This is a genomic window from Paenibacillus sp. RUD330, from assembly GCF_002243345.2.
Classification (GTDB): domain Bacteria; phylum Bacillota; class Bacilli; order Paenibacillales; family Paenibacillaceae; genus Paenibacillus_O.
The window spans coordinates 5,212,059-5,269,729 of sequence record NZ_CP022655.2 but is presented as its reverse complement, the minus strand read 5'-3'; the positions used below and the strand labels follow the sequence as shown (position 1 = coordinate 5,269,729).

Here is a 57,671-nt window from a genome sequence, read left to right as displayed (position 1 = left end):
GAACGATCGTGGACGTCACTGGCGACATCGGACACATGGAGGAGCAGATCTCCCGCTACAGTCCGGAGGACGCGCTGAAATACCGGCCGTTCATGAAGGAGAGCGCCCGCTTGTACGAGCTGGCTTCCAGAGAATTTCTCAGCCGCCTCGTGGTGGATTGGCGGGACAAGCTGCAGCCTTCGCTGCTCGCCGGCTTTGGACGGATTCGTCCGTTCACCCCGATGAGCCGGACGATCCGGCATTATTTCCGCCACCCTCATACACTGGCGATGTTCGGGCGTTATGCGACCTATGTCGGCGCATCCCCGCAGCGCGCACCTTCCATCTTCAATATGATGGCCCATGTCGAAGCCGGCCAAGGGGTGTTCGGAGTCAAGGGAGGCACCTATTCCATTGTGGAGGCTTTCGCGAAGCTGGCCGGAGAGCTGGGAGTCGTCATCGCGGCCGGCGATGCGGCCAAGCGGATTCTTATTGCCGGCGGGAAGGCGGCGGGCGTAGAAACCGAAGGCGGCAGCCGGTGGGAGGCCGACGCCGTCGTGGTCAACGCCGATCCGCTGGCGGCCGTGCCCCGCCTGATTCCGGACCATCCGGGGGCTTCCCGGATGAGCAGCCGTCTGCACAGGCTGGAGCCCTCCGTCAGCGGCTTCGTCCTGCTGGCCGGAGTCGAGAGGGACTACCCTCAGCTTCTGCATCACAATGTCTTTTTCCCCGAGCGGTACCATCTCGAATTCGACGACCTGTTCCGCAAAGGAATGCTGCCGGAGAAGCCGGCCGTCTACGTCTGCCGCTCCGGCGGAGGAGCGGGTGCGGAGAGCGCGGGCGAAGGCCCGAGGTCGAGCCTGTTCGTGCTGGTCAACGCTCCCGCGCAGCGCGACGGTTATTCCGTGGAGAACAGGAAGGAAGAATATGCCGCGCGCATTCTGGACTTGCTGGAAGACCGGGGCCTGCAAGGCATCGGCGCGGCTGTCCGGCGGGAAGGAGGCCTGCTTCGGATCCAGACGCCGGATGACCTGCAGCGCCGGACCGGAGCCTGGAGGGGGAGCATCTACGGCATGTCGTCCAACGGCTTCCGCCAGTCCTTCTTCCGCTGTCCGAGCAAGGATTCCCGCCTTGGGAGATTGTGGTATGTCGGAGGCTCGACCCATCCGGGCGGAGGCACTCCGATCGTGACGATCGGCGGGCGGCTGGTGGCGGAGCGCATCGCGGAAGAGGGAGCAAGATCGGGACGGGCATGATGCGGGTCTCGTGACAGACACATTCGGAATGGGCATGAACATGATGCTGATTTCAGCACCGCAGCAAGCGGCGGCAGGACCCGGGGAAGCACCTTCCGCCGGGTCCCTTGCATGCATGCGGACACCCCGCGGCAAGCCGGCCGCCGATCTGAAACCTGGAGCGGCATGGGCCGTACTAACTGTCAATCCATGATCTGACGGCCGCCATACCGCCAGCTGTTCCCGGTGCAGCCGAGAGGATCCTGGGAATACAGACGCAGGAGCGTGGCAGGGATGTCTTTTTTCAAGAATATGATGGCTTCAATCGGAATCGGGTCCGCCCAGGTCGATACGGTTCTGGAAGTATCCTACAGCGGCATTCGTCCAGGGGATGAGATCAACGGACGGGTCATCGTGACGGGAGGGGCGGTACCCCAGCAGATCAACGGCATCGAGCTGCTGCTCATGACCTCCTTCATCAAGGAAGTGAACGACCAGAAGGTCCGGGAAAATGCGGCCATCGCCAGGCTGCCCCTGCGCGCGGCGTTCGAGGTCAAAGCCGGAGGCAAGGAAGAGATCCCGTTCCGCTGGCAGCTGCCGGTGACGTCGCCGGTCACCGCCGGCGGCACGCAGATCTGGGTGAAGACCGCGCTGGATATCGCGAGCTCGCTCGACGCATCGGATGAGGATTACATCAAGGTGCTCCCCCACCCGTTGGTGGGCGAGGTGCTGGAAGCGTTGTCCTCGCTCGGATTCCACACCCGCGAGGTCGAATGCAAATATGCCCCCCACAGCCGGTACGGGACATCTCTCCTGCAGGAATTCGAGCTGGTTCCGGGCAGGGCGTCCGGCTTCGGCAAGCTCGACGAGCTTGAGATCGTCTTCATTCCTTCGGCTGCGTACGTGGATGTGCTGATGGAGGTCGACCGCCGTTCGGGCGGCTTCGCGGAATGGCTGGGTACGGACGAATCCCGCATTTCCTTCCGTCTATACGAGGCGGATATCCAGCGCGGCAGAGCTGCCCTGGCCGAGAACCTGTCCTCCCGCATCCGCAGCTGCATGTAAGAGCTGTCCGGGCGGCATCCGCAGCCTCCAAAGGCTCTTTCCTTGTTTGCTCCTCCGAATTTCCTCTGGCAAGAAATAATACAGTCGAGGGAGAGCGGCAGAGCGATAAATATAGGATCGAAATAAGCAAAGAAGGCCGTCCTCTGCATGTGCAGGGACGGCCTTCTTTGCTGTGGACGATAGGATCAGACCGAAGCCGGCAGCGAGGTCTTCTCCAGGAACAGGCGATGCAGCCCGCGGACCGTCTCGCCCGGCTCGCCGGAGCCGATCGGCCCCTGGCCGTGGATCCGCACGACCGGAATGATCTCGATGCCGGTGCTGGTCAGGAACGCTTCATCCGCAGCCAGCAGCTCGGCCGGCATGAACGGCTCCTCGATGAACGGGATGCCGGCTTCCAGCGCGATGCGGCGGACCGCTTCGCGCCTGATGCCGGGCAGGATCCGATTGGACAGAGGAGCGGTGCGGATGGCGCCGTCCTTGACGAGGTACATGTTGGAGCTGGAGCCCTCGGTGATGAATCCGTCCTCCCGTACGAGCACGGCCTCGAAGCAGCCCGCATCGACGGCAGCCTGCTTGGCCAGCACGTTGGGGAGCAGATTGAGCGACTTGATATGGCAGTTCATCCAGCGCTCGTCGGGATGCAGCAGGACGGACGCCCCTTGCTTGCGCAGCTCGGGATTCACTTCCCTGGAAGGCTTCACCGTCATGGACAGGGAGGCAGGCGCATCCGGGAACGGATGATTGCGGGGAGCGATGCCCCTCGTCAGCTGCATGTAGATATCGACATGGCTCAGCCCGCTCCGTTCCAGCAGCTGGGCCATGACAGCGAGAAGCTCGGCGCGGGAGATGCCGGGATCCAATCGGATCAGCTCCGCGCTGCGGTAGAAGCGGTCGAGATGCTCCTCCAGCATGAAGCCTTTTCCATCGTAGAACCGCATGTACTCGTAGACGCCGTCGCCGAATTGATGGCCGCGCTCCTCTACCGGAACGACCGCCTCGTCCAGCGGGACGAACCGGCCGTTGAAATAAGCCAGACTCATGTTAGCTCCTCCTTCTAGTCCTCTTCCGAAATCAGCTGCAGCCGGGGCCATTTGGCCAGCCACTGCTTGGACGCCGTCCTGCGCAGGAAAAGCCCGGCATCGGAGAGCCGGGGACTTGGCCGCAGCCGGAGGCCGAACAAGTCCTCCAGGCCATGCGGAGCGAGCACGGCGATCGTCCCGTCCTCCCTCATGGCGGCGGCGACGGCCGTCGCCGTCTCCGGCCAGCAGCCCATCGCATCCGCCGCGTCTTCATAAGGCGGAAGGCCGCTGACGGCATGCATGCGCGCCTGGTTTTTGCAGGACCAGCGCAGCTCCGGCATGCCCAAGCTCAGCCGCCGCTCCCAGACCTTCTCCTCCGCTTCGTCCGGATGCTCCTGATCATAATAGATGACGTCCGCATCATCAAGCGGCGTGCGCTCCCGGTAGCCATGCAGGCGGTCCCAGACCAGATTGCGGATATAGCCGGCGGCCAGCCAAGCTTCTTGCGGGCCATGATCTCTCAAATGCCTGAGATGATCGGGAGCTTGCGGATCGGACAGGAGCAGCGCTGCGAGCTGTTGTTCAAGCAGCGGCTTGCGATCGGCTCCATCTGTCGGCAAGAAGCTCCCTTGGATGCTGTTCATCCCCGTACCTCCCTTTTTCAGATGCTGTAAACGGCCGCGCCCCGGACCCGTTGCCGCAGAAATAGCGGGAGCTTGCCGGCTCGGCCGCATGGAGCCGGCTTTCCGAGCGGGCAGCCTTCAGCTCCCCGAAGGGAGAATACGCTGAGCGACGGATGAGAATGAGGAGCGGCATGGCGGCGGAGACGGTCAGGACCGTCCACTCGGATGGTCTTCATCGCTTTGTGAGCGAGCAACTTAAAGGAAGCCTTCTGCGTCTTTGCTTCAAGACTACCACAAACGGAGAATAAAGGAAGGGTTGAAGGATGGAGAACAAGCCGGAAAAAATGGGGGTTGTCCCCAGCGGGTTCCGCGGCTGCCGGATCATCTGGATCAACGGGGCTTTCGGGTCCGGCAAGACGCAGACTGCCTGGGAGCTGCATCGCAGAATTCCGGGTTCCTACGTCTTCGATCCGGAAAATGCCGGCTACTATATCAGGGCCAACCTGCCCGATTCCCTGCAAATGGGGGACTTCCAGGAGTTCGCGTTATGGAGAAGCTTCAATTACGATATGCTGTCCTATCTAGCCGATCGCCACGACGGCGTGCTGCTCGTGCCGATGACGGTGACGGATCCGCACAAATTCGCGGAGATCGCGGGCAGGCTGCGAAGCGACGGAAGGGATCTGCGGCACTATGCGCTGCTCGCTTCCGAAGGAGAGCTGCTTCGGCGGCTGCGCTCCCGGGGCGAAGGCCGCCGTTCCTGGGCTGCGGCGCAGATCGGACGCTGCGTGCGCGATCTGAAGCAGGATGCTTTTGCCGAGCAGCTGGATACCGAGCAATGGAGCGTAGCCGAGACAGCGGAGAGAATCGCGGCGCTCGCCGGCCTTGAGCTGCTTCCTCGCAGCGGCAGGGCGTCCGGGGCTTGGAGCCGGCTGCAGACGAAGCTGCTCCATGTCCGTTGGCAGAAGGGGCTGGGCAGGAAATAACCGCTGGCCATGACCCGAGCTGAGAGGAGAGCCAGCGCCGAGCGGCAAAAAAAAGGACTGCAGCCCCGACGGGGCCGCAGTCCTTGGCTTCCATCAGGCGAGCAGCGAGCGTCCGCGCTTGCCGCTGTCATCGCCCCGGAGGATCAGGCGGCGGGGATTCAGCATCTCCGCCAGCGGATGCTTCTCCCCGGACAGGGCGGCCAGCAGCATCGAGGCCGCCAGCGAGCTGTAGACGGTGCCGTTGCCGCCGCAGCCCATCGAGTGGAAGATGCCAGGCTGCTCCTTGTCTTCCCCGATGAAAGGAAGATCGTCCGCCGACTCGCCGAATGTGCCGCACCAGGCGTACTCCGCTTCGAATTCGGCATCCGGGAAGTAGCGCTTCAGGTCGGCGATCAGCTTATTGGAGCGGTCGCGCAGGAACGTCTCGTCCCCGGCGGGATCCGGACGGTCCTCGTCCAGGCCGCCGGCCACGATTCTTCCGTCGGGCGTCGTCCGGAAGTAGAAGTAAGGCCGAGCCGTTTCCCACACCATGCTGTCCTCCGGCCAGTCCGGCGCGATGCTGCCCGGCCGGGTAGCCAAGGCATAGGTCCGGCGCAGAATCGGCTTCAGCTCCGAGGCGGCGCTGATCCCCGGGATATACCCGGTCGCCACGACAATATGGCTGGCGGCGACCTCGCCGTCCCCCGCGCTGATGACCCAGCTGCCGCCGCGCCGGCGCACCTCGCGGACTGGAGACTGCTCGAAGATGGAGACGCCTTTGTCCGACGCCATCCTCAGCAGCGCCCTCGCGAGCCGGGGCGGATTGGCGAGAGCGTCGCCGTAAGTCGTCATGCTGGCCGGGAAAGCCTCCGCAACGCTGGAGGGCATTGCCGCGGGAGCGCCCCAGGCGACGGGGAAGCCGTTTTTCTCCAGCATCCGGAACTCCCGCATCAGCTTGGCTTCATCTGCTTCCGAGGATGCGGCGTAGAGGCTCGAAGCCGGCCGGAATCCGTCGTTCCATTGGCCTGCTGCGGCGGCCAGGCGGCCGAGCGAGCCGACCGCGCCCCGGCACTGCTCATAGAACCGGACCGCCGCCTGGTCGCCATGCCGGTCCGCCAGCTCGCTCATCATGATATCGTTGGAAAACTGAAGCAGTCCGGTGCTCGCGGCGGTGCTCGCCGCGGCGGCGCGCCTGCCCTCCAGGATGACGGCCGGGATGCCGGCCTCCGCAAGGGAAGCCCCGATGATCGCCCCGGTCATTCCGCCGCCGATGACGGCGACCCGGGTAACGAGCTTTTCCGACAAAGAAGGGTGCCGCCCCAGCTCATCCCGCCGATCCAGCGTCGAAGGCCAGTAAAGAGTACCGTCATGTAGCTTGCGCGCAGGCTGCTTGTTCATCTGCATTTCCTCCCGTGAGGCTTAGTTAGTATTGGCTTAACCTGCCCCGCGAGGAGTTGAACCAGGAACGCTGCGGCGCCGTCAGCTCTTCGCTTAGGGCGAAGCCAGGATATTCCCGTCCTACGGCCATCGTTCCCCTTACTTCGACACAGCAGGTAGGTTATACTTGGTAAGCCTGGGATAAGGACGGGCTTCAAGAGGGCGGGCGCCTTATATGGGGGAGCCTCCGGGAGCCTGGAAGGCGGGAAAACGGTAATTATTGGACGACGGAAGGAAATGCTTCAGGACGCGTCGAACTATATTACTGGGTATCACCATCACCAGCCGCATTTGTTTTTGGCAATTCTTCGTAATTTTGATTTGGAGCATCAGCGTCAATCAGCCTCGGAGTGGCGGGAATCCTGCGTTTTTGGTGAAGGAATCATTCCATGCTAGCACAGCCTCCGCGGCATTGCGGAGAGCGAAGGAGGAGACAAGATGAAGGTACATTTTCAAGTAGGCAACGACAACGGCAACAGCGAGCATGACCTGTTCGTCGACGGCAAAATGATCCGCCAGCCGAACGTGTGCTGCCGGGTGGACAAGCTTCCATGGAGCGACGAGCTTCCGCCGGAAAGCTTCATCCGCAACCTGCAGGACCAGCTGATCGTCACGATCGATTCGCCCGCGGCGCGCCCCGGGATGTACTATATCGGCAAGTTCGCCCTGATGAGCGGCGAGCTGCTGGAGAACCTGCAGATCGGCATCGACAACAAGAGCGACATGGATCTGCCGATCATCAACACGTTGGCGCAGGTGGCGGCCGTAGCGGTTCAGCGTGCCTATGACGAAGCGAAGGGCGTTCCGACGGAGCCTGTAGAGGCGACGGTCGACATGGCTACCGCTCTGCCGGTCACGCAGCATACCGACGAGACGGCGGCCAAGTTCGAAGCGAAGTTCATGGAAGGAACCCATCGCGTTACCGTTCACCTGAACAAGGTCCGCGTTCCGGTATCCATCGACTTCGAATACGTCAAGGCGATTCCGGAGGCGACGCCGGTCGTGTTCGCCCTGCAGAAGGACCGCGAGGGCAACTGGCGCTCCGGCGATATCTTCCAGGAGTTCGTGGACCGGTACGAGCTCGGAGCGAAGTTCACGGGGGCTTACTTCAAGGACAAGCGTGTCCTGCACACGGATATCGGCGACGGATCGACGGAATATCCGATTACCGAGGGCAACAAGTTCCTGCGCCAATTCGTGCACGGCAGCCATCACGGCGCCGGCTATGCGATCGAGGAAGCGCTGGATGACTTCAACCGCCTCGTGCATCTGCCGGACAGCCCGCGCCAGTTCTTCAGCGACGTCATCAAAAACCCGGCGCACAAGTACCACAGCCGGGCCATCCAGACGCTGCGCCGTCCTCTCGAAGGACAAGCCCGCCACATCGTGCAGAACATCCGCAAGCAGCTGACCAAGGCGCGCAACGAGATCGACGTCATCTGCGTGTATGGCGGCGGCAGCGTCCTGATGAAGCCGATTCTGCAGCCGATGCTCGAGGAGCTGTGCGAGGAGCGCGAGATCAAGCTTCTGTACATACCGGCCGAGCATGCCGTAACGATGAATGCCGAGGGATTGGACGCCTTCGTGCGCGGCAAGATCTTCGAAGCGCTGAAGTCGAAAGGTCCTAAGCAGCCGGCATAGGCGAGAAGGGTACAGGGGGTGAAGCCGGGTGAAGAAGATCAAGCAGCCCGGAGAGAATATCAGCCTGAAAACGAAAAAGAACGAATCTCCGGATGTGATGGACTGGATCAACGGCCAGTCCAATCTGATGGATTCGATCCGTTATCTGGTTGAAAACGAGATCCGCCAGCATGGCGTGCGGAATCTGCAGCTGCTCATTCCGTCCGAGAGGGGAACCTTGGTGGCCGGAAGCGGAGCGGGCATCGGCACGGCAGCCGCCCTGGCGGCCGCGCCGGCGGCAGCCGAGGAAGCCGCCGCCGGTCGGCGCGAGAGCGCGGCGGCGATCGAAGCCGAAGCGCCTGCTGCCGATGAGCTGCCGGCAACGGAGGCGGAGGAGCCGGCAGCCGTCGGCGAAGCTCCGCAGCCGGAGCCGAGCCCGGCCGCGGAGGAGCCCGTCGCCGGGCAAGCCGCGGCGGCGGAAGACGATATCGACGACGACGATATCGACAGCTGGATGTAAGCAGAGCCCCGGGAGCTCCGTAAGCGGAGCGGTCCCGGGGATTTTTTTGCCCATGGGGATGATTGCCGCTCCTTAGGGCCCGGATTCCCAGTTTCCATCCGATCCGGCCCATGCTCCGCGGAATGAGAAGGCGCAACGGCCGGCCCTTGTTGGTAATTCAGACATGTATAGGCAATATTGCGCCATAATATTAGCGTACCCGTAATTTTCTTTTGCAGTTGCAGCCGTTAAGTTGTAAACTATCGGTAGAAGTTCCGTGCCGACCGCCTGGCCGACAACGATAAGGTAGTCTTTGACTCACTCGACGTTTTCTCGGTGCCCAGGCTGGAAGCGGCCGTTTTTTTGCGCAATGACCTTTTTCATGGCTTGGACTGATATGTGAATTTTGGTACAAACTCAGACTTGCCGGAGATCGTATTATTCCGCAACGAGGCTGCTCCCATTCGCTGTGCGCATGATGACAACGTCCCCGCCCTCGGCCGCGACCCTGCGGAAGTTGACAGCAGCGGACGCAAGAAATCGCGGACAACCGAGGGACGGAACCGCATTTCCAGAGCAAAGGAGGAAGTAATTCCATGTCCGAAAACCAACCAACTCAAGCGGTGGCGACTCAAGAGCCATCCGCGGCGGTACAGCAGCGCGATATCCTCGACCAGCTCATGAAGCCGGAAGTTCAGGAGTCCCTTACGGTACTTGTGGATAATCTTCCGAAGCTGGCCGAAATCGTCACGCTCATGACCAAATCCTACGATGTAGCCAAGTCGCTCGCGACGGACAAAGTGCTCATCAACGACTTCGGAGGCGGACTCGGCGAGATGGTGAAGCCGATCGTCGACAAGACCAAGACCGTCGCCCAAGCAGCTATCGAAGCCGGCGACCAAGTCAGCCACGAGTCTTCCAGCGTAGGCCTCTTCGGCCTGCTGCGCATGCTGAAGGACCCGAACGTCCAGCGCACGCTTCGCTTCACGCAGGCATTCCTGGACAATCTCGGCGAAAAGCAGAAGAACCAAAACTAACCCGCGCACTCCCCGCGGGGAGGCTGCATAGAACGTGAACGGAGGATGAACATGGCGAAGCATATTCTTATCCTGGGCGGCGGCTACGGCGGCCTGCTGGCCGCAACGACGGCACGCACGCACTTTACGCCGCAGGAAGCCCAGATTACGGTTGTCAACCGGATCAACGCGCACCAAATCATCACCGAGCTGCACCGTCTTGCCGTCGGCAACCTGTCCGAAGGCAATGTGGCGCTTCCGCTGGACAAGCTGCTGCGCGGCAAAGACATCGACCTGAAAATCGGCGAAGTCGCTGAAATTAAGCCGGACGAGAAGCAAGTGAAGCTGTCTACCGGCACGACTCTGTCCTACGATGCGCTTGTTGTCGCACTGGGCAGCGAGACGGCATTCTTCGGCATTCCAGGCCTGCAGGAGCACAGCTTCACGCTGAAATCCGTTGCAGATGCGAACAAGCTGAAAGCCCATGTCGAAGCATCCGTGGCGAAATACAAGCAGTCCGGCAACAAAGCCGACCTGACGTTCGTCGTCGGCGGCGGCGGCCTGACGGGCATCGAGCTTGTGGGCGAATTCGCCGACATGCTGCCCGGCCTCGTGAAAAAACACGGCATCAGCTATGACGAAGTATCCCTGTACTGCGTCGAGGCTGCTCCTACGATCCTGCCCGGCTTCCCGGCCGAGCTGGTAGAGCGCGCGACGACTTCCCTCGAGAAGCGCGGCGTCGTGTTCAAAACCGGCCTGCCGATCACGGAAATGAAAGGCACGACCGTATCCTTGAAGGACGGCAGCACGATCGAATCGAGCACGGTCATCTGGACGGGCGGCGTGCAAGGCACGGCCGTCGTGGCCAACTCCGGCATCGAAGTCAACCGCGGCCGCGCCACGGTTACGGAAGGCCTGCAGTCGACCTCGCATCCGGATGTATTCATTGCCGGAGACAGCGCTGTAGTCATGGGTCCGGAAGGACGTCCGTTCCCTCCTACGGCTCAGCTGGCTTGGCAGATGGGCGAACTCATCGGCGCCAACATGTACGCCTACTTCAACGGTCATCAGCTGGACTCGTTCTCACCGGTCTTCTCCGGTACGCTCGGTTCGCTCGGCCGCAAGGATGCAATCGGCACGATCGGCGGCAACCAGACCCGCCTCAAAGGCCTGCCGGCCACGCTGATGAAGGAAGCTTCCAACATCCGCTACCTGTCGCACATCAACGGCCTGTTCTCCCTGGCTTACTAATCCGTGCCGCATCCGGGGCCGACCCGGATGCGACCGCATGGCAGAACCGCATGGACATCCTCCATGCGGTTCTTTTTCATTCCCGGGAAGATGGCTCTCCCGAATGCATGCCCATCCCAATGTGAGGAGCACCGGGATGCAGCGCCAAGTCGGGAGCTTGTTGTCTTCCTTGCAGGCCGCCGCGGATTTTTATCTCCGTTTAACCTGGGGTCGTGGCGGGTAAGGAATACTATACCCGCTACAACAGGAAAAGGAGCGATAACCATGGCAGACGGACTTAGCGATAAAATGAAGGGCGCAGTCAACAAGGTGAAAGGCGAAGCCAAGGACCAATGGGGCAACGCTACCGACAACCACAAGCTTCAAGCGGAAGGGAAGCTGGATAAAGCCAAAGGCGAAGTCCAGGAAAAGGTCGGAGAGTTCAAGGACCGGCATTGAAACTGAAGCGAGCAAAGACTCTTGTCTCCAAACGGAGCAAGGGTCTTTTTTTGCATGCAGACAACCTTTGTTTCCCGGAATCATCCGATAGGGGAGGACGTAGGCATGGAGCTGGGCTGGAATTCCAGAACGGTTCGCGAGGAGCTTCCTGATTTCTTGAACGGTTCCGGGGAGAGACAGCCATGATGGGCCGGCCATTGTCGGGGAGATCCGGAGGAGGAGCGGGCGCTCCGTCCGCAGGAGGAGGCGCAGTTCCATCCCGCGCCGCTGGGAGGCGCCGCTGACGGGTTCTATAATGAGGTCAATTGACAACGACATTATGGAACCGAAAGGATGACCGACCTTGAAGGACTTGATTCGCAACGGGGTGTTCATGCGCCTGTTTCTCGCTACGGTCTGCTCTCAGCTGGCCTCTACGATCGGAGCGATGGCGTTCGCCTTTTACATGCTCGATCGTTTTTCCTCCCAGCCTGCTTATGCTTCCATCGCTGAAATGCTCTACTCCGCGCCTACCGTCTTCGTTTTTCTGTTTATCGGAGTGCTCGCAGACCGCTTTGACCGCAAGAAGATCGCAGAGAATACCGGATGGATCCGCACCGGATTGTCGCTCTGCATGCTGGGAGCATTGGCTGCGGGGCTATGGCTGCCGATCATCTTCCTGATCCTATTCGTCCGGGCCGGTGTGACCAAGTTCTATGCCCCTGCCGAAACAGCGATGATTCAAGGCATCCTGAAGGAAGATCAGTACGTGAAGGCCTCGGGACTGAACCAATCCGTATTCGGAGTGTTCATGCTGTTCGGAACGGGAATAGGAGCCTTTGTGTACCATACCGTCGGAATCATGGGCGCGGTAATCATCGATACGGTCGGATTCCTGCTCACAGCCCTTCTTATCCGCTCATTGAAGCTGCCCGTCGAGGTGACGCTGCCGAACGGCAAGCAGCCGCTCTCCTCCCTCAATATGAGATCGGTATGGGGGGATTTCAGCGTCGGCTTCCGGTATATTTTCAGCCGCAAGCTTCTGATTGCCCTGATATCCGGATTTGCGTTGTTCGGATTGATCAACGGCTCCTTCGCGATCCTGCCCATGCTGACGATGAAATACCATCTGGCCCCGGACAACTACCAGCTGTACGCCTCGCTGTTCTCCGTCTTTCTCGGCATCGGCTTCCTGGCGGGGAGCGCGCTGGGCTCCATGCTGATCGATAAATTCAAGATGCATCAAGTTCTCATCGCATGCGTCCTGGCATCCGGCCTGATCGCCTTGGTTCTGGGCTTTGTAGCGTCTCCTTGGATATACCTGACTCTAATTCTGGTGATGGGAATCATCCTCGCTCCGCTCAACATCGTCATCGGCGGCTGGCTGCCCAAGCTGGTGGAGCCTTCCAAGATGGGGCGCGTGAGCGCCTGGATCGATCCTATCATGATGGCCGGACAGACGCTGATGCTCGGCCTCATCGCTTGGCTGTACCCCTCGCATTTCACGCTGCTGGGGCTGTACCTGTTCATAGCTGTGCTGCTGCTGCTGACCTTCGTCATCTATATCTTCACGCTTCCCCGCTTTGTCCGCGAAGAAGAAGGGGCCGCCCGCAACGACAGGAAAGGGACGGCCGTTGAAACCGGGCTCTAATCTTCGGGAGGGAGAGGCGATTCGGCGGTTTGATGGCAAATGGCAGCCTGGAAGGCTCTTGAATCCGTTCGTTGCAATGTGGGTATGTGTTTAATGTTCGGAATAAATGCAGTCTCTCCCTCTTTTTCTCCGATATATTTGCCAAAAAAGCCTAAATGAACTTGTTTCCCCGTTCAATTTCTCCGACATCCGTTCGTTTGTGCGGTTTTTGTTGAATGATGACGCCTATGCGCGTATTTCTGCGATCTTCCCTTTGGCTGAGCGGCATTCATGGGCGTTTTGCCGAGATTTGCTGAGCAGCCTCATCGTCACCTTGCCGCAGGTTTACATCCGGTTTGTCCGCTGCCGCCTTTTTATTCCATCGCCTCGGCCGAATTGGTTTTCGTCGAGATCGGCCCGTTCCCTGCGACGGGTCTTTTTGTTTCGCCAAGTTCAAAATCCGCTCCAAGGAAATTATGTATCTAAATTAAACGTTCATTGCAAGGGATATCTAATTATAATAACTGTTTGAATCGGTTTTTGCGTGGAATTTATTTATGCTTATTAAACTTTTCGGTTCATGCCTGACATCGGCCGGACGACTGTTCCGCTAGAAGTGAGGATATAGTCGGTTGCTTGCCATAGGGCAGCATTCCTTTGAGGCGGGATGCGGCGTTGTGGCGGAGCTGGTCGTCTGAGGCGGTCGGCTGGCCGTGCCAGAGCAAACGTAATCGATTGTTGGATCTGCTGGATCTGCTGGACACATGAAAGGCATTATTCGGGAGGGAGGGGCGACGTAAGGGATAAAGTCTGTGAGAGAGAAAAATCGGGGGTTGATTCCGATCGGCAGAGCTCTCATTGAGATTGAATGTTCGTGTTTAAACAACCCTGCCCCTCTTTTTGAAGTGAATTACAGCCAATAAAGCCCAAAAGCGGTTATTTTGCCGTTCATTCCTGTCTGGTTTCGTCTTTTTCATGCGGTTTTTGTTGAAATGCCCCGGTTTTCAGCTGTTATCATCCTTGCCGGATTCATAGCTGCATTCCGAATGCGCCTTGCATGATAGAATGGAATGATTCCTTCATGCCATCGGCGATTCCAAGCCATGCTGTATAGCCGGAGATCGAATTATTGATTTCAGAATAATTTAAAAGTTTAAATCATGCAATTAAAAACCCTCCCCGCATGGCGGAAAGGGTTGGTTTTGTTCCGCAGAACAAGGATCGACTAGGGGACTAAAGGGCGACTAGTACAGGAATGCGCGGCTGATGATGACCAGCAGGATGAAGAGAACCAGAATAGCGCCTGTGCTGGAATATCCGAATCCGCCGCCGTAGCCGCCAACTGCTCCGCCAACTCCGTAAGACATGTGCAAATCCCCCTTAGGTTTAATAAGTTATTTTATGATTGTTGCCATCGTGATGTTTGGGCGGGAGGTACAATTGTGCGCGAGCCCAGCTGCACCTTCCTCATGCTATGCTAATAGAGGAAAGCCCGGCTGATGATAACCAGCAGAATGAAGAGAACAAGGATGGCTCCAGTGTTCGTCCACACACCACCGTATCCGACTCCTCCGCAGCCTGCTCCTACTCCGCCAACGCCGTATGACATTTGTCAAATCCCCTTTCGCTTGAGATAACACATCATACGCGGGAGCGGAACGGGATGTTTGGGCAGGAAGGGCATCAGACGAGAAATGGGCGTGCGCGCCGATGAAAGCTTCGGCGGCATTTGAGAGCATGGGAAAACGCCGGATCGCGAGCGATCCGGCGTCTGCCGAGGAGCTGCTTAGACGAAGAAAATGCTGCTGATGATGACCAGCAGAATGAAGAGAACCAGAATGATTCCGGTGCTGTTTACGCCGCCGCGAACGGCTTCAACTTTTGTTTCTGCGCCTTCTACATATTCAGACATGTCAAAACTCCTTTGTTGTGGAATGCTACAATGTATGAGCCGCGAAGGCATGCCGATTGGACGGGAAGGACAAATGTGCGCTTGGCTACGTTCGCGTTCGAATCCGGCTTCCAGCGGAATCAAAACGGCAAGAAAAAGCCTCCTGAAGGCTGCCTGCCTTCAGAAGGCATTTCGTTTTGTCCTCGGACTCGTACAGGAATGCGCGGCTGATGATGACGAGCAGAATGAAGAGTACCAGGATGGCGCCTATGCTGGAATAGCAAAAGCCGCCACGGGCGGCTTCGACGGTTTCTGCGCCTTCTACGTTTTCGGCCATTTCAACTCTCCTTTGCAATGGAATGATGCAGCGCATGATTTTTCCTCGCATGTCGATTGGATGGGGAGGACAAATGTGCGCTCGGCCATTTCCAGATGTCATCGGCCTCTGAAGGAAAGCTAAAACCTCCTGAAGGAAATCCTTCAGGAGGCCTCTGGTCCGAATTCAATTATACGTGAAACCTGCCCAGTCCAAGACTAGTACAGGAATGCGCGGCTGATGATAACCAGCAGGATGAAGAGAACCAGAATGGCGCCCGTGCTCGAGTAACCCCAGCCGCCGCCGTAGCCGCAGCCTGCGCCTACGCCGCCAACTGCTCCGCCAACTCCGTAAGACATGTGTCAAATCCCCTTTCTTGTGGTATGCCACATCATACGGCAAGCGCCCCCGTGATGTTTGGGCGGGAGGTGCAAATGTGCATACGCTGATTTTAGGATGCTGCCCATGCGGTCCAGGCCTCGACTGGGCATATCGGAAATGATCCTCGCATAGAAATGTAGTCCTTTCAGGGCGAGGAGGAACAGCACATGACTATTTTCCGGGAAATAATCGGCGGCGGCTTCGAGCAGATCGCCTTTTGCCATGATGCGGAGAGCGGTCTGAGAGCCATTGTCGCCATTCATAACACGGCGGCAGGACCTTCGCTGGGCGGATGCCGGTACATGACATACGGCGATGAGGAAGATGCCCTGCAGGATGCGTTGCGTCTCGCACGGGGAATGACGTATAAAAACGCCGCCTACAAGCTCCCTTACGGGGGAGGGAAGGCTGTCGTCTGGCGGGATCCCGCCGCGCGGTTGGAGGAGTCCGGCCCGGAAGCGTCATGGGCGCAGCGGAGAGCAGGGAGCACCGGAACGGCGGAGCTGCCGGGCGAAGAGTACGGGAGGAGGCGGCTGTTCGAGTCCTTGGGACGGTTCATTGAAGGCTTGGGCGGCCGTTATATAACCGGACTTGACCTGGGCACCTGCATCCAGGACATGGACGCGATTCAAACTCAGACTTCCTATGTAACGGATACATCGGGAAGCATCATGGCGCAGGATGATTTTACGGCCGAGATGACGGCATACGGCGTGTACCAGGGAATGAAGGCCGCCGTCGGCTGCCGTCTTGGCCTGCCGTCCCTTTACGATCTCAAGGTGCTCGTTCAGGGCTTGGGCAAAGTAGGCTTCCGGCTGTGCCGGTATTTATACGAGGATGGAGCCAGGCTGATCGTGTCCGATCCCAATGACGCCGCTGAGTTGGACGCGGTGAGGTATTACGGGGCAAGAAGGGTGAAGCCGGAGAACGTCTACAGGACGAAATGCGATGTGTTCGCGCCTTGCGCGCTGGGCGGCATACTGAACGATGTGACGATCCCGCGGCTGCGCTGTTCGATTGTCGCCGGCGCAGCCAACAATCAGCTGTCCATGGAGCGTCACGGGGAATTGATCGAGGAGAGGGGAATCCTCTATGTCCCGGATTACATCCTGAATGCCGGCGGAATCATCATCACCGCTGGAGAGCTGCAGGGGCTGGGACGAGCGGAGCTTCAGGAAAGCGTAAAGGCCGTGGCCGAAACGGCAAGGGAGGTTTTCCATCTGGCGGAAAAATACGGCATTCCTCCTTCCATGGCGGCAAAGCGGCTGGCGGAGCAAAATCTGGAACGGCTGAAGGAACGATGAGCGCAAAAAAGCCGGCTTGGACCGGGAATCCGGCAAGTCGGCTTCTTGCGTGGCTCTAGTATTTGTATTTCTTGATCAGGAGCTGGCTTTCGACGCCGGCGATGCCGGGCAGATTGTACAAGCGCTCCTGGAGAAAAGCTTCCATCTCCTGCATCGTGGCGAATACGGCGTGCATATGCAGCTTGCTCGGACCGGTCATATGGTGAAGCGCGGTGACGGCAGGCTCGTCCGACAGCCGCCGCGCCACTTCGCTGAGACGATGAGGTTCGACTTCAACATGAAAAAAGGCCGAAACGTTCATGCCGATCTTCTCGGGATTGACCAAGACGGTGAACCTCTCCAGGGTGCCGTTCTCGATCAAGGCATTAACCCGCGCTTGGACGCCGACCCTGGAGATGCCTACTTCCTTGCTGATATCCGTATAGGACATCCGCGAGTTGAGGCGGAGCAGTTCGGTGATCCGACGGTCCAGAGCATCCAGCTTGGTAGAGGGAATCGTATAGGAAGGCGGCCTGGGAGGTTGGGCGGACATTTCAATCGTCTCCTTTGGCAGGCTGATCATCGCTTGAACGGAAGTGCCTGGAATTTTTGCTAAAATCACTATATCGGGTTCAGTTCCCGATTACAAGACATGAATCCATTATATGGAAAAATAGAAGCGGCGCCTATGGGGCTTCACCTGATCTTCATCGGCGGCAAGAGCAGCCTTTTCGTGTCCGTCAGGCTTCTGCCGGGCCTTCCGAAGGCAAGTCCGCATACAATGCAGCAAGCGGGATTGACCTTGAAGAAGGATGTGATTGGACATGATTCATGTGACGGAAGAAAAAGATTTCTTGGTCCGGCTTAACGGGCTTATCGGCGGAGCGCAGACCCTATTGGATGTAGGAAGCGGCCCCGGACCGCTCCTGACGTCCCTTCATGCCCGGCAAATCGTTGCGCTCGACGTCCACAAGCCGTACGTCGACCATATTGCGGCCCATTATCCGTCTGTCGTGCCTCTTCACGCCGATGCGCTTGAGATTGGAAGGCTCTTTGTCCGAGGCTCCTTTACGGCCGTGACGCTGGTGGATGTGCTTGAGCATCTGGAAAAACAGGCGGGACACGAGCTGCTGAGGCAGGCGGAGATCATCGCGCGCGAGCGGGTCATCCTGTTCACGCCGCGGGGTTTTTTTCCGCAGGAAGCCTTCGACCATTACGGGCTCAACGGCGAACAGTACCAAATGCACCGCAGCGGATGGGAGCCCGAGGAGCTTGCGGCTCTCGGATACGAGGTTACGGTCATGAAAGGGTTCCATGATGCGTCCAACCCGGCATTTGTGAAAGCCTATGGCAGGAATCATGCGCCGGTCGATGCGCTGATGGCCGTCAAGCGGATGGCATGAGCCTGCTTGTCCCCGGCGGCATAGAAGGAGATGGCCCGCGAGCGGGTCTTTTTTTTTGCTTATAAATGGGTTGAAAATCCGATCTGGAGAATTGGACGCTGGGTTTCGACATAGCCTCTACTAATTGAGGGGGTTAATGGCATGCCTGATCAACCGAAACGAAGAAAAGGACACGTATCCAAGCGGCCGCACTCCCGCAAGGACTGCGAGATGCCAGCCCGGATGAAGAATTGCGTGATTCCGGTCACACCGGCGGAAGCGGATCAATTTGAAGCCCTGCTGGAATGGCTCGTTCAGGCATTGACGGAATGGCCAAGAGGCGTTGCGGACGGGTCGCTGAGAGAGGTGCTGGGCCAGCTGCTGCTTCTCATCAACTCGATGCGGATTCCCTTGCAGGAAAAAGGGGCGCTGCAGGCTGCTCTGGAGCTGGCGATCGGGCAGTATGAGAATCGGGGCGAAAGCGATGCGCTGCTGATTGTCGCTCTCCAAGCGTTGGCGACCGAGCTGCTCGGCGCTGTTCTCGTCTTTTGCGTATCCCCGCTGGTCAAGGATGGAGGGGTCGGCCTGGTTCGCGAGGCTGGGCGGCTGCTCGCTCTTGCGGGGCAGCCGCTGGGCGCAAGAGGCGCTACCGGCGCGGCGGGCCCGACCGGGCCTGCCGGTCCGGCGGGCCCGGTCGGGCCAGCAGGAGCTGCGGGGCCGGCAGGCGACCCTGGCGCGCAGGGAGCGGCCGGGTCGGCGGGGCCGCCGGGGAATCCTGGTGCGACCGGGCCGAGCGGAGCGACGGGAGCGGCAGGGTCTGGAGGAGCGACGGGAGCAACCGGCGCGACAGGTCCAGCCGGGCCGGCGGGAGGACCGAAGGGACTTACAGGAGCGACGGGGGCGACGGGAGCTGACGGCGGTACGGGGACGACAGGCCCGACCGGGGCGACGGGAGCGGGAGTGACCGGAGCGACAGGATTGGCCGGGGCGACCGGAGCCACAGGAGCGACGGGAGCAATCGGCGCGACAGGTGCAACGGGAGCAGGGGCGACAGGGGCGACAGGGGCGACAGGATCGGCCGGGGCGACTGGAGCCACAGGAGCGACGGGAGCAATCGGCGCGACAGGTGCAACGGGAGCAGGGGCGACAGGGGCGACAGGATCGGCCGGGGCGACCGGAGTCACAGGAGCGACGGGGGCAATCGGCGCGACAGGTGCAACGGGAGCAGGGGCGACAGGGGCGACAGGATCGGCCGGGGCTACCGGAGTCACAGGAGCGACGGGAGCAATCGGCGCGACAGGTGCAACGGGAGCAGGGGAGACAGGGGCGACAGGGCTGGCCGGGGCGACTGGAGACACAGGAGCAACGGGAGCCACCGGCATTACAGGAACCACAGGGGGCACTGGAACGGCCGGAGTTACGGGTGCAACAGGGGACATAGGCCCAACGGGCGCTACAGGATTTACAGGGGCCACGGGAGGGACGGGGGCCATAGGTATCTCGGGTGTTACAGGGTATACAGGCTCAACCGGAGCAACAGGTTTGATTGGGCCCACAGGAGTAACCGGAGCAACGGGAGACACAGGAGCCGCTGGAATCACAGGGGCGACAGGGGCCACGGGCGCTACCGGAGTCACAGGACTCACAGGAGCAACGGGAGTTACGGGGACAACGGGAGCGATCGGAGCCACGGGGGCTACCGGAACAACCGGAGCAACGGGAGCAACGGGAGTTACAGGGACAACGGGAGATATCGGAGCCACGGGGGCTACCGGAGTCACAGGAGCGACTGGAGCAACGGGGCCAACCGGAGTCACAGGAGCAACGGGAGCCACCGGAGTCACCGGAGCCACAGGCCCAACCGGAGTCACAGGGGCAACAGGAGCAACCGGAGTCACAGGAGCGACCGGAATCACAGGAGCAACGGGAGCAACGGGAGTTACAGGGACAACGGGAGTCACAGGAGCGACTGGAGCCACGGGGGCTACCGGAGTCACAGGAGCGACTGGAGCAACGGGGCCAACCGGAGTCACAGGGGCAACGGGAGCCACCGGAGTCACCGGAGCCACAGGCCCAACCGGAGTCACAGGAGCAACCGGAGTAACCGGAGCGACCGGAGTTACAGGAGCGACGGGAGTCACAGGAGCGACTGGAGCAACGGGAGCCACAGGAGTAACGGGAGCAACGGGAGCCACAGGAGTAACGGGAGACACAGGAGTCACAGGAGTGACCGGACCCACGGGAGTAACCGGAGCTGCAGGAGTCACAGGAGCAACTGGGGTAACAGGAGTAACCGGAGCAACAGGAGCAACGGGAGTAACCGGAGCAACAGGAGCAACGGGAGTAACTGGGACAACGGGAGCGACCGGAGCCACAGGAGCAACTGGGGTAACAGGAGCAACCGGAGCAACGGGAGTCACAGGAGCAACTGGAGCCACGGGGGCTACCGGAGCCACAGGAGCAACTGGGGTAACAGGAGCAACGGGAGTCACAGGAGCAACTGGAGCCACGGGGGCTACCGGAGCCACAGGAGCAACTGGGGTAACAGGAGCAACAGGAGCAACGGGAGTCACAGGAGCAACTGGATCAACGGGGCCTACCGGAGTCACAGGAACGACTGGATTTACAGGTTTAACAGGAGCAACCGGAGTCACCGGAGCAACAGGAGCAACTGGGCCTACCGGAGTCACAGGAGCAACGGGAGCGACCGGAGCCACAGGAACGACTGGATTTACAGGTTTAACAGGAGCAACCGGAGTCACCGGAGCAACAGGAGCAACTGGGCCTACCGGAGTCACAGGAGCAACGGGAGCGACCGGAGCCACAGGAACGACTGGGGTTACAGGTTTAACAGGAGCAACCGGAGTCACCGGAGCTACTGGAACCACAGGAACCACAGGAACCACAGGAACCACAGGAGTCACCGGAGCTACTGGCCCAACCGGAGCCACCGGGGCCACAGGAACTACGGGGTCAACCGGCACTGCAGGTACAGGCGCCATCATTCCTTTCGCATCCGGCACTCCTGTCGCATTGACGACGATTGCAGGGGGGCTTGCCGGAACGGGCGGACTTGTCGGTTTCGGCAATTCCGTGTCGAGCGTCAACGTGGGAGGAGGCACGATTGATTTGACAGGTGCGGCAGGCACCCTGCTCAACTTTGCCTTCTCGGTCCCGCGCGCGGGTACGATTACTTCCTTGACCGCATATTTCAGCACGACGGCTTCGCTGAGTCTGATCGGCTCTACGATCACGATCACGGCTACCCTATACAGCTCGGCGACACCCAATAATAGTTTCAGCCCTGTAGCGGGAGCTGTGGTCTCGCTCGCTCCGGCACTTACCGGGACTCTGTCGCTCGGAACCGTCAGCAACGGTCTGACGTCGGGTTTGTCCATTCCGGTAACCGCACAGACAAGACTGCTGCTGGTCTTCTCGGCGACAGCGACGGGTTTGACGCTCGTCAACACGGCGGCAGGTTATGCGAGCGCGGGGCTGGCCATCACTTGATCCGGATGAGCGGACGGAAGGAGGAAGAAGAAAAGTTGGAATAATGGAAAGAAAAGAAACCTAAGAGGAGTTTCCATGAACGAAAACCGATGATGGCCGGTTTGAGTCCCGGCCATTCATCATCGGGACGGCGGCCTGCGGCGGAGCGGAGTTTTCGCCGCAGGCTTTTTCGTCTCCGGCGGCGCTGCCCGCTCCGCCTCCTTCCGTGCCGGATGGGACAAGCCCGCCTCCTTTTCACGGGATAAGCCGGTTGCTTCTGCAGCGGGTGAAGAGAGAGGCGAAAAGCGGCCGGAATCCATGGGTCCTCGCTTCGCTATTTGCGGAAGACGGCTTGCAGCCAGGCAGAAAGCGGACGTTCACGACCGTTGGACCCTTCAAGACGGCAATGGATTCCAGGCCGAGACACGGAAGCCTCTTTATGCTATGATGATACAGGTTTTTCGGCGGAGGCCGCGGCCGGGAGCTCCAAGCTTCCGGCTGCATCCATTTGCCGCACGCGGTTCGTAACCATCCCGCGTCACCAAAACTAGGGGGTATTATGTTCATGTTCAATTTCACCTGGGGCGTGCTCTTCGTCCTGGTCAACTTTGCGCTGTTCCTGGCGTGCTATCGTTTCTTCGGCAAAAAAGGCCTCTATGCCTGGATCGGCTTCGCGACGGTTGTCGCGAATATCCAAGTAACGGAGACGATCTCCATGTTCGGCATCGTCATGACGCTCGGCAATACGATCTACGCGTCGCTCTACATGACGACGGACTTGATCAACGAGCGCTACGGCGGCAAGGAGGCCCGCCAGGCGGTGTGGTTCGGCTTTTTCATTCTCATCGCCACAACGATCCTCATGCAGATGGTGCTCAAGTTTGATCCGGCGGAGACCGATTTCGCCCATGATTCGCTGTCGGCCATCTTCGGCCTGATGCCGCGTCTTGCGCTGGCCAGCCTGAGCGCTTACTTCATCAGCCAGTTCCTGGACGTGCGCGTCTTCTCGGTGCTGAAACGGCGTTTCGGCGGACGCAACCAGTTCTGGATCCGCATCAACGGAAGCACGATCTTGAGCCAGTTCGTGGATTCGCTCGTCTTCTGCACGATCGCATTTGCAGGAGTCGGCGGCTATACATGGGATATCTGGATTCAGATCTTCCTGACCACGTACGTGATGAAGTTCGTCATCTCCATCGCTTCGACGCCGGTGCTCTATCTGGCGCGGACGTTCCGATTCAAGGACGAATAAAGCCGCTCGGCGGCAACCACAGCAGCCCGGTCCGCTTGAATGCGGCCGGGCTGCTTCGTTTTAGAAGGCGGAATTCCCTGCGGAAGCGGATGGATTTCGGAAGGGAAAGCGGTTAGGATGTCGAATTCATTTCTTCCAAGACAAGGAGGGGTGGACAGCCATGCAGGAGAGACCGCAGAACCATGAAGTGCCCGATTACGAGAAGCCTTATGTCGGAGCCGTACCCGATGGAGACTTGCTTGCCATTCTGGAAGAACAGCAAGCCCACATGCTGGGCCTGCTGGATACGCTTACGGAGGAGCAGCTGGAAATCCGCTATGCGCCGGGCAAATGGAGCCTCCGCGAAGTCATCGGCCATGTGGCCGACAACGAACGGATTCTAGCCTATCGGCTGCTGCGTTTCGCACGCGGCGATGCCACGGAGCTGCCGGGCTACGACGAGAATCTTCTGGTCGCCGAGGCGCCGTTCTCCAGCTGGACGAGGGCTCAGGCTGCGGCCGACTATTCCGCTGTGCGGCAGGCGACATTGACGCTGCTGAGCGGCTTGCGGCCTGAAGATTGGCAGCGCGAAGGCGTGGCCAACGGCCTGCGGCATTCGGTTCTGCTGCTGGCCTGCGTCATTGCCGGGCATGAGAAGCATCATCTCCATATTATTCAGGACCGTTATTTGAAGGAATGATAACGCAGAGAGCCGGGGGCAAGGGCCCCCGGCTCTCTTTGCGCGGATTTCATCCTAGAGGAAATTCAAAATCATATCCTGACAGATCGAATCGAACGGATATTCTGCTTGCCAGAGAACGGTTTCCCCCTGTTATTCCGCTGTCAGGCTTGCGATCGATGCACATGGGCTTCCTGTCCATGCGACTTGACCCGCTTCAGCTGGGCAACGATCAGGATGCTGATCACCACAAGCAGGAACCAGGAGCTCAGCTTGCTCCAATGCACGATCGTCCAGTTCAGCTCCTGGTCGGGGTAGCGCCAAGCCCCGAGGAAGGTGGAGATGTTCTCGGCGATCCAGATGAACAGAGCGATCAGGACGAAGCTGAGCAGCATCGGCATCCGCATCGTTTTTCCTCCCGCCGCATAAGAGACGGTCGTCCGCCAGAACAAGAGGGCAAGCAGAGCCGTCAGCCACCAGCGAAGGTCGGGCAGCCAGTGGTGGGTGAAGAAATTGGCATAGATCAGCAGAGCCGTCCCGGCGGCGGCATAGGAATTCGGCCAGCGCCGGAATCGAAGCCCGAGCCTCCTCCATGCCTGGCAGATATAGCTGGCCACGCTGGCGTACATGAAGCCGCTGTACAGCGGGACGCCGCCGAGCTTGCTCCAGGCATCGCCGGGATAGCTCCATGATCCCATGTTCACCTTGAACAGCTCCAGCGCCAGGCCGATGAGGTGGAAGAGGGTGATGACCTTGAGCTCATCCCATGTCTCCAATCGCGTCCATATCAAGGCGGCCTGGGCGGCCAGACAGATGAGCAGGAGCAGATCGTAGCGCGACAATCCGGGAATATGGATGAGCTTGGTCAGTCCAAGCGAAAATGACGACCGGAAAGGCGCAGCTGAGCGCCTGGCTCCAGCCGAAGGCGAGCAGGATGCGGAGGCTCGCTGCCGGAGACCATGCCCCGATGCGTCCGGATAGGCTTTTGAGCATGCCTTCAGCTCCTTTGAAGGCATGAACGAGCGGGAATGGAAAAAAGTTTCCATGCACGTCGACCGGGGCCAAGGTAACGTGCCTCTCCCGATTTGGCGGCAAAATGAAAAACAGGACCGCAGCGGCGGTCCTGTTCAAGAGCGATGGTCATGCTGTCCGGCTGCTTCCGAGAAGTCGGCAAAGCCAGGCTTCAATCTCCTGGCGATGCCGGCAGGAAAAGCCGGGCGCCGACTAGCCGAGCCGCGCCGAGAGCACGGATGCGAAGCGCTCCAGCTGCACGCGGTCGGTCTCGTCGAAGCGGTTCAGGCTCGGGCTGTCGATGTCGAGCACGCCGATCAGGCGGCCGTCTGCCGCGAGCAGGGGCACGACGATCTCCGACTGCGAGGCGGCATCGCAGGCGATATGGCCCGGAAAGGCGTGCACGTCAGGGACGAGCATCGTCTCCTTGCGCTCCGCCGCCGTGCCGCAGACGCCGCGCCCGACCGGGATGCGGACGCAGGCCGGAAGCCCTTGGAACGGGCCGAGCACGAGTCCCTGCCCGTCGAGCAGGTAGAATCCCGCCCAGTTGATATCCGTGAGGAACTGCGCGAGCAGCGCCGAGGCGTTCGCCAGGTTGGCGATGGCGTTCGGCTCGTCCTCGATCAGCGCTTCGAGCTGGCGGATGACCGTCCCGTACTGCTCCTCGCGGGTTCCGTCGTAAGTGACTGTATGGAACATTTGCTTCTTCCCCTTTCTTCGTGGACTTACAATAGCATATCTGCGGCACTGCGGTAAATGGCATGCGCGTCCAGTTATTGACCGATCGTTCTGAAACGAATATACTGGATTAAATTTGAAGCCGGCAAGAGCGGAAATGGAGGTACAGGATGGCCAGACCGAAGGAGTTCGACCCTGCGAAGGCGCTGGACCAGGCGCTGGAGGCATTTTGGGATCAAGGCTACGAAGCCGCATCCGTGCAGGGGCTGTGCTCCGCCATGGGCATCAACCGCGGCAGCCTCTATGATACGTTTGGAGACAAGGAGACCCTCTTCACCGCCTGCATGGACCGTTTCCGCGCGATGCAGGAGCAGGGCATCTACAAGATTCTGGAACGCCGCGATGAAGATCCGCGGGAGCAGCTGCGGCTGTTCTTCGATGCGGTCGTCGAGTCCTCGCTCGTGAACTTTTCCCGGGGAAGAGGCTGCTTCATGACGAACACGACGCTGGGCTCGTCGGTCCGTCTCCCCTCGATCGCGCAGCGGGTGGAGGAATATCATCTCTATACCGAAGATGTGCTGCTGCGTTTTCTGGAGGAGGCGGCGAGGCGCGGATCGACCAAGGAGGGCTTGCAGCCTCGCGAGGCGGCGCGCTTCCTGCTTGCCATCAAGCAGGGAATCCATGTCACCGCACGCACGGAAGCGGGACGGAGCATGCTGGAGGATGTATGCCGGATGGCCGTGGATGCCGTGTTTTGAGCGGCGTTTGCGCGCTCTTTTTTGAACGATCGTTCCAATAACCTGTCCCATGAAAGGAAGTGCCTCAAAATGAAAAGAATGCTCGGCATCCTCATCATCATGTCGCTGGTCGCCACGTCGGTGTCCTCCCTCTTTCCGCTGTTCCATCGGGACTATGGCCTGAACAGCCTGGAGCTGACCCTGCTGTTCGCCAGCTACGCGGCCGTCCTGCTTCCCGTCCTGCTCCTGACCGGAGTCCGTGCCGCTTCCTGGGGGCACAAGCGGGTCATCCGGGCCGGAATCTGGCTGTCGATCGGCTCGTCGCTCCTGTTCATGCTCAGCGCCGACGCCTGGATGCTGTATGCGGCGCGAATGGTCGAAGGAGCGGCATACGGGCTGTTCACGGGAACGGCGACCCCGTTCCTGCTTCGCCATACGCCGTCATCCCGTACAGGGAAAGCGATTCTGCTGTCCGGCATGACCGTTTCCCTCGGTTTCGGAATCGGGCCCGCCATTACCGGGTTGTTCGCCCAATATGCTTCCGTCATGCCTTCCCGGCTCCCGTATGCCCTGTTCATCGTCCTTCTGCTGGCATGCGCGGCTGTGCTGGAGACGCTCCATTCGCATGAGGAGGAGAACAAAGCGATACAGGCAGCGCCGAACCCGGATAGGGATGGGGCAACAGGAGCCAATCTCCGTGCAATTCCAGCAGCCGATGCGGCAGGCGCGCTCGGAGCGGAAGGGAAGAGCCGTGAGCGCCGGGGCGCGCTGCTCGGCGTTCCGGCATCCATCGGCAGACATTTCTGGACCATGAGCGCTTTGTCGGGGTTCACCATCTTCACCTTGAACGGAATTGTCCTCTCTCTCATTCCGATGTTCGTCACGAACGTCCTCCACAGCTCGAATCTCTCCATCAGCGGCCTGCTCGTGTTGCTGCTGCTGGGAGGCGGCGCCTTGACGCAGCTGATTCCCCTCCCATTGAATCCCGTCGTGCGCCTGCGTTCCGGGCTGCTCATTCTGGCAGCCGGCGCCTGGACGGTCGTGCTCTCGGGCCATGAAGGAAGCCTAAGCCTGCTCTGGCTCGGCGTCGGCCTGCAGGCGCTCGGCAGCGGCTGGTCCTTCCAGGCCAGCCTGCGCTTCGCCGGCGAGCTGCCCCGCCCCGCAGACCGCCCTCGTGTCATCACGACCTATTACCTGGCGGCCTACTCCGGCTTCATCGTTCCGATGGCCGGGCTCGGAGTGCTCAGCTATGCCTTCGGCATGTCGACGGCGATGGTGGTCCTGAACATTCTCGGCCTGCTGCTCGTGCTCTACGCCGCCTTTTACTCCGTCGGGTTCAAGCGCGAGTACGGCGCGCTGCTGAAATGCCGGGCCGCCGCCGCCGTCAGCGGGACGCGGCCGACAGCGGCGGATTGAATCGCCATTCGGCATCCCCTGCCATCCATCCTGAGGGCTGGCGCCGCCAACCGGATGTCAGCCCTGGAACGGCTTCGAACCGCATCCATGCGCAGTCTGCAAAAAGGAAAACCGGCTTCTCCCGCTGGGGCAGAGGCCCACTTCCGGATTCATCGAATGCTCCCCTTTCTATACGATTGTCAATACGGTTGCCAAGGCGAAGAGGATCGCGAGGGCGGCAGCCGTCATTGCGAAGCCCTTGACATAGCTGCGGGCGAAGGACGGCCCTTGCTGCCGCTCGCGGCCGGACCACTTCCAGATGGCTCCTAGCGCGAGACCGGCCAGCGCGATCCGGACGGCGAAGCGGAGAAGGTTCAGGATGTAGTCCCGCAATGGAAGCTCGACCACAGACTTTACCGGACCGGCAATCTGCGTGAAGGAGTCGGGCACGAGGAGCAGCCCCAAGGCCAGGCCGAGCAGAAACGTGTACAGGGCCGTTTTGAGCAGGAAACGCTCCATAGATATCATCTCCTTTCGATCTCGATGGACCCGTCCCTTGGAGGGCTCAGCGCTTTTTTGTATTTGAAGAAGCTTCCTATCCTCCACACGGCGATGTAGCAGACGGCGATCGACATCGTGAGGAAGATGAATTGGCCCGGCTGCAAATCCTGAAGGTACCGGGACAAGGCGAGCCTGAGAACGACGACGACGACGATCACATACTTGAAATTCGGATTCGGCTTCGTATAGACGCGCCCGTCGGCATTCAGCTCGTATCCGGTATGGTGCAGCATCACGGCGCCAAGCGCGATCCCGATCAGCACGGCGCACAGCTCCTCCCACAGGGGAGGATATTGCACGGCTTGGCCGGTTGCGGACAAGGACGACACGCTGGCGAAAAAGCCGAGCAGCACGAACAGGATCGGCAGCAACATGAGCCATCCGCCGGCACGGATCGGACGGGCCTGGGAGGAGCGCACGGAACGGCGCCAGTATACGAGAAGCAGGACGAGCAGGATGAAGCCGTAGGTGCCGAGCATTTGCGAATTCACATCGTTCACTCCTTGAGCGGCCGCCGGGGCGGGCCTGCTGTATAGGATAAGTGTAGGCGCATTCCCAATTCTATACAATAGCAAATAGGCTCGAAATGGGATTTAATCGACTACTTTGGTTTAGGCCGAATTCGCCATTGACGATGTAGAGGGGGCTGAAGTACAGTAACGGAATGGAAGGGAGTGTTCGTATGTCAGGGGAACAAACGGCGGGCGCCGTCAAGCCTGCCAAGGGCTGGGGCGTCTACCGGGAGATGCTGGCCCGCTACGTTTTTCCGCAGCGCCGGCTGCTGTGGAGCCTGGCGGCGCTGCTGCTCGTCTCGATCGGGCTGCAGCTGGTCAATCCGCAGATCATCCGGTATTTCATCGACAGCGCCCAGGGCCAAGGGAGCATTACGGCGCTGTACTACGCAGCGGGGCTGTTCATCGCTTTTTCCTTGCTTCAGCAGGGAGTTTCGGTAGCTGCGGCCTACTTCAGCGAGAATCTCGGCTGGACGACGACGAACAAGCTGCGCGCGGAGCTCGCCGAGCATTGCCTGTCGCTGGACATGAGCTTCCACAAGACGCAGACGTCGGGCTCCCTGATCGAGCGGGTGGACGGCGACGTCAACGCGCTGGCGAATTTCTTCTCCAGCTTCATCATCCACCTGGCCGGCAACGTCGTCCTGATGCTCGGCATCCTGGCGCTGCTGTTCCGCGAGAATTTCTGGATCGGGCTCGTCATGACGGCGTTCGTCATCGGGGCTGTGTACGTCATCCAGTGGATCCGCAAGTTCAACGTCCCCGTGTGGAAGAACTGGAGGCAGATCAACGCCGAGTTCTACGGCTTCATCGGGGAGCATCTGGAGGGCACCGAAGATACCCGGGCCAACGGAGCGGCGGGCTACGTCATGAACCGCTTCTACGAGATGACGCGCCGCATGCTGCCCATCCGCATGCGGGCCTTCCTCGGATTCTGCATGATGTGGAGCACGACGATCCTGGTGTTCGCGCTTGGCAACGCGGCGGCGTTCATCGTCTGCGCGATTCTGTGGAAGAACGGGCAGAGCGGCCTGACGATCGGCTCCATCTATCTGGTGTTCTATTATACGGAGCAGCTGGCGAAGCCGATCGAGAAGATCCGCACCCAGCTTGAGGATCTGCAAAAAGCGGATGCCAGCCTGATGCGCGTGCGCGACCTGCTGGCGACGAAGCCGCTGATCCAGGACGGGCCGGGAGCTCCGCTGCCGGAGGGGCCGCTCGCGGTGGAATTCCGCGATCTGGAATTCGCCTACGAGGAAGGCGGCCGCGCCACGCTCGACCATCTGCAGCTGAGGCTCGAGCCGGGGCAGACGCTCGGCCTGCTGGGGCGGACCGGCAGCGGCAAGACGACGATCGCGCGCCTGCTGCTGCGCTTCTACGATCCGCAGTCCGGCGCCATCGAGCTGGCAGGGACGGACATCCGCCAATGCAAGCTTCATGAGCTGCGCCGCAAGGTCGCGATGGTGACGCAGAACATCGAGATTCTGGAAGGGAGCGTCCGCGATAACCTGACGCTGTTCGACGACGGCATCCGTGACGGGAGGATCGCCGAGGTGCTGCATGATCTGGGCCTCGGCGCCTGGTATGAGGCGCTGCCCGACGGCTTGGATACGATGCTCGCCTCCGGCGGCGGCAGCCTGTCGGCCGGAGAGGCGCAGCTGCTGGCGTTCGCCCGCGTCTTCCTGACGAATCCCGGCCTTGTCATTCTCGACGAAGCCAGCTCGCGTCTGGATCCGTTGACGGAAGCGCGCATCGAAGCCGCGGTCGACCGGCTGCTGGAGGAGAAGACCTGCATCATCATCGCCCACCGGCTGGCGACGATCCAGCGAGCCGACCGGATCCTGATCCTGGAGAACGGGCGGATGCTGGAGAGCGGACGGCGCGAGGAGCTCGCGGCCGATCCGAAGTCCCGGTTCAGCCGCATGCTGGCTGTAGGGATGGAGGAGGTGCTGGCATGAAGACGAGACATTTCTTCTGGCGGCTTATCGGCTACCGGCCCGGCTTGTATGTGCTCAACCTGGCGGCATGGTCGCTCATCCATATGGCTCCTCTCGTGCCGGGCCTGCTGACCAAAGCTTATTTCGATCATCTGGAAGGAACGTACGAGTTCCCTTACGGCGTCTGGGCGATCGCGGCTCTGCTCGTCGCCGCGGCGCTGGCCCGGATCGCCCTGATCTTCGGCGGCTTCCTGACCGACGTGAACTTCCGCTTCCGGATGGCGATGCTGATCCGGCGCAATATGCTCTCCCATGTGCTGAGACAGCCGGGAGCGAGGGCGATTCCGACTTCGCCTGGCGAGGCGATCAGCAACTTCCGCGACGACGTGGACCATACGGAAGAGGCGATGAGCTGGTCGGTCGACACGCTCGGCCTCGTCGGCTTCGTTGTCGTCGCCAGCTGGATCCTCGTTTCGATCGACGCCCAGCTGACCATATTCGTGTTCGTGCCGCTCATCCTCGTCGTCACGGCGGCCCAGGTCGCGACGGCGCGCATCCACAAATTCCGCGCCGCCAGCCGGGAATCGACGGCCAAGGTGACGGGCGCGATCAGCGAGATGTTCTCCAACGTGCAGGCTATCCAGGTGGCCGGCGCAGAGAAGCGCATCGTGGACCGGTTCGCCGCCCTGAGCGAGAACCGCCGCCAGAATATGGTCAAGGACAAGCTGCTGACCGAAACGCTGTCGTCCGTGTTCACCAACTCCGTCAATCTGGGGACAGGCCTCATTCTCGTGCTCGCCGGCTATAAAATGCGGGACGGAGGCTTCACCGTCGGCGACCTGTCGCTGTTCGTCTATTACCTCACGTTCGTGACGCAGCTGACATCGAACGTCGGCAACTTCATGACCTACTACAAGCAGATGGCGGTCAGCTTCGAGCGCATCAAGGCGATGCTGCAGGGAGCGCCGGCTTCTGTTCTGACAGCGGCCCGATATATCGGCCTCGGCAAGCGCGTCGGGGGAAGACCGGACAGGGTGGCATCCCCGGCCTCCCCTCCGGACGAGCAAGCGATGGCGGGCGCAGGGGGACCGGAGGCCGGAGCGGCCGGCCGGGAGGCTTCCGTGCGGAGAAGCCGGAACATGGACGACGAGCTGCCGTACTTCCAGGCGCCTCCGCTGGAGATTCTGGAAGCATCCGGCCTGACGTACCGGTATCCGGAGACGGGGCGCGGCATCGAAGGCATCAACCTGCAGATCCGCCGGGGCTCCTTCACCGTCGTCACGGGCATGATCGGCAGCGGCAAAACGACGCTCGTGCGCTCGCTGCTGGGCCTCCTTCCGGCGGAGACCGGCGACATCCGCTGGAACGGCGAACGGATCGAGCAGCCGGCCGATTTCTTCGTCCCTCCGCAGAGCGCGTATACGGCCCAGATTCCGCGCCTGTACAGCGACCAGCTGCGGCACAACATTCTGCTTGGAGCCGAGGATCGGCCGGGCGGCGTTGAGCGCGCCCTGTACGCAGCCGTGATGGAAGAGGACATGGGCAATCTCGAGCATGGCCTCAGCACGATGGTCGGCCCGCGCGGCGTCAAGCTCTCCGGCGGCCAGGCGCAGCGCACGGCTGCCGCCCGCATGCTGGTGCGCGACGCGCAGCTGTATGTGTTCGACGACTTGTCGAGCGCGCTCGACGTGGAGACGGAACGCCGGCTCTGGGAGCGCCTGTTCGTCGAGAAAGGGGATGCGGCCTGCCTCGTCGTCTCCCATCGCAAGGCGGCCTTGTCCCATGCCGACCACATCATAGTGATGAACGGCGGCAAGGTCGAGGCGGAAGGCACGGCCGAGGAGCTGCTGAAATCAAGCGACAGCTTCCGCCAGCTGTGGTACGGAGAAGAAACCGGCTGAATGCCGATTGGATGAATGCCGATGGACGTACAAGCGGAATTCCGCTGGCTCTAGTCCGTTGAAGAGGCTGCCCCGCAAGTCATGAACATGACTAGGGGGCAGCCTCTTTTCTTTTTGGCGCTCCGGCTGCCATTCATCGGAATCCTTTTCGTACCCATGCGGATCGCATCTATTTCCTTTCTCCGGCGGCAGGTGGAGGGGCATGCCGGAAGCTTAGGCGAAAAAAGCCCTGCCATCTGGCAGGACCGGACAATCGCAACGTATGGATGCCTATTCAGAGCAAATAATGATACACATACGTCTTTCCGCACATATTGCGCATATCCGCATCGTAGACGCGGATTCGAAGCACGTCGCTGACCGTCAGCGACTGGATATAGTCATTCAGCTCGGATTGGCGCTGGAACACGAGCTCCGGCTGCTGCTCATCCTGCCCATCCGCATACCGCAGCGTCCAGGTAGACATAGGCGGATCCTCCATCTCTTACAGTGAACTCAGATAGATTCAGTTTCTCCCACAATCATTCAACCTAATCCCAATCCGTGAAACCGGATGTCCTATGACCGCAAAAATGTCTTGCGGGCTGTGCCGGGCAGCAGCTTGGGACCGGACATTGGACTGCGCCTCGAGCGACGAAATCGCCACCGGCGCTCAGCGCGCTTGGGACCGGCCCGCTGGCTGCGCCGCAAGGGTCGAAATCGCCATCGGCGTCATGGAATCATGCCGGCCGCAGGCTGTCGCGGACGATGCCCGCAAGGGACAGCTTCTCGTCGGGCGGAAGCCATTCCGTGAGCCTCGCGGCGGCAAGCGCCGGCATCCAGGCTTCGAGTTCTCCGCGTTCCAAGCCGCTGAGCCGCAGATAGGTGCGCAGATAGCGGGAGAGCAGCAGCCTGCGGACGGAGGTCAGGATGAGCTCGAAGGCGCGGGAGGACTCCTCCGGGAGCGAGCCCGTGCGCAGCATGAGCACGGTGCGGGCGGCATCCGCCGCAGGGTGGCCGTAGCTGGCGGTCATCCAGTCGATGATCCAGCCTTTGCGGCCGTCGATCATGATGTTGTCGGGATGAAGGTCGCCGTGGAGCAGCTGGCGGCCGACAGGCAGCTTGTCGAGGCCGGCGAGAACGCCTGCCTTCTCTTCGGGTGACAAAATAGGCGCCGCTTCGATCTTCTCCCGCAGCGCTTCCTTGAGGCAGGGCAGCCCCGAGTCCGGTCCGGCGCCCGTGCGGTGCACGGCTACATGCAGACGGGCCATATGGGCCGCATCGCGGAATAGATTCCACGGCTTCTGAGCGAGCCGGCGCAGCATCGTGCTGCCGGACAGGCGCTCGTAGACAATGGCGGGGCGGTCCTCCCATTCCAGCAGCTGCTCGGGCTTGGGGGTGGGCAGGCCGGCTTTGACCGCGAAGCGTCCGGCCTTGAACTCGAACTCGGCATAGGCGCGCGGCATGCCTTCCTTGAAGATTTTCAGCAAGCGGTTCTGCCCATAAAGACGGATTTGCGCGGTACGGCCTTGTGCCAGCACCGCTCCGGGTGCATGCTCCATGGGTATTTTCATCTCCGATCCTAGATGCGAGGTTCTCGTACAAAATACCTATTCTGGAAACGATTCCATAATCCTTCTTCTCCCAGCCAAGGAATCGGGCCTCAGTAGCGCGGGAGAGCCCGATTATGGTACGCTCAAGGTACTTGAACCGGGAGGTGAGTTTATTGTTCGAGCTTCATGAATTGCTGTCGTGGATCTGGTCCATCGGCATCGTCTGCTCCGCGGCTTATTATTATTTTGCCTGGCTCCATGATGCAGTCCAGGATGGCGGCTGGCGCCCCTCCGGAGTGCGCTTCGCGCCTCCGGCCGCGCCGAAGAGCGTCGCGATTCCAAGCCCGCTGCGGCTGCGGCTGGTCCGCCTGTCCAAGCGCAAGGATTCCCCCGATGATGACGGGGCGGATTGCCTCTCCCTATTCCAAGGCCGCTCAGCCAACGAATGGGGAGGATATTATTCATGGACACGAACAAGGACCGCCGCTCCGCGGTTGCGGATGAACTAACGAACGGCCGCCGGAAGGAAGCTCCGCGCAAGCGCAAATTCTGGAGCCGTCCGGCCAAGGCGACCGCCGCCGCGGGCAGCCTGCTGCTGCTCGCCGGATGCGGAGCCAAAGGAACCATCGACTCGGATACACCGGGATTTTTCAACCATTACGTCGTTTATCCGCTGTCTTGGGTGCTGGAGCACCTCGCTTCTTTCTTCAGCGACAACTATGGCCTCGCCCTCATCGCCGTCACGCTGCTTGTGCGTCTCGTGCTCATGCCGCTCATGCTGCGGCAGTACCGGAGCCAGCAGATCATGAAGGGCAAGATGAAGAGGATGCAGCCGGAGCTCGAAGACCTCAAGGCGCGCCATACGGACAAGTCGGCGGAGACGATGCAGAAGCAGCAGCAGGAAATGATGGAGCTGTACAAAAAGCACGGCTACAATCCGCTGGCCATCGGCTGCCTGCCGATGCTGATCCAGCTGCCGATCCTGACCGGGCTGTATTACGCCATCCGGATGAGTCCCGATCTGGCCAGCCACACGTTCCTGTGGTTCCAGCTGGGCAAGCCGGACATCATCCTGCCTTTCCTGGCCGCCGCCGTTTACTTCGTGCAAGCCAAAGTATCCCAGAGAGGCGTCGAGCAGACGGACATGCAGCGGCAGATGAGCTGGATCATATATCTCTCGCCGATCATGATGGGCTTCTTCTCCTTCACGGCTCCAGCGGCGCTACCGCTCTACTGGGCCGTCGGCGGCATCATCGTCATCCTGCAGACTCTGCTGGGGCAGCGGCTGTTCCGCCATCTGGCGGAGCCCGGACATCCGGAGGCGGCGGAGAGCGGTCCGGCCGCTCCCGGCGGGCTCGCGCTGGCGGGCGGCGGAGCGTCGGTCCCGGCGGCCGCCGGAACAGGCCTTCCCCAGCAGCGCCAAGCTGCCCGGGCCAAGGGCAGCGGCGGCGGCTCCAAGCCGCGCGGCAGCTCCGGCGGCGAGCGTGGCAGCGGCGGATCCCGCCAAGGGCGCAAGCCGGGCAAGCGCTAGACATGGGCTAGCCGCAAAAACAGGAAAAGCCTTCATTCCGCCCGCGGGCGGAATGAAGGCTTTTCCTGGTGCGTCGTGCATGCAAGCCGTTGCGGATTGCGCATGCCTGCGTTTATACCTGGACCTCGACAGGCTCGTCGGCGCCTTTTACCTTCACCAGCATCGCCTTCACATTCTGCGACTCGCCGAGGTTGACGTTTTTGGCGTTGAATTCGAAGCTGTCCTCGAGCGTGATGCGCTGTCCTTTGTCCACCGTCTGAATGATCTCCTTGCGCAGCGAGCGTCCGGGATCGTTCAGCAGCAGATTGCCCTTCAGCACGGGCTCCACCCATTCGACTTCAACCGGCTCCCCGCTGACATTCTCGAGCGTGACCCGATAGGTGAATTTCTTCCAATTGTCCTTGTTCGCCATGATTTCCAGTCCTTCGGTGGCGCTGCGGGTTTTCCACCCTCCGGACACGGGGGAGGAGAAGTTGCAGCCCGCCAGCAGGAGGGAGGGCAGGATGGCGCAAAGGACGATAAGCGTAAACAGGCGGCCAGCAGGCCATATTCGGTTCGAGCGGTGCATGGCGGCAGCTCCTTTATCGTAAATTCGGGAATGGGCTTCAAAAAAATCGCATGGGCGCATAGGCGGAAAGAGGCTTGCGCATTGATTCCAGTGTAAAGGCTGCGCCGCTGGCGATGCAAAGGACGGAATGTGACAGATGCCGTCCGTCCCGGCGGATGCGTCTATTTTGTGAAGATCATGATATTATCTGCTCCTTATTCAGGTTGTAGTCCAATCATTTGCCGAACGGGCGGGGGAATGCTGGCAGCAAGCTTGGAGCTAGCCGCAGCGGGGCGAGGCAAGGAAGACTCCGCCGCTGCATGGCAAAAAGCCCGGCATGCCGGGCTTCTTGCTTTTCAATTGGAGAAGCAGATCAGGGTCGGGAGGCAGATCATTGCATTCGGCCGCAGCCTCCTCCGACAAGCCTCCTCCTTAGCTGCTACTCCGCGCGGACAAAATATCGGTCGCCATGGCGCTCCACGGCGACGGGCGCCTCGAAAAACCGGCTTAGGATTCCGTCTGTCAGCACGTCGCCCGTGCTGCCGCTGCGGAACACCTCCCCTCTGCGAAGCAGCAGGGCGTGGCCGAAAACAGGCAGGATCTCCTCCGTATGATGCGTGACGTAGATCAGCGAGGGGGCGTCGTGCTGCCGCGCCAGGCCGTCGATGCTCTCCAGCAGCCGCTCGCGCGAGAACAGGTCGAGGCCGTTGCAAGGCTCGTCCAGGATGAGGATGCGCGGGCGCGCCATCAGGGCGCGGGCGATGAGCAGCTTCTGCTTCTCGCCCTGCGAGCAGGTCCCGTATTCCCGATCCCACAAATGGGCGCAGCCGAGCGCGGCCATCAGCTCCCGCGCCGTCTCGAGGTCCTCCTCCCGCACCTTGTCGTAGAGCCCGATCGTCGCATGCTTGCCGCTGATGACGACCAGCTGGGCGCGGTCGGTCTTGTACAGCTTCTCTTGCAGCGAGTTGCTGACCCACCCGATGGACTTGCGCAGCTCCCGCAGATCCACTTCGCCGTACCGCTCTCCGAGCACCTCGACCGAACCCTCCGAGGGCCAGATGTAGCCGCAGATGATGTTGAGCAGCGTCGTTTTGCCCGACCCGTTGAGGCCGAGCAGCGCCCAGTGCTCTCCCGGCTTCACTTGCCAGCTGATGTCCTGAAGCAGCATGCGCTGCTCCCTTCGCCACGACACATGGTTCAATTCGATGATCATGGTGGTTCAGACTTCCTTTCCGTTGCTTCTCTGCCGCCCGTCCGCCGTCCATTGACAAGCGCCGCTTATCCTCCTATCGTAACTCTAAAAGGCCAGGGACGTCACCCGCGAATGATGCGGAACTGCCGGCCGCAATAATCGCTACAGGGGGCGAAGGTCAGATGGAGATGATGTTTCAGACCGGATCGGTCGAGCTCTGGAGAGGCGCCGAAGGCTTCGCCAATGCGCCCCATATCCATGAAGACTGGGTGCAGCTGACGCTTCCGGTCCAGGGCAGCTGCGAGTTCATCCAGGACGGAAAGGCCTGGAGGCTGCAGCCAGGCAGCGGATTGGTGCAGCCGCCTCGGGCTCTGCATCACTTCCGGCTGGAGAAGGGGGCGTCGGTCATCATCCTGAAATGCCGGGAGGACGCCGTGGCGGCAGCCGCTGCCTCCGGCCATCCTTACGAGGATATGGCCAAGAGCTTCGATGCCGAAGCGCTGTCGCGCCGCTTCCGCGTCTGGTCCGGCCAATTGATGAAGGCGCAGCTCGCCGGGGAGAGCGATGTCCGCGGGACCGAGCAGGAAGTCATGGCGTACATGAACGGGATCCTCTCGGCCGCCCCCGGACCCGAAGCCCGGCAAGAACGGCCGGGCGCGCGATCAGCCGGGCTTTTCCTGCCTGCTCCCGGATCCCGCTCCACCTGCGCAGCGGGCGCTGCCGGAGCCTCTTCCGGCCCGGAGATTCCGAGCGCCGCCAGCCCCTGCATGCAGAAAGCCGTCGACTTCATGAAGGAAGGCTACGCCGGACGCATCACGATTGAAGAGCTCGCCTCCATCGCCTGCTTGAGCCGGTTCCACTTCATCCGGACGTTCCGGGCCGAGACGGGGCTGACGCCTTACCAATACTTGCTGCGGCTGCGCATCGAAGAGGCGAAGGATCGGCTCACCCGCTCTTCGGATTCCGTGTCCCAAATCAGCGGGGAGCTCGGTTTCTCCAGCCCCAGCCAGTTCTACCGCTCGTTCCAGAAGCTCGCGGGCACGACGCCGCAAGCCTACCGAAGCCGCTGATGTCGGTGTTCATGAATTCTTAACATGGCCGTGATTCCTCCTTTACATCTCCTTGATATGCTGGCAAGCAGGAAGAAAAGCGGGCAGCAGTCCAGTACCGGCTTGTCCGCATCTGAGGGGGAAACGGAAGATGAATCGCTACAAACGCAAAATGAGCCGCACGCTGGGGCTCACGCTCAGCTTGTCGGCTGCGGCGATGGCGCTGCTGCCCGCCGGCATCGGTACAGCACAGGAGGGCGGCGTGGAGCCGACCTCCATCGTCGGACAAGCCTTGGCCGCCCCGGCAGCCGACGCTGCCGCTGAGCCGACGGCTTCGGCTGCCGTTTATCAGGACCTGTTCAGCATCACGAAGATCGGCTCCTACAGCGAGGGCGTCACGAACAAGGACGGCGGCGTAGCCGAGATCGTCAAATACAACCGCGACAACGGAAGGTTCTACCTCGTCAACGGCTCGGGCAACCCGCCGAGCCTCGACATCGTCAAGCTGGCCGCGGGACAGCTGGTCAAGGAGAAGCAGATCGACATCCGGGCGCTTGCCGAGCAGGAGAGCGGCTTCCTGTACGGCGACCTGACAAGCGTGGATATCAATACGGCCGCGGGCCGCGTATTCGCCGCCGTGCAGGCCAAGGGTGCCGGGGATCCGGGCCGTATTCTGGAGCTTGATTACGAGGGCAGCCTGATCCGTACTTATGAGGCGGGCTCCCAGCCGGATATGGCGAAGTCGACGCCGGACGGGCGTTACGTGCTGACGGCCAACGAAGGCGAGCCGCGCGAGGCCGGCATCGATCCCGAAGGCAGCGTCACCATCGTCGACCGCCAATCGCAGTCGGTGCGTCAAGCGAAGTTCGACGATCCCTCCATCATCGACGATCTCGTGCATATTCGCGGCGATGCGGACGCCAAGGGGCTGATTGCGGGGCCGGGAACGAAGGAGCGGGCGCTTACGGATCTGGAGCCGGAATATATCGCCTTGTCCGGGGATGCCGCCACGGCTTATGTGACGCTGCAGGAGAACAATGCCGTTGCGGAGCTGGACATCGCATCCGGCAAGTTCATATCGGTGAAGGGGCTGGGCTTCAAGGACTTCAGCAAGCCGGAAAACGCGCTCGACCTGCTCAAGGACGGCAAGATCTCGCTGGAGAACGTCCCGTTCTTCGGGCAATACATGCCGGACGGCATCGCATCCTTCCAGGCCGGGGGCAAAACCTATCTGATCACCGGCAATGAAGGCGACGCCACCGACTTCCCCGGCCGCAAGAACGGCTCGACCGTCAAGGATCTGAAGGCGGCTCTGGATCCGGAGTCGGCTGCGGCGAAGTTCCTCAAAGGAACGACCGTCTACGACAAGGTCGAGGCATCGAGCGACATGGCCAAGGACGGCATTTACATGTACGGAGGACGCTCCTTCTCCGTTTGGGACGCTGCGTCGATGAAGCAGGTGTATGACAGCGGCAGCGGCTTCGAGCGGATCACGGCCGAGCGCCTCCCGAACAACTTCAATGCCTCCAATGACAAGCCGGAGATGGATTCCCGCAGTCCGAAAAAAGGGCCGGAGCCCGAAGACGTCAAAATCGGGCATGTCGGCGACCGGACTTTGGCCTTCATCGGCCTTGAGCGCGTCGGCGGCGTCATGACCTACGACGTGACGGATCCGGAAGCGGTGCGGTTCGTCACCTACAGCAATACCCGCGACTTTGGTGCCAGCGATCCGCTTGCTTCGGATACGGCTCCGGAAGGCATCGAGTTCATCTCTGCCGCGGACAGCCCGACCGGGCAGCCGCTGCTGCTCGTCGCCTTCGAGGTCAGCGGCACAGTCGGCGTTCTCCAGCTCAACACGACCCAGGTGAAGCTGGACCGGAGCGAGATCGCCCTGACGGCAGGCGGCGAGGCAGGATCGCTGGCGGCAACCGTGACAGCAGGCACATACGGCTCGAACGACGGATCGGTGACGTGGACTTCCTCCGCGCCAGGCATCGCCTCCGTCGATGCTTCCGGCAAGGTGACCGGGCATAAGGCAGGCACAGCCGTCATCCGCGCGGTCAGCACCGACGGCTACGGCGCTGCCGAGGCTGCGGCGAAGGTGTCGGATCCGGCGCCGACGCCATCCGCCAGCCCGACGCCGATACCGTCGGCAAGTCCGGCTCCGACGCCAAGCGGCACGCCGACGCCGAGCAGCGCGCCGACGCCGAGCAGCGCGCCGGCTCCAAGCGGCACGCCGACGCCGACGGCAACTCCGGCTCCATCGGCGACGCCATTGCCATCGTCTTCTCCGAGTTCTTCCGCCGTTCCGACAGCCACCCCGGCGCCGACGCCGTCTCCATCAGCTCCGCTGTTCGGCGACATCGGCGGCCACTGGGCTGCGGATTCCATTCGCGAGGCTTCCGCTCAAGGGCTGCTGACCGGTTATGCCGACAGCAGCTTCCGTCCGAACGCGCCTGTTACCCGTATGGAGCTTACGGCCATGCTGCTTCGCGCCATGGGAGTGAAGGAGCCCGGCGAGACCGCAGCTTCCCGCTTCTCCGACGGCGCCTCCATTCCGGCCTGGGGCCGGGCATACGCAGCCGAGGCTGCCGAGCGCGGGCTTGTGTCCGGCTACGAGGACGGCAGCTTCCGCCCGGATCAGCGCGTCACCCGCGCCGAGCTGGCTGTGCTGCTGAGCCGCGCCGCCGGCCTTGAAGCCGCCCGAAATGCGCCGTCCGGCTTCTCCGATGCGGCGCTCATTCCGGCCTGGGCGCGGACTGCAGCCGCGTCCGTCCAAGCGGCCGGCCTGCTCCAGGGCCGCGAAGGCGGGCGCTTCGCGCCGACAGCGCAGACGACCCGCGCCGAGGCGGCGGTCGTGCTTCTGCGCCTGCTTCAGCTGCCGCCGCAAGGACGCTGAGCCTCAGGCGAGCCCGCCTTCAGCGCAGAGCGAGCGCCCTGTGAGCGGCGCCATCGCGCCCTCAGCGCAGGGTTTGCGCCCTGTGAGCGGCGCCATCGCACCCTCAGCGCATAATCTGCGCGCCCTTTGAGTGTCAACCATCGCACCGCCCGCGCATAATCTTCGCGCCTTCTATCAAGCGTCTCTCCCGATCATTGGGGGAGACGCTTTTTCCATCCCCGCGGAGCAGCGGCGGTTCTCTTCATGAGGGTGTCAACCGGGCGGCCGCAATGGCGAGGATAAGGCGGCGTTACAGCGGAAACGACATGGAACCAGGCATCGCAAAAAGACATTGGAATAAGATGATGATCGAGTTCAGGCATTCCTGAGCTGGAGCTGAAGCGCGCCAGATGCCTTTTTCCAGCTCTGCGCGGAGGGATTTCCCGGCATTCCTATAAATCCGCATGCAAGATTGCGACCCGACATTTGGACAAATACATCCGAACATTTCCTTAGTTGGATGATCGGGTTACGATGCTTTTATTCCGGAGTGAAGGAGGAAGGCGGCTTGAAACGTCCCAACGTTCTGCTCATCACCAGCGACCAGCAGCACTGGAATACGATCGGAGCTCTGGGCGGAGAGCCTCTCACCCCCAATCTGGACCGGCTCGCCAGAGAAGGAACGGCTTTCACGCGGGCCTACTGTCCGAACCCCACCTGCACGCCGACGAGAGCCTCCATCCTGACCGGGCGGCATCCGAGCCAGCACGGAGCCTGGACACTGGGCACCAAGCTGCTGGAGGACCGCCGCACCGTGGCGCAGGAATTCTCGGAGGCCGGCTACCGGACGGGACTCATCGGCAAGGCCCATTTCCAGCCCCTGCGCGGAAGCGGCGATTATCCTTCCCTGGAAGCCTATCCGACTCTTCAGGATCTGGATTACTGGCGGACGTTCCACGGCCCGTTCTACGGGTTCGACCATGTGGAGCTGGCCCGCAACCATACGAACGAAGCCCATGTCGGCCAGCACTATGCGCTCTGGATGGAGGAGAAGGGCTGCCTGAACTGGCGGGATTACTTCCTCGCCCCGACCGGGACGATGGATCCGTCGATCTCGCATACATGGCCGATACCGGAGGAATTCCACTACGACACCTGGATTGCGGAACGGACGATGGCGATGATGGAGGGACACAAGCGGGAGGGAGAGCCTTTCCTGCTCTGGGCGAGCTTTTTCGATCCCCACCCCGACTATCTCGTTCCGGAGCCATGGGACAAGCTGTACGATCCTGCAGGCGTCACGGTGCCTTCCGCCACGGCGGGCGAGCATGAGCGCAACCCGCCGCATTTCGGCCTGACCCAGACGGAGGCTCCGGATTTCGGCCATCTCAAGGAAACGGGCTACGGCATTCACGGCTATCAATCCCATCTGCTGCCCGATGAAGAGAGAAGGCGGCTGGTCGCGACTTACTACGGCATGATCAGCCTGATGGACAAGCATATCGGCCGCATTCTGGACAAGCTCGACGAGCTCGGGCTGGCGGAGGACACCCTGGTCGTGTTCACGACGGACCACGGCCATTTTTTCGGCCAGCACGGGCTGCAGTACAAGGGGGGCTTCCACTACGAGGATCTCATCCGGGTCCCGTTTCTCGTACGGCAGCCGGGACGGGTGCCGGCCGGACGCCAGTCCGATGCCATCCAGTCGCTCGTCGATCTGGCTCCGAGCTTCCTGAACCTATGCGGCATCCCGGTTCCCGCCGAGATGACGGGAGTGGACCAGGGCGCCGTATGGCGGGGAGAGCGGCAGGAGGCGCGCAGCCATGCCATCGTCGAGTTCCGGCATGAGCCGACGACGATCCACCAGAAAACCTATGTGGACCGGAGATACAAGCTTACCGTCTACTACAACCAGACCTACGGCGAGCTGTTCGATCTGCAGGAGGATCCGGGCGAGCTGCGCAACCTGTGGGACGAGCCGGATCGCCTTGCCCTCAAGGCGGAGCTGCTGCTGCGGTACGCCTGGGCGGAGCTCGGCAAGGAAGCGATGCCGATGCCAAGGGTCTGGCATGCGTAGCGAAAACGAAGTATGCTTATTCCTGAACGAGTCTGCCGGACAACTGGAGACGCGGCACACCTATGGATGTGCCGCGTCTTTTTTCAAGCGTCGGGAGGGCGCCGCGCCAGCATAGGCTGGAATCCCATGGAGCGATGCGGATGAGCCTCAGGGAGAGCGCGGAAGCCGCAGGCTCTGCACAAGGGGGATGACGAATGAGAGAGTACGGCCATGAATACGCGGACTTCCACTATTACACGCCTACTCCCTTCGAGCGGCTCGGGGGCGTGTGGCTGATTCGTTCCGGCCGGACTTCGGCCAAGAGCAATTATGCCGTGGGAACGCGCATGATCGAATGTTATTCCCTTCATTTCGTGCTGAACGGCTCGGTCGAGCTGCTCTGGGAAGGCGGCTCGGCCATGCTGCGCAAGGGGGACCTGTTCGCTCTCTATCCCGGCAAGAAGCATAGCTACCGGGTATGCGACTACATGCCTTCTTCGCCGCTTGCGATGCACTGGGCCGCCTTCGACGGCCCGCAGGCGCAGCAGGTGCTGGAGCGGGTCGGACTGGCTCCGGAGCGGCCTTATGTGCAGGGCGGGGTGAGCGGAGGGCTGATCGAACATCTCCGGGGCGACTTTCACCGGCATGCGGGCGAAGGCCAGGAATTCGGGCGCCAGGCGGCTCTCTACCGGCTGTTCTCCCTGCTCGACCTGCCTCCGGAGCGGGCAGCGGGGAACGAGCCCCGCTGGCTGGCGACCTGCGAGGAGTACATCCGCCACCACTGCATGGAATCGATCCGGATCTCGGACATCGCCAGGATGGCCGGCGTGCACCGCTCCCATCTCTATGCGGAATTCAGCCGCCGCTACGGGATGAGTCCCCAGGCGTACCTGCTCGACAGGCGGATGGACAAAGCCGCCGAGCTGCTTGCGGCAGACGACCTGTCCGTCACGGAAGTATCGCTGTCGCTGGGCTATTCGGATTTGTACGCCTTCTCGAGAGCTTTCTGCCGCCACTACGGCATCTCTCCGACCGCCTTCCGGCTGCAGCGGGGACAGGACCAGGTTGCCGGCGGATGAGTTTCTGCGCCTATAATTCCGACTATATTCATGAACTAAGTAAGAATAAATGAATTCAAGGGGGATCCCGACATGAAAACAAGAAGGCTTCAAGCTGCCGCCGGACTTTGCGCTGCCGCCCTGCTGCTCGGCCTGACGGCCTGCTCGTCCGACAAAGGCGAGGCGTCGAAGGCAAAAGCGGAGGGTGCCGAAGGGGCGGCCCGGGAGGCGGCGGACTTCAACGAGACCGGCTACCCGATTGCGAAGTCGCCGATCAAGCTGAAGATGTTCGCGCAGCGCGCGCCGCTGAACGGCCCGTACAAGGACATGCTCTTTTTCCAGGACTATGCGAAAAAGACGGGCATCGAGGTGCAGTGGGAGGATGTGCCCGCCGAGGGTTTTGCGGAACGCAAAAACCTGCTGCTGTCCTCGGACGAGCTCCCCGACGCGCTCTACAAGGCGGCGATCACGCCGCTGGAGGCCGTCAAGTACGGCAGCTCCGGGCTGCTTGTTCCGCTCGAGCAGCTGATCGACCGGCACGCGCCGAACCTCAAGGCGCTGCTGGAGAAGAACCCCGAGATTCTGGCCTCCATCAAGGCTCCGGACGGCCATATCTACGCGCTGCCCGCGGTCATCGAGCTGCCCGCGGCACGCACCGACAAAGCCTGGCTCAACACGGCGTGGCTAAGGAAGCTGAACCTCCGGGAGCCATCCACGACCGACGAACTCGTGCGGGTGCTGACGGCTTTCCGAGACGGGGATCCCAACGGCAACGGCAAGAAGGACGAGATTCCGATGACCGAGCTCGATCAGGCCGCAGTCATCTCGTCGCTCGCGGGTTCCTGGGGACTGGATTATCAGCTCGGCTACAATCTCAACATCAAGGACGGCAAGGTCGACAGCTGGCTCGACGATCAGGCCTACAAGGACTACCTCGGCTTCCTGAACAAGCTGTATGCGGAGAAGCTGCTGGATCCGGAGGTGTTCAGCCAGAAGCCGACGCAGTATTACGCCAAGATGGCTGCCGCTCAGGCAGGCTATCTGCATAACCAGGCCGGCGATCCGTTCGGGGAGAAGAAGGACGAGTATGCCGGCATCGCTCCCCTGAGCGGTCCCGCAGGCATCCGGACGGTCTGGGCCAAGCCGGTCGCCCGCGACTTCGGCACCTTCGCCGTCACCTCCGCCGACAAACATCCCGATGCGACGATCCGCTGGATCGACTATTTCTACGGGGAGGAAGGCTCGACCTTGTTCCGTTACGGCATCGAGGGCCAGACCTTCTCGTTCAAGGCCGACGGGCTGCCGGAATACAACGAGTCCATCCGGACCGACAAGCGGGGAATGGGCACGGCGATCGGACAGTTCACGTCCTGGCCGGGCGGGGGCGCGCCGCAGCTGCTCATCGAGAAGAACGCTTCGGCGGTCAACCCGCCATCGGTGCAGGAAGCGCAGAAGAAGCTGGATCCTTACCTGCCCAAGGCAATCTACGGCGCGCCTCTGCTGGATGAAAAAACGAACAAGGAGCTCGATACGCTGCGCCAGGATCTCGACGCCTACGTCGCGGAGTCGACCGCCAAGTTCATCACCGGGGCTCTTCCGCTGGACAAGTGGGACGAGTACGCCAAGACGCTGAAGGGGCTCGGCTTGCCGAGGCTGGAAGAAATCTATCAGAACGCATTCGACAACACCCAATCCCATTGATCGGCTGGAGCTGAGGCCGGACGGGAGCGCTGCCGCCGTCCGGCTCTCCGTCCGCCTGGAAGAAAGAGAGGCGACCGGCGATGACATCCTCCCCTGAAAGGCAGGAGGCGCTTTCCGATCCGCGGCGCGCGGCATCCGGCACCGGTACATCCGAGGCCCGCCGGCTGCGGAGACGCATCGCGGCGCGGTACGACCTGTACCTCATGCTGGCGCTGCCGCTGCTGTGGTATTTGATTTTCCAGTACGGTCCGATGTACGGCGTGCAGATCGCATTCAAGGATTTCAATCCTGTCAAAGGCATCACGGGAAGCGACTGGATCGGCTTCGACAACTTCGAGCGCTTCTTCTCCTCCTATTACTTCGGGCGCCTGCTCTGGAACACGGTCAGCATCAGCCTGCTGCGGCTCCTGATCGCCTTTCCGCTGCCGATCCTGCTGGCGCTTCTGGTGACGGAGATCCGCAGCGACCGGTTCCGCAAGCTGCTTCAGAACGTCACCTACATCCCGCATTTCATCTCGGCCGTCGTCATCGTCGGCATGCTGGAGCTGTTCCTGGATCCGCGGACGGGCATCGTCAACCTGCTGCTGCAGGCAGCCGGCGGGCAGCCGGTATCGTTCATGGAAAGCGCAGGCTGGTTCAAGACGATTTTCATCGGTTCGAACATATGGCAAAATATGGGATGGCAGTCCATCGTCTATATCGCCGCTCTCAGCGGCATCAACCCGCAGCTGTACGAGGCGGCCAAAATGGACGGGGCAAGCCGTCTGCGGAGATTGTGGCATATCTCGGTTCCGGGCATTCTGCCGGTCATCGTCATCATGCTCATCCTCGATGTCGGCTCCTTCATGAACATCGGCTTCGAGAAGATCCTCCTCATGCAGAACAACCTCAACAAGGGGAGCAGCGACGTCATCCAGACGTTCGTCTACACGAACGGCATCCTCAAAGGCGACTACGGCTACAGCTCGGCGATCGGACTGTTCAATTCCGTCATCAACTTCGCCCTGCTGGTGCTGATCAACGGGTATGCGCGCAGAAAGGCGGAGACAAGCCTATGGTGAGAAAAAGTCCGGCTGCCGCTTTTCCTGCGGCTTCCCGTACCCGGATGGACGGCGAACGCGTCTTCGATCTGGCTGTCTATGCCCTCTCCGGGCTGATTCTGATCGTCGTCCTCTACCCGCTGCTGTTCGTCCTGAGCGCCTCGTTCAGCGATCCGCAGAAGGTGCTGGACGGGGAGATGTGGCTGCTGCCCGCGGGCTTCACGCTGGATGCCTACAAGGAGGTGCTCGGCTACGAAGGCGTGTGGAGAAGCTACGGCAACACGCTGCTGTACACCGGCGTCGGCACCGCCGTCAATCTGCTCCTGACGACGCTCGCCGCCTATCCGCTGTCACGCCGGGATTTGCCGGGACGCGGACTGCTCATGTTCGGCATCGCGTTCACGATGTTTTTCAGCGGAGGCATCATTCCGACGTATCTCGTCGTCAAGGACCTCCACCTGGTCAACACGTTCTGGGCGATGATCGTGCCGACGGCGATCGCGACCTACAATCTGATCGTCATGCGGACTTATTTTCAGAACGGCATCCCCTGGGAGCTGCAGGAGGCGGCCCTGATCGACGGCTGCTCCAATACGAGGCTGCTGGCCTCGGTCATCCTCCCGCTGTCGAAGCCTATTCTGGCGGTCATGGTGCTGTTTTACGCGGTTGGCCATTGGAACTCCTATTTCAATGCGCTGATTTATTTGCGGGACGAGAATCTCTATCCGCTTCAGCTCGTGCTGCGGCAAATTCTGATCGTAAGCCAGAGCAGCGTTCTCGACGATGCCGGCTTCGGGATGGCGGAGAAGCTGCTCATGGGCGAGAGCATCAAATACGCGCTGATCATCATCGCCAGCATTCCGGTGCTGCTGCTGTATCCTTTCGTGCAGAAGCATTTCGTGAAGGGCGTCATGATCGGTTCCATCAAAGAATAACGGAGGGATCAAGCCTATGGGACAAAAAGCAGCGGTTTCCATCGATATGCAGTCGGCGGGAGAAGCGTCTATCCATCCCTATCTGTTCGGACATTTCGTGGAGGATATCCGCGATCATATGGACGCCATGCTCGCTTTCGTACTCAAGGATATGGATTTCGAGGATGAGGCGGCCGGGGGCGTATCCTCCGGCTGGCATCCCGTCACGGACGGCAAAAACACGTTGTATGCCCTGGAGCCGGCAGCGCCCAGGCATTCCGGACACAGCCAGAAGATCCGCGTCTTCGGCGCCGACCGCTGCCGCGGCGGCATCGGCCAGAGAGTCTCCGTGGAGGGCGGCAGCACGTACAACGTACGTATCGTGGCCCGGGCGATGCCCGAGGTCCGGAGCTTCGTCTGCGAGCTGGCGGATTCCCGCAGCGGAGAACTGCTCGCCCGCAGCGAGGTCGCGCTGGAGAGCCATAACTGGCGAACGTACCGCTTCAGCCTGACGCCGTCCCGGGATGCCGAGCAGGCCGAGTTCCGGCTGACCATCTCCTCCGAGGAGGAGGGCTGGAGGGATTCCACAGGCTCGGGCACGTTATGGCTCGACCATGTCTCGATGCTGCCTTCCTACAGCAGAGGCATCGTCAAGCGGGAAATCGTCGAGATGACCAGGCGGCTGAAGCCCGGCATGATGAGGCTGGCGGGCAACCATATCAGCGCCTATCATTTCGAGCATGCCATCGGTCCGGATCTGGAGCGTCCGAACATGGTCAACGAGGCGTGGGGAGGCTGGACGAACAAATACTTCGGAACGGATGAATTCATCGCCTTCTGCCGGGACACGGAGACGGAGCCGCTCATCTGCGTCAACGCCGGCACGGGCACGCCCGAGGAAGCGGCCGCCTGGCTGGAATATTGCAACGGCAGCGCCGATACGCCTTATGGAGCGATAAGGGCGCGCAACGGGCATCCGGAGCCCTTCGGAGTCAAGCATTGGGAGATCGGCAATGAAATCTACGGTCCGTGGCAGCATGGGCATTGCAGCGCGGAAGAGTTCGCGGAGCGGTACCTGCGGTTCGCCGAGGCGATGAAGGCGGTCGACTCCGGCATCGTGCTGCTCGCTTGCGGAGACTGCGATCCCGCTTGGAACCGGGCGATGCTGCGGCAGGCCGCACATCGGATCGATCTGCTGACCCTCCATATCTATCACGGCTTCGGAACGACCGGCATCCATCCCGGCACGCCGAAGGAGGAGCGGTACCGTCATGCGGCGGCGTTCCCCGAGGTGACGCGCGAGATGATCCGGCAGACGGCGGAGCTGCTGGATGCCGAGCCTGCTTATGCCCATGTGAAGCTGGCCGTAACGGAATACAACACGATGTATTACCCCAACACGATCCGGGAAGGGCTGCCCGAGGAGCATACGCTGGAGGCGGCTGTGGCGAATGCGGCCAATCTCAACGAATTCCTCCGGCAGTCGCATCGGGTGAAGATCGGAAGCTTCTCGGATCTGGTCAACGGCTGGCTGGGCGGCTGCATCCGGGTCGGAGACGTTTATTCGGACCAATACCGCGGCAGGCTGCCGGGATGGAGCGGCAAGAGCCGAATCATCTACGGAACGCCTTCCTATCATGTGATGGAGCTCTACGCGAACCGGTCCATCGCCCGCGTCGTTCCGGCCCGAACGGAGTGCGATACCTATTTCTGGAAGGGGAGCGCGCCTGCGATCGGGCTGGGGGCGCGGGAGCTTCCGGTTCTCGACGCCGTGGCGTGCCTGGACGGCTCCGGGGAGATTCTGACGGTATTCCTCGTCAATCGGGGCTTGGAGCCGCTGGAGACCGAAGTGCGCATCGAGGGGGCGCTGCCTGCTCCGCTGCCGCTGGCAGGCGGAGGCTCGGGTATAGGAGGAGCGCAGCTTGCTCCGCTGGCAGGCGGAAGGCCGGGCAGGGAAGGGGAGTCGCCGGCCCCCCATGCGGATGCGGCAGCTCTCCGGGAAGAGCTCAAGCCGCTGCAGGCGAAGCTGTGGGAAATCGCCGGAGAAGACTTCGAGGCGATCAACTCGGTGTTCGAGCCGGAGCGGATCACAGTACGGGAGCGGGTCTGGCCGGAGAACGGTCCCATCGTGCTGAAGCCGCATTCCGTCTGCGTGGCGGAGCTGCGGCTCGCCCGCTGAGAATGCAGGGCGGCGGAATTCCAGGTGCGTTCAACGTCGCGGCGGGGAGCGCGGGTCAGCGATCGACCCGTCCTGCGATGCAACGATAGATTGATTCCCATGAAAAAAAGAGCCTGAAGAACGAGAGGTCTGCATGCAAACTAAACCCTGAAGCCAAGCTGGACTCATCCGGCTTGGCTTCAGGGTTGTTCATTCTGGATCGCGCCCCGGCAAGCGAATGGCCATGTCTCGGCTCGGATCAGAGTCCTTGCCGAACCTTGCTCAGGAAGTTGTTCATGAGCAGAGGCAGGGAGACCAGGATCGGCGGATCATCCAGCCGGGGCTCATGCAGCAGCAGCTCCTGAGGCGGGAGGGGGACGCCCGGAAGGACGGTCAGCGGGGACTTGCTGCGGGTGCGCAGGGTCGTCTCCGGCAGCAGCATGTCCATCCCCGCCATCGTCCAGGAAATGGAGGTGGCCATCAGGTAGTAGGTTCCCGGCTTCACGCCGTCGAAGCGGAAGCTGCCGGGATAGCGGACGAGCGTGCCGTACAAAGGGAGGCCTTCCGGAATCGGCTTGGAGAACAAGCCTACGAGGACGAAGCCTTCGAACGGGACGGCGGCCTCGATGATGCCGCTCACGCATCCCTCCCGGAAGATCGGGACGGCAGGCTGCCGCCAGTCTCCCAGCCGCCGAAGGGACTCGAAATCCCGATCCGCGCCGAGGGCCGACTGGCGGAATTCGGCGGGGGATACCCCTACGCGCTGCGTGAAGCGGGTCGTGAACGTGCCGAGGCTCTGCTGTCCGATCTCGAGGCCGATGTCCCGGATGCTCAGATGGGTGCGGAGCAGCATGTCCTTGGACCGCTCAAGACGCATGGAGGACACGTAATACAAGGGCGTCAGCCCTGTGCGTTCCTTGAACAGCCGGGCGAAATGCGAGGGGCTGTAGGAAATGTGCCTGGCCAGCCGGGCAAGCGGCATCGGGTCGAAAAGGTGTCGGTGAATGTAGGCGATGACCTGGTCGATCTCACTGCAAGGCACCATGGAAGGATCCTCCTCCGCCCGCGCCGGCTTTAAGCCTGAGGCAACGTTGAATTCGAACGTTTGTTCTCATTCTATCACATGGAACGATATGGGAAAAGATCTTTTTTTAGGCCTCTCAAGGGCCGTTCATGCCTTCAGCTGGCTCTTCCATAATACGAAGCGGTGGCGGTCCTTCTCGGCTCCCAGATCCCGGAGCAGGCCGGCTCCCCGAGTATCGTCGACGGGGCTTCCGTTCCACTGCTCGACGATGACGCGCGAGAGGCCTTGGCGGATGGCGATCGTGCGCAGGATTTCCTGCAGAACCTCCGCCTCTCTCGCCTGATCTCCCTCCGAAGCCGACAGCGGATGGATCTTGCGCGCGTTGTTCTCGATCCAGTACAGCCAGCGGCCGTTCTCCAGGACGAGGTAGTTGCCGGGCTTCCGGGCGAAGACGCCCTTCCCCTCCTGCGGCCAGTCGGCGACCAGTCCGAACGGGTTGGCGGGATCCGCCGCCGACAGGACGGTCAGGCTGCGTGCCGTGTCCTGCGGCAGAGGATGGCGGACCGCCTCGGCCATTTCGCGCGTCGCGAATTGCATGGACGGCATGCCGGCGATCAGGAACCCGCGGACGAGCACGCCCCATTCCTCCAGACGTTTCAGCAGCGGCAGCAGCTCGTCCCAGGAGAAGGGAGAGACGGCGGCGACCAGATCTCGCGAGAGGATCCCGTACGACTCCAGCAAATGGTTGATCCAGCGCAGCGCGGGCGAATCCTCGGCCGGATAGGCGAGCTGCCGGCCGGCAGCTGCGGCAGGAGGGTGAACCGCCTCATGGCTGGATGTCCCGGAATCTGAACGGGAGGCGACTGGAGGGGCAGCGGTTCCGGCAGCGCCTTGGCGGGCGGATGCCGCGGCGGCTGATGGCGAGCCGCCCGGTGCGGATCCATCGGCCGCAGCCGGGCGTTCGGCCGGACCGGCGCCTGCATTGCCCTCCAGCGAGCCGGTCCAGAACCAGCGGCCGAGACCGGAGCCCCCCCAGGCGCCAGGCCGGCCCTTGGGCGAGCGGGGCTTGGCGGAGGAGACGGCCCTGAGCGGCGCGAACTGGTCGTTCGACACCAGTCCTTCCCAGACCAGCTCGAGCAGCTGCTCCTGCGCCTCCGAAGGAGGCAGGCCGACATCGCGTGCGATCCGGGTCAGGAAGGAAGCGCCGCCGGCCTTGAGCGCCTGAAGCAGGGCGGGATGGGCGGAGCCGCCGTCGTCCCGGGGCAAATAAGGCGCATACAGCTCCCGGGAATCACGCAGGAAAAAGGCGATTTTGCCTTCCTTTTCCCCCGGCTCCTTGCGTCCGAGCCAAAGCACCTCGCCGGAGGCGCAGAGCAGGTCGAGCTCCTCGGGCCGGTAGGCGGCGAGGCGCGAAGGCAGAATGAAGCTTTCCCAGTGCGACAGCGGGAAGTAGAAGCCTTGCAGCGACTGCAGCACCTGCAGCAAGCCGTGCTCGCCCCGCAGCTGGCTGCCCTGCAGCGCGTGCTGGCGGAGCGCCATCTGGCCGCACCAGCGGACGGCGTCGGCCGCCTCGCTGCGGCTGCGCGCATGCTGGACGGATAGCCGGACGACCCGCGCCGCGATCAGGCTCGAGGCATACAGGCGCTCTCCCTTCTCCGCGAACGGGGCCGCCTGGATCCGGTCGGCCTCCAGCAGACGGGAGACCAGCCTGGCGGACCCGTCGGCGCCGAGAGCCGGGTAGCGTTCCGCCAGCTCTTGCTCCGTGAAGGATAGAAGATGGGAGATGTACCGCTCGATAATGAACGACACGGAGTCCTGGTCTTCCGGAAAAGCCGCATACACGCCGGCCTCGTCCGCGCAAACGAGACGCTCCGCGGCCGGGCCGCCGGGCATGTAGGCGGCGACTCGTCCCTGGCGCCGCAGCGCGGTCAGCCAGCCATCCGCCTCGGCCCGGCCGTCAGGCTCGGCGAAGCCGGGCTCGTCCGAGCCGACGGCGGACGATGCCAGCCGCAGCAGCTCTTCCGGCTCCAGATCGCCCCGCAGCTTGAGCAGCCGGTACAGATCGTCCTCGCTGCGAACGCCTCCGGCCAGCCGCCCGAGCCGCTCGCGCTCCGCCTCCAGCACCTCGGGAGCGACCGCGCCGCGCAGAGCCTCGGCGCCGAACAGCTCGCCGGCGAGCTCGCGGCTCATCTGCAGCAGCTGGGCGCGGACGGCGCCGTCCAGGCCGTCGCCCTCGTAGATGCGCATGTTGACGTAATCCGCCGCGAACTGGGAGGCGAGCGGCGACGGGCGGGATGTATGCACCACCTCAAGCACGATGCCGCCGCTCTCGATTTCCCGCAGCAGCTCTCGGAGCCGCCCGAGGTCGAGGTAGACGTTCATGCACTCCCGCATCGCCTCGGCAAGATAGGGGAAGCGATCTCCATAGGGAAGGGCGGCGCGCAGCAGCTCCTCGCTGCGCAGCCTCATCTGCCACATCGGCGTGCGGGTGAAGCTTCGGGACAGCAGCAGCGACGTCTCGGCGATGCGCCGGAAGGCGACGGCAAGCAGCGGGGAGCCGGGAATGGCCGCCAGCAGCAGCTCCGGCAGGTTGTCCGAGGAGACGGAGTGGACGGCCTGGAGCCAGGAGGGCTCCCATTCCGGCAGCACGAACTCGATTCCGTTGTCCTTGGCGTTGCCGTACAGGCGATAGGGCAGCGCTTCCTCGAATCTGCGCTCGATGGCGAGCTGCCACGTCCGGTTCACGCGGCGTCCCCAGGCATTGTGGATGACGATGTGGGTCTGGTTCGAAATATCCTTGTACACCTCGATGGCGATCCGACTGCGGGTCGGCCTGACGCCGGAGGCGGCCTGGGCGCGGACGAGAGCGGCCAGCTGCCGCGCGGAGCGGTCATCCATGCCGCTGCGCTCCCGGAGCTCGGCGATGACGGGTTCGTCTCCGGGATGGACGGGCTCGTCCGGCAGGGAGGAGCCCTCTTCAAGGCCGTCCATCGCGGCCAGGGCCGCCTCGGGAGGACGCCCGGGCCGGCGATCGTTGCGATTCCCCGCCTGGAGAGCCTCTTCATCTCCCTGCTCCAGCCTCTCCAGCAGCTCCGTCCACAGCTCCGCCACCTTCCGGCCAAGCAGATAGGAGCGGGAGCCGGCTTCGTTGCGCCAGAACGGGATCTCGCTGAAGCTGTTCGACGTCTCGGCCACATACACGCGATCCTTGCTGATCTGCCGGATCATCCAGGAATTCGTGCCGAGCTGGAACACGTCTCCGACCCGGCTCTCCTGGACGAACTCCTCGTCCAGCTCGCCGATATGGGCGCGGCTGTCGGCATGGTGGACGGGATAAGCGCTGCTCTGCGGGATCGTGCCCGCTCCCGTGACCGCTGCCATGGAGCTGTTGCTGCGAGGTCCTACCGTGCCGGAGCCCCGGTCCCACTCCAGCAGCGGCCGGGAAAACGGATAGAAGCCGGCCAGCACCGCCAGCATCGATTCCAGCCTGCCGCGCGGGAAGGCTTGATAGCTGTCGCTTCCCGCGATCAAGCGGTGCATGGCCTCCACGGTCCACTCGCCGCCGGAAGCCATGGCGACTGCCTGCTGCGACAGCACGTCAAGCGCGTCGCGCGGAATCTCGATCGGCTCGATGTCGCGCTCCGCGATCATGCGGCTGAGCACCGCGATTTCGGGCAGCGCGCCGCGCTGGCGGGAGAGGATGACGCCGCGGCTCGCCTCGCCGACTCCGTGTCCGGCGCGGCCGATCCGCTGGATGCCGGCGGCGGCGGACAAGGGCGAGTCGATCTGGATGACGAGGTCGACGTGGCCGACGTCGATGCCGAGCTCCAGCGACGAGGTGGCGACGATGCAGCTCAGCTCGCCCGCCTTCAGCAGACGCTCGACCTCGAGCCGCCGCGACCGGTCCATGCTCCCGTGATGGGCGCGGCACATCTCGCGGCCGGTATAGTCGTTCATCCGCAGGCAGAGCCGTTCGGCCAGCCTGCGGCTGTTCACGAAGACAAGCGTCGAGCGGCTCCCTTCCATGAGCTGGAGCAGCCGGTCCATGATCGGGAACCAGACGGATTCCCGGGTCCGGTGCAGCCGGCTGTGGTCGGGCATCGTGACCGACACCTGCATCGTTTTGGGCATCGCGCTCTCCACGATGGCCACGGGGCGGGGGAGATAACCGAGCGGATGGGCCGGACCGTCTCCGTCGCCGTCGGACGAGAGAAGAGGGGCGGCTGAATCTGAAGCCTCCGTCTCGCCGCCTGCTTCGGGAGACCATCCCCCGAGAAAGCGGGCGACGCTCTCCATCGGCCTTACGGTCGCCGACAGGCCGATGCGCTGCAGCGGACGGCCGCACCAAGCCTCGAGCCGCTCCAGCGTCAAGGAGAGATGGGAGCCGCGCTTGTCCGCCGCCAGATCGTGGATCTCGTCGACGATGACTTGGCGGGTCGTCCGCAGCATCGTTCTTCCCTTGGCCGAGCCGAGCAGGATGTAGAGCGATTCGGGGGTAGTGACCAGCACGTCGGGCGGCTTGCGCAGCATGGCGGCTCGCTTGGAGGCAGGCGTATCGCCGGTCCGGACTGCGCAAGTAATTCTTTGTGATGCCTGGTCATACCCGGCAGGGTGCTCAGGGGCAAGCCATTGTTCATGCTGCCGCCCGATCTCCTCGACGAATCCGGCGACATGGTCGTAGATGTCATTGTTCAGCGCCTTGAGCGGCGTGACGTAGATGACCCGGACTCCGGCCGGCGGCATGCTGCCGTCCAGGCTTTCGCCCGTCTCTTCCTTGGAGCGGAGCACCAGGTCCAGGCAGGGCAGCAGGGCGGCCAGCGTCTTGCCGGAGCCGGTCGGAGCGGCCAGCAGCGTATGCTCTCCCTCTCCGATGGATGCCCATGCCCGGCGCTGGATGTCGGTAGGGCTGCCGAAAGAGCCCGCGAACCAGTGCGCGAGAACGGGGTGGAACCGATTCAGCGATGGATCGGGCTGTCGATGGGTCGTCATGGAATCACCAAGCCTCCTTGTCGTAGAAGGGGAAAATCGGCTCTGTTGAGACGGCAGGGCTGCGATGCAGCGGCTGCAGCGTTGTCTTCTAAGAATACTATACTTCGCTTTGCCGTCCTAATCGGAAGCGCGTCTTGCGTGGACGTTTTCGCCTTGTTTTCCTTCCGCAAAAATTCCAAAAGCAGGCCCTTGAAACCGGAGCAGCCGCTCGGCGCGACGAGGGAAAGGAGCGGCCCGGTGAAACATTCGGGACTGGAATGCGTCTACTCTAGTGGAAATATCCGGTTGATAGACGACGAATGGCATCGATTTCGATTCAAGGAGGCTGTCTTCATATGATCCTGACATCTATCCGCCGCCCCGCACTCGCTGTGCTGGCGGCAACGATTCTGGCCGGCGGCGGCATGGGGGCCGGCACGGCTGCCGCGGCCGGCTCGGCTCCGTCCGCGACCATCCTGCTGGACGGGTATCCGCTGACTTTCCCGGCCCAGCCGATCATCCAGGACGGAACGACGATGGTTCCTTTCCGGGCCATTGCCGAAGCGCTGCAGATTCCCGTCGAGTGGAATGCCGCCGGCAAGACGGTTACGGCCGTCAAGACCACGGATGAAGGCCCGCGCAAGGTCGTGCTGCGCCAAGGCAGCAAGCAGGCGACGGTCGACGGCGCGGCGGCTCAGCTCGGGGCTGCCCCCGTGCAGAAGGGCGGAACGGTCCTCGTTCCGCTGAGCTTTTTCAGCAGCGCGTTCGGAGCGCAAGTGAGCTGGGACGGGGCGACCCGCACCGTATCGATCGTTTCTCCCCCGGAGAAGCTGTACACGAAAGCCTATTACGCCATCAGATCCTATTCCCAAGTGAAGCAGCTGGGCCGCTTCGACGCGGTCGCCTTCGGCTGGGGCCGGATCGGGGAGGACGGCAGGCTGACGCTCAAGGGCAAAGACTTCTACTGGCCCCAAGCCGACGGCGACGTCACCCCGGAATCGATCGTAGCGGGCGCGGGAGCGGCCGGCGGCCTGACGGAATTCATGGTTTTCTCCGGGGACGCCAAAGGCGAGCTGACCAAGATGCTCGGGGATTCCTCGCTGAGAGCCGAGACGGTCAAGGGCATCGTCGACACCGCTTCGCAGGGAGGCTTCAAATCCATCGACCTGGACTTTGAAGGGCTCGGAATGACCGGAGACAAGGCGGCGGCCGCGCAGTCGTTCAACGTGTTCGTCAAGGAGCTTCGGACGGCTTCCAAGGCGGCCGGGCTCGGCCTGTCGCTGTCGCTGCATCCGCTGAACGGCTCCTACAAAGGCTATGACTACAAAACGCTGTCGCAGCTGTCCGACGAGATCGCGATCATGGCATACGATTACGGGCAGGGCGGCAAGCCGGAGCCTCTGGCCAAGGTGGATGAGGCCATCCGGCTGGCGCTGAAGGAGACCGACCGCAGCAAGCTGCTGCTCGGCATCAACTTCAACAGCGAGACGGCGTTGTCGCTGTCCGGACCGGCGGGGCTGGCCAAGCGGTACGGCCTCAAGGGCATCGCGCTGTGGCGGCTCGCTCCCGGCCTGGTCGACGCCGATTCCTTGGCGGCTCTGGAACGGACGGTCAAGCTCAGAGGTCCTGCCGAGGGCTGATGCCGCCGATCCGACTCCAACCGCAGCTTAGAAGAAGGGGGACATGGCCGGAATGCGACCGGAAGCCTATCTAAGAAGCGCGCAGCTGCTGCGGGACAGCGTGCCTTCCTTCGCGGAGTATCCCTTCTCGCTCCCGGTCATCCGGGAGATGGACAAGATCACGCTGCATCCCAAGGTGACGTACATCGTCGGGGAGAACGGCATGGGCAAATCCACCCTGCTCGAAGGGCTTGCGGTGTCATG

48 protein-coding genes and 1 pseudogene (2 of these 49 cut by a window edge) are annotated in these 57,671 nt (G+C 61.9%); 31 read left to right on the top strand and 18 right to left on the bottom strand.

Annotated features, from left to right (window positions below; all coding sequences use genetic code 11):
* On the top strand, positions 1-1,235 hold the 3' portion of the coding sequence (locus CIC07_RS23820) for a phytoene desaturase family protein (protein WP_083688187.1). 289 nt of this gene lie to the left of the window's left edge; 1,235 of the gene's 1,524 nt are visible here — the last part of the coding sequence; the start codon falls outside the window, past its left edge; it ends in the stop codon at positions 1,233-1,235.
* Positions 1,236-1,508: 273 nt separating this feature from the next.
* Positions 1,509-2,279: a sporulation protein gene (locus tag CIC07_RS23815; RefSeq protein ID WP_076357580.1), complete on the top strand. Its 771-nt coding sequence runs from the start codon at positions 1,509-1,511 to the stop codon at positions 2,277-2,279.
* A gap of 185 nt (positions 2,280-2,464) precedes the next feature.
* On the opposite strand, the gene dat is transcribed toward CIC07_RS23815, so the two are convergent.
* Both dat and CIC07_RS23805 read right to left on the bottom strand, forming a co-directional pair.
* Positions 2,465-3,319, bottom strand: coding sequence for a D-amino-acid transaminase (gene dat, locus CIC07_RS23810; protein WP_076357582.1), 855 nt, complete (start codon positions 3,317-3,319; stop codon positions 2,465-2,467).
* A gap of 14 nt (positions 3,320-3,333) precedes the next feature.
* Entirely contained in the window at positions 3,334-3,942 is a 609-nt protein-coding gene (locus CIC07_RS23805) for a nucleotidyltransferase family protein (RefSeq protein WP_157741976.1), read from the bottom strand.
* A 302-nt stretch (positions 3,943-4,244) separates the two neighbouring features.
* Between CIC07_RS23805 and CIC07_RS23800 the strand changes: the two genes are divergently transcribed.
* The gene (locus CIC07_RS23800; protein ID WP_234992960.1) at positions 4,245-4,907 is read left to right on the top strand and encodes an AAA family ATPase; all 663 of its coding nucleotides are present in this window, start codon (positions 4,245-4,247) and stop codon (positions 4,905-4,907) included.
* Positions 4,908-5,000: 93 nt separating this feature from the next.
* Here the strand turns inward: CIC07_RS23800 and CIC07_RS23795 are convergent, their stop codons facing one another.
* Positions 5,001-6,284, bottom strand: a complete 1,284-nt coding sequence (locus CIC07_RS23795) for an NAD(P)/FAD-dependent oxidoreductase (protein ID WP_076357586.1) — start codon at positions 6,282-6,284, stop codon at positions 5,001-5,003.
* Positions 6,285-6,761: 477 nt separating this feature from the next.
* On the opposite strand from CIC07_RS23795, the gene CIC07_RS23790 reads away from it, so the two are divergent.
* The 6 genes from CIC07_RS23790 to CIC07_RS23765 all read left to right on the top strand — a co-directional run bounded on the left by CIC07_RS23790 (position 6,762) and on the right by CIC07_RS23765 (position 12,777).
* Entirely contained in the window at positions 6,762-7,964 is a 1,203-nt protein-coding gene (locus CIC07_RS23790) for a ParM/StbA family protein (RefSeq protein WP_049868464.1), read from the top strand.
* A gap of 28 nt (positions 7,965-7,992) precedes the next feature.
* Entirely contained in the window at positions 7,993-8,463 is a 471-nt protein-coding gene (locus CIC07_RS23785) for a hypothetical protein (RefSeq protein WP_076357588.1), read from the top strand.
* Positions 8,464-9,038: 575 nt separating this feature from the next.
* Complete coding sequence (locus CIC07_RS23780; RefSeq protein WP_048747568.1) at positions 9,039-9,479, top strand: DUF1641 domain-containing protein; 441 nt, start codon at positions 9,039-9,041, stop codon at positions 9,477-9,479.
* Positions 9,480-9,530: 51 nt separating this feature from the next.
* A complete protein-coding gene (locus CIC07_RS23775; protein ID WP_076357590.1) occupies positions 9,531-10,709 on the top strand; it encodes an NAD(P)/FAD-dependent oxidoreductase in 1,179 nt (392 codons plus the stop codon).
* A 264-nt stretch (positions 10,710-10,973) separates the two neighbouring features.
* Positions 10,974-11,147: a CsbD family protein gene (locus tag CIC07_RS23770; RefSeq protein WP_076357592.1), complete on the top strand. Its 174-nt coding sequence runs from the start codon at positions 10,974-10,976 to the stop codon at positions 11,145-11,147.
* 343 nt (positions 11,148-11,490) lie between these two features.
* Positions 11,491-12,777, top strand: coding sequence for an MFS transporter (locus tag CIC07_RS23765; protein ID WP_083688193.1), 1,287 nt, complete (start codon positions 11,491-11,493; stop codon positions 12,775-12,777).
* Between the two features lie 1,223 nt (positions 12,778-14,000).
* Here the strand turns inward: CIC07_RS23765 and CIC07_RS25250 are convergent.
* From CIC07_RS25250 to CIC07_RS23760, 3 genes are all read right to left on the bottom strand, one after another.
* Positions 14,001-14,123: a sporulation protein YjcZ gene (locus tag CIC07_RS25250; protein ID WP_200801152.1), complete on the bottom strand. Its 123-nt coding sequence runs from the start codon at positions 14,121-14,123 to the stop codon at positions 14,001-14,003.
* A gap of 110 nt (positions 14,124-14,233) precedes the next feature.
* Positions 14,234-14,365 (bottom strand): YjcZ family sporulation protein, encoded by a 132-nt coding sequence (locus tag CIC07_RS25555; RefSeq protein WP_217900070.1) that lies wholly within the window; start codon positions 14,363-14,365, stop codon positions 14,234-14,236.
* Between the two features lie 177 nt (positions 14,366-14,542).
* On the bottom strand, positions 14,543-14,668 hold the full coding sequence (locus CIC07_RS23760) for a sporulation protein YjcZ (RefSeq protein WP_121235010.1): 126 nt from the start codon (positions 14,666-14,668) through the stop codon (positions 14,543-14,545).
* Between the two features lie 34 nt (positions 14,669-14,702).
* Here CIC07_RS23760 and CIC07_RS23755 point away from each other — a divergent pair, with 34 nt between their 5' ends.
* Complete coding sequence (locus tag CIC07_RS23755; RefSeq protein WP_157741975.1) at positions 14,703-15,107, top strand: hypothetical protein; 405 nt, start codon at positions 14,703-14,705, stop codon at positions 15,105-15,107.
* 74 nt (positions 15,108-15,181) lie between these two features.
* Here the strand turns inward: CIC07_RS23755 and CIC07_RS23750 are convergent, their stop codons facing one another.
* On the bottom strand, positions 15,182-15,322 hold the full coding sequence (locus CIC07_RS23750; RefSeq protein WP_021881002.1) for a hypothetical protein: 141 nt from the start codon (positions 15,320-15,322) through the stop codon (positions 15,182-15,184).
* Positions 15,323-15,511: 189 nt separating this feature from the next.
* Here CIC07_RS23750 and CIC07_RS23745 point away from each other — a divergent pair, with 189 nt between their 5' ends.
* A complete protein-coding gene (locus CIC07_RS23745) occupies positions 15,512-16,648 on the top strand; it encodes a Leu/Phe/Val dehydrogenase (protein WP_076357596.1) in 1,137 nt (378 codons plus the stop codon).
* Between the two features lie 55 nt (positions 16,649-16,703).
* On the opposite strand, the gene CIC07_RS23740 is transcribed toward CIC07_RS23745, so the two are convergent.
* A complete protein-coding gene (locus tag CIC07_RS23740; RefSeq protein ID WP_048747574.1) occupies positions 16,704-17,180 on the bottom strand; it encodes an Lrp/AsnC family transcriptional regulator in 477 nt (158 codons plus the stop codon).
* 271 nt (positions 17,181-17,451) lie between these two features.
* Here CIC07_RS23740 and CIC07_RS23735 point away from each other — a divergent pair, with 271 nt between their 5' ends.
* The 4 genes from CIC07_RS23735 to CIC07_RS23720 all read left to right on the top strand — a co-directional run bounded on the left by CIC07_RS23735 (position 17,452) and on the right by CIC07_RS23720 (position 23,429).
* A complete protein-coding gene (locus tag CIC07_RS23735; protein WP_076357598.1) occupies positions 17,452-18,030 on the top strand; it encodes a class I SAM-dependent methyltransferase in 579 nt (192 codons plus the stop codon).
* A 234-nt stretch (positions 18,031-18,264) separates the two neighbouring features.
* Complete coding sequence (locus CIC07_RS25725) at positions 18,265-21,519, top strand: collagen-like repeat preface domain-containing protein (protein ID WP_277345198.1); 3,255 nt, start codon at positions 18,265-18,267, stop codon at positions 21,517-21,519.
* 544 nt (positions 21,520-22,063) lie between these two features.
* The gene (locus CIC07_RS23725) at positions 22,064-22,750 is read left to right on the top strand and encodes a queuosine precursor transporter (RefSeq protein ID WP_076358017.1); all 687 of its coding nucleotides are present in this window, start codon (positions 22,064-22,066) and stop codon (positions 22,748-22,750) included.
* 160 nt (positions 22,751-22,910) lie between these two features.
* Positions 22,911-23,429 (top strand): DinB family protein, encoded by a 519-nt coding sequence (locus CIC07_RS23720; RefSeq protein ID WP_076357600.1) that lies wholly within the window; start codon positions 22,911-22,913, stop codon positions 23,427-23,429.
* Between the two features lie 143 nt (positions 23,430-23,572).
* Here CIC07_RS23720 and CIC07_RS23715 read toward each other — a convergent pair.
* Positions 23,573-24,401, bottom strand: a pseudogene (locus tag CIC07_RS23715) (DUF817 domain-containing protein).
* A gap of 231 nt (positions 24,402-24,632) precedes the next feature.
* Positions 24,633-25,118 carry a GAF domain-containing protein gene (locus CIC07_RS23710; protein WP_076357602.1) on the bottom strand — a complete coding sequence of 162 codons (486 nt, stop codon included), beginning with the start codon at positions 25,116-25,118 and terminating at the stop codon, positions 24,633-24,635.
* 149 nt (positions 25,119-25,267) lie between these two features.
* Here CIC07_RS23710 and CIC07_RS23705 point away from each other — a divergent pair, with 149 nt between their 5' ends.
* Positions 25,268-25,855 carry a TetR/AcrR family transcriptional regulator gene (locus CIC07_RS23705; protein ID WP_076357604.1) on the top strand — a complete coding sequence of 196 codons (588 nt, stop codon included), beginning with the start codon at positions 25,268-25,270 and terminating at the stop codon, positions 25,853-25,855.
* Between the two features lie 69 nt (positions 25,856-25,924).
* Positions 25,925-27,250, top strand: a complete 1,326-nt coding sequence (locus tag CIC07_RS23700) for an MFS transporter (protein ID WP_076357606.1) — start codon at positions 25,925-25,927, stop codon at positions 27,248-27,250.
* 168 nt (positions 27,251-27,418) lie between these two features.
* On the opposite strand, the gene CIC07_RS23695 is transcribed toward CIC07_RS23700, so the two are convergent.
* Together CIC07_RS23695 and CIC07_RS23690 are read right to left on the bottom strand one after the other, a co-directional pair.
* Entirely contained in the window at positions 27,419-27,748 is a 330-nt protein-coding gene (locus CIC07_RS23695; RefSeq protein WP_076357608.1) for a hypothetical protein, read from the bottom strand.
* 5 nt (positions 27,749-27,753) lie between these two features.
* On the bottom strand, positions 27,754-28,281 hold the full coding sequence (locus CIC07_RS23690) for a CcdC protein domain-containing protein (RefSeq protein WP_083688195.1): 528 nt from the start codon (positions 28,279-28,281) through the stop codon (positions 27,754-27,756).
* Between the two features lie 191 nt (positions 28,282-28,472).
* Here CIC07_RS23690 and CIC07_RS23685 point away from each other — a divergent pair, with 191 nt between their 5' ends.
* Together CIC07_RS23685 and CIC07_RS23680 are read left to right on the top strand one after the other, a co-directional pair.
* Positions 28,473-30,260, top strand: coding sequence for an ABC transporter ATP-binding protein (locus CIC07_RS23685; protein ID WP_076357610.1), 1,788 nt, complete (start codon positions 28,473-28,475; stop codon positions 30,258-30,260).
* Complete coding sequence (locus CIC07_RS23680; protein ID WP_076357612.1) at positions 30,257-32,140, top strand: ABC transporter ATP-binding protein; 1,884 nt, start codon at positions 30,257-30,259, stop codon at positions 32,138-32,140. The genes CIC07_RS23685 and CIC07_RS23680 overlap by 4 nt, the downstream gene beginning before the upstream one ends.
* Before the next feature lie 274 nt (positions 32,141-32,414).
* On the opposite strand, the gene CIC07_RS23675 is transcribed toward CIC07_RS23680, so the two are convergent.
* Together CIC07_RS23675 and CIC07_RS23670 are read right to left on the bottom strand one after the other, a co-directional pair.
* Positions 32,415-32,606 carry a hypothetical protein gene (locus CIC07_RS23675; RefSeq protein WP_021882196.1) on the bottom strand — a complete coding sequence of 64 codons (192 nt, stop codon included), beginning with the start codon at positions 32,604-32,606 and terminating at the stop codon, positions 32,415-32,417.
* A 253-nt stretch (positions 32,607-32,859) separates the two neighbouring features.
* Positions 32,860-33,681 (bottom strand): phosphotransferase, encoded by an 822-nt coding sequence (locus CIC07_RS23670; RefSeq protein ID WP_076357614.1) that lies wholly within the window; start codon positions 33,679-33,681, stop codon positions 32,860-32,862.
* A gap of 125 nt (positions 33,682-33,806) precedes the next feature.
* Here CIC07_RS23670 and CIC07_RS23665 point away from each other — a divergent pair, with 125 nt between their 5' ends.
* Positions 33,807-34,181, top strand: coding sequence for a hypothetical protein (locus CIC07_RS23665; RefSeq protein WP_139334431.1), 375 nt, complete (start codon positions 33,807-33,809; stop codon positions 34,179-34,181).
* The gene (gene yidC / locus CIC07_RS23660; RefSeq protein WP_076357616.1) at positions 34,136-35,203 is read left to right on the top strand and encodes a membrane protein insertase YidC; all 1,068 of its coding nucleotides are present in this window, start codon (positions 34,136-34,138) and stop codon (positions 35,201-35,203) included. Before CIC07_RS23665 ends, yidC begins: the two co-directional genes overlap by 46 nt.
* A 112-nt stretch (positions 35,204-35,315) precedes the next feature.
* On the opposite strand, the gene CIC07_RS23655 is transcribed toward yidC, so the two are convergent.
* The gene (locus CIC07_RS23655; protein ID WP_076357618.1) at positions 35,316-35,771 is read right to left on the bottom strand and encodes a hypothetical protein; all 456 of its coding nucleotides are present in this window, start codon (positions 35,769-35,771) and stop codon (positions 35,316-35,318) included.
* Between the two features lie 418 nt (positions 35,772-36,189).
* The gene (locus CIC07_RS23650) at positions 36,190-36,963 is read right to left on the bottom strand and encodes an ABC transporter ATP-binding protein (RefSeq protein WP_076357620.1); all 774 of its coding nucleotides are present in this window, start codon (positions 36,961-36,963) and stop codon (positions 36,190-36,192) included.
* Positions 36,964-37,124: 161 nt separating this feature from the next.
* On the opposite strand from CIC07_RS23650, the gene CIC07_RS23645 reads away from it, so the two are divergent.
* The 8 genes from CIC07_RS23645 to CIC07_RS23610 all read left to right on the top strand — a co-directional run bounded on the left by CIC07_RS23645 (position 37,125) and on the right by CIC07_RS23610 (position 49,817).
* Complete coding sequence (locus CIC07_RS23645) at positions 37,125-38,012, top strand: helix-turn-helix domain-containing protein (RefSeq protein ID WP_076357622.1); 888 nt, start codon at positions 37,125-37,127, stop codon at positions 38,010-38,012.
* A 130-nt stretch (positions 38,013-38,142) separates the two neighbouring features.
* Positions 38,143-40,890 (top strand): choice-of-anchor I family protein, encoded by a 2,748-nt coding sequence (locus CIC07_RS23640; protein WP_121235011.1) that lies wholly within the window; start codon positions 38,143-38,145, stop codon positions 40,888-40,890.
* Between the two features lie 547 nt (positions 40,891-41,437).
* Positions 41,438-42,946: a sulfatase family protein gene (locus CIC07_RS23635; protein ID WP_240923496.1), complete on the top strand. Its 1,509-nt coding sequence runs from the start codon at positions 41,438-41,440 to the stop codon at positions 42,944-42,946.
* Positions 42,947-43,140: 194 nt separating this feature from the next.
* A complete protein-coding gene (locus tag CIC07_RS23630) occupies positions 43,141-44,004 on the top strand; it encodes a helix-turn-helix transcriptional regulator (protein WP_076357626.1) in 864 nt (287 codons plus the stop codon).
* A 72-nt stretch (positions 44,005-44,076) separates the two neighbouring features.
* Entirely contained in the window at positions 44,077-45,684 is a 1,608-nt protein-coding gene (locus tag CIC07_RS23625) for an extracellular solute-binding protein (RefSeq protein WP_076357628.1), read from the top strand.
* An 80-nt stretch (positions 45,685-45,764) separates the two neighbouring features.
* Positions 45,765-46,745, top strand: a complete 981-nt coding sequence (locus tag CIC07_RS23620; protein WP_083688199.1) for an ABC transporter permease — start codon at positions 45,765-45,767, stop codon at positions 46,743-46,745.
* A complete protein-coding gene (locus CIC07_RS23615) occupies positions 46,739-47,659 on the top strand; it encodes a carbohydrate ABC transporter permease (protein ID WP_076357630.1) in 921 nt (306 codons plus the stop codon). The genes CIC07_RS23620 and CIC07_RS23615 overlap by 7 nt, the downstream gene beginning before the upstream one ends.
* Positions 47,660-47,675: 16 nt before the next feature.
* On the top strand, positions 47,676-49,817 hold the full coding sequence (locus CIC07_RS23610; RefSeq protein ID WP_076357632.1) for an alpha-L-arabinofuranosidase C-terminal domain-containing protein: 2,142 nt from the start codon (positions 47,676-47,678) through the stop codon (positions 49,815-49,817).
* Positions 49,818-50,055: 238 nt separating this feature from the next.
* Here the strand turns inward: CIC07_RS23610 and CIC07_RS23605 are convergent, their stop codons facing one another.
* Both CIC07_RS23605 and CIC07_RS23600 read right to left on the bottom strand, forming a co-directional pair.
* Positions 50,056-50,841 carry a helix-turn-helix domain-containing protein gene (locus CIC07_RS23605; protein WP_076357634.1) on the bottom strand — a complete coding sequence of 262 codons (786 nt, stop codon included), beginning with the start codon at positions 50,839-50,841 and terminating at the stop codon, positions 50,056-50,058.
* A gap of 126 nt (positions 50,842-50,967) precedes the next feature.
* Positions 50,968-55,809 carry a DEAD/DEAH box helicase gene (locus CIC07_RS23600; protein ID WP_094248278.1) on the bottom strand — a complete coding sequence of 1,614 codons (4,842 nt, stop codon included), beginning with the start codon at positions 55,807-55,809 and terminating at the stop codon, positions 50,968-50,970.
* A gap of 335 nt (positions 55,810-56,144) precedes the next feature.
* Here CIC07_RS23600 and CIC07_RS23595 point away from each other — a divergent pair, with 335 nt between their 5' ends.
* On the top strand, positions 56,145-57,428 hold the full coding sequence (locus CIC07_RS23595; protein WP_076357638.1) for a stalk domain-containing protein: 1,284 nt from the start codon (positions 56,145-56,147) through the stop codon (positions 57,426-57,428).
* A gap of 43 nt (positions 57,429-57,471) precedes the next feature.
* Positions 57,472-57,671: the beginning of an AAA family ATPase gene (locus CIC07_RS23590; protein WP_076357640.1), read on the top strand. 559 nt of this gene lie beyond the right edge of the window; only the first 200 of its 759 coding nucleotides appear in the window; it begins with the start codon at positions 57,472-57,474; the stop codon falls past the right edge of the window.

Bases quoted from the DNA above. Each gene is read 5' to 3' on its own strand.
- CIC07_RS23815 (WP_076357580.1), top strand. From the start codon at position 1,509: ATGTCTTTTTTCAAGAATATGATGGCTTCAATCGGAATCGGGTCCGCC.
- dat (WP_076357582.1), bottom strand. From the start codon at position 3,319: ATGAGTCTGGCTTATTTCAACGGCCGGTTCGTCCCGCTGGACGAGGCG.
- CIC07_RS23805 (WP_157741976.1), bottom strand. From the start codon at position 3,942: ATGAACAGCATCCAAGGGAGCTTCTTGCCGACAGATGGAGCCGATCGC.
- CIC07_RS23800 (WP_234992960.1), top strand. From the start codon at position 4,245: ATGGAGAACAAGCCGGAAAAAATGGGGGTTGTCCCCAGCGGGTTCCGC.
- CIC07_RS23795 (WP_076357586.1), bottom strand. From the start codon at position 6,284: ATGAACAAGCAGCCTGCGCGCAAGCTACATGACGGTACTCTTTACTGG.
- CIC07_RS23790 (WP_049868464.1), top strand. From the start codon at position 6,762: ATGAAGGTACATTTTCAAGTAGGCAACGACAACGGCAACAGCGAGCAT.
- CIC07_RS23780 (WP_048747568.1), top strand. From the start codon at position 9,039: ATGTCCGAAAACCAACCAACTCAAGCGGTGGCGACTCAAGAGCCATCC.
- CIC07_RS23775 (WP_076357590.1), top strand. From the start codon at position 9,531: ATGGCGAAGCATATTCTTATCCTGGGCGGCGGCTACGGCGGCCTGCTG.
- CIC07_RS23770 (WP_076357592.1), top strand. From the start codon at position 10,974: ATGGCAGACGGACTTAGCGATAAAATGAAGGGCGCAGTCAACAAGGTG.
- CIC07_RS25250 (WP_200801152.1), bottom strand. From the start codon at position 14,123: ATGTCTTACGGAGTTGGCGGAGCAGTTGGCGGCTACGGCGGCGGATTC.
- CIC07_RS25555 (WP_217900070.1), bottom strand. From the start codon at position 14,365: ATGTCATACGGCGTTGGCGGAGTAGGAGCAGGCTGCGGAGGAGTCGGA.
- CIC07_RS23760 (WP_121235010.1), bottom strand. From the start codon at position 14,668: ATGTCTGAATATGTAGAAGGCGCAGAAACAAAAGTTGAAGCCGTTCGC.
- CIC07_RS23755 (WP_157741975.1), top strand. From the start codon at position 14,703: ATGAGCCGCGAAGGCATGCCGATTGGACGGGAAGGACAAATGTGCGCT.
- CIC07_RS23750 (WP_021881002.1), bottom strand. From the start codon at position 15,322: ATGTCTTACGGAGTTGGCGGAGCAGTTGGCGGCGTAGGCGCAGGCTGC.
- CIC07_RS23745 (WP_076357596.1), top strand. From the start codon at position 15,512: ATGACTATTTTCCGGGAAATAATCGGCGGCGGCTTCGAGCAGATCGCC.
- CIC07_RS23740 (WP_048747574.1), bottom strand. From the start codon at position 17,180: ATGTCCGCCCAACCTCCCAGGCCGCCTTCCTATACGATTCCCTCTACC.
- CIC07_RS23735 (WP_076357598.1), top strand. From the start codon at position 17,452: ATGATTCATGTGACGGAAGAAAAAGATTTCTTGGTCCGGCTTAACGGG.
- CIC07_RS23725 (WP_076358017.1), top strand. From the start codon at position 22,064: ATGTTCAATTTCACCTGGGGCGTGCTCTTCGTCCTGGTCAACTTTGCG.
- CIC07_RS23720 (WP_076357600.1), top strand. From the start codon at position 22,911: ATGCAGGAGAGACCGCAGAACCATGAAGTGCCCGATTACGAGAAGCCT.
- CIC07_RS23710 (WP_076357602.1), bottom strand. From the start codon at position 25,118: ATGTTCCATACAGTCACTTACGACGGAACCCGCGAGGAGCAGTACGGG.
- CIC07_RS23705 (WP_076357604.1), top strand. From the start codon at position 25,268: ATGGCCAGACCGAAGGAGTTCGACCCTGCGAAGGCGCTGGACCAGGCG.
- CIC07_RS23700 (WP_076357606.1), top strand. From the start codon at position 25,925: ATGAAAAGAATGCTCGGCATCCTCATCATCATGTCGCTGGTCGCCACG.
- CIC07_RS23695 (WP_076357608.1), bottom strand. From the start codon at position 27,748: ATGGAGCGTTTCCTGCTCAAAACGGCCCTGTACACGTTTCTGCTCGGC.
- CIC07_RS23685 (WP_076357610.1), top strand. From the start codon at position 28,473: ATGTCAGGGGAACAAACGGCGGGCGCCGTCAAGCCTGCCAAGGGCTGG.
- CIC07_RS23680 (WP_076357612.1), top strand. From the start codon at position 30,257: ATGAAGACGAGACATTTCTTCTGGCGGCTTATCGGCTACCGGCCCGGC.
- CIC07_RS23675 (WP_021882196.1), bottom strand. From the start codon at position 32,606: ATGTCTACCTGGACGCTGCGGTATGCGGATGGGCAGGATGAGCAGCAG.
- CIC07_RS23670 (WP_076357614.1), bottom strand. From the start codon at position 33,681: ATGGAGCATGCACCCGGAGCGGTGCTGGCACAAGGCCGTACCGCGCAA.
- CIC07_RS23665 (WP_139334431.1), top strand. From the start codon at position 33,807: ATGGTACGCTCAAGGTACTTGAACCGGGAGGTGAGTTTATTGTTCGAG.
- yidC (WP_076357616.1), top strand. From the start codon at position 34,136: ATGGACACGAACAAGGACCGCCGCTCCGCGGTTGCGGATGAACTAACG.
- CIC07_RS23655 (WP_076357618.1), bottom strand. From the start codon at position 35,771: ATGCACCGCTCGAACCGAATATGGCCTGCTGGCCGCCTGTTTACGCTT.
- CIC07_RS23650 (WP_076357620.1), bottom strand. From the start codon at position 36,963: ATGATCATCGAATTGAACCATGTGTCGTGGCGAAGGGAGCAGCGCATG.
- CIC07_RS23645 (WP_076357622.1), top strand. From the start codon at position 37,125: ATGGAGATGATGTTTCAGACCGGATCGGTCGAGCTCTGGAGAGGCGCC.
- CIC07_RS23640 (WP_121235011.1), top strand. From the start codon at position 38,143: ATGAATCGCTACAAACGCAAAATGAGCCGCACGCTGGGGCTCACGCTC.
- CIC07_RS23630 (WP_076357626.1), top strand. From the start codon at position 43,141: ATGAGAGAGTACGGCCATGAATACGCGGACTTCCACTATTACACGCCT.
- CIC07_RS23625 (WP_076357628.1), top strand. From the start codon at position 44,077: ATGAAAACAAGAAGGCTTCAAGCTGCCGCCGGACTTTGCGCTGCCGCC.
- CIC07_RS23620 (WP_083688199.1), top strand. From the start codon at position 45,765: ATGACATCCTCCCCTGAAAGGCAGGAGGCGCTTTCCGATCCGCGGCGC.
- CIC07_RS23615 (WP_076357630.1), top strand. From the start codon at position 46,739: ATGGTGAGAAAAAGTCCGGCTGCCGCTTTTCCTGCGGCTTCCCGTACC.
- CIC07_RS23610 (WP_076357632.1), top strand. From the start codon at position 47,676: ATGGGACAAAAAGCAGCGGTTTCCATCGATATGCAGTCGGCGGGAGAA.
- CIC07_RS23605 (WP_076357634.1), bottom strand. From the start codon at position 50,841: ATGGTGCCTTGCAGTGAGATCGACCAGGTCATCGCCTACATTCACCGA.
- CIC07_RS23600 (WP_094248278.1), bottom strand. From the start codon at position 55,809: ATGACGACCCATCGACAGCCCGATCCATCGCTGAATCGGTTCCACCCC.
- CIC07_RS23595 (WP_076357638.1), top strand. From the start codon at position 56,145: ATGATCCTGACATCTATCCGCCGCCCCGCACTCGCTGTGCTGGCGGCA.